44 protein-coding genes (2 of these 44 cut by a window edge) are annotated in these 57,671 nt (G+C 73.1%); 23 read left to right on the forward strand and 21 right to left on the reverse strand.

Translation table 11 applies throughout. From position 1 onward, the window contains the following. From C593_RS28530 to C593_RS0100460, 4 genes are all read left to right on the forward strand, one after another. Nucleotides 1–1,016, forward strand: partial view of an ABC transporter ATP-binding protein gene (locus C593_RS28530; RefSeq protein ID WP_078521108.1) — the 3' portion only. The gene continues 967 nt to the left of window position 1, outside the view; the window shows 1,016 of its 1,983 coding nt (coding positions 968–1,983); its start codon lies beyond the left edge, outside the window; the stop codon is at nt 1,014–1,016. 23 nt (nt 1,017–1,039) lie between these two features. Beyond that, entirely contained in the window at nt 1,040–2,932 is a 1,893-nt protein-coding gene (locus C593_RS0100450) for an ABC transporter ATP-binding protein (RefSeq protein ID WP_051093583.1), read from the forward strand. 467 nt (nt 2,933–3,399) lie between these two features. After that, nucleotides 3,400–5,424 carry a M4 family metallopeptidase gene (locus tag C593_RS0100455; RefSeq protein ID WP_026277219.1) on the forward strand — a complete coding sequence of 675 codons (2,025 nt, stop codon included), beginning with the start codon at nt 3,400–3,402 and terminating at the stop codon, nt 5,422–5,424. Between the two features lie 158 nt (nt 5,425–5,582). Beyond that, the gene (locus C593_RS0100460; RefSeq protein WP_018845334.1) at nt 5,583–6,326 is read left to right on the forward strand and encodes a Clp protease N-terminal domain-containing protein; all 744 of its coding nucleotides are present in this window, start codon (nt 5,583–5,585) and stop codon (nt 6,324–6,326) included. Between the two features lie 94 nt (nt 6,327–6,420). On the opposite strand, the gene glgP is transcribed toward C593_RS0100460, so the two are convergent. The 6 genes from glgP to C593_RS0100490 form a co-directional block, all read right to left on the reverse strand. Beyond that, on the reverse strand, nt 6,421–9,084 hold the full coding sequence (gene glgP / locus C593_RS0100465; RefSeq protein ID WP_018845335.1) for an alpha-glucan family phosphorylase: 2,664 nt from the start codon (nt 9,082–9,084) through the stop codon (nt 6,421–6,423). Nucleotides 9,085–9,407: 323 nt separating this feature from the next. After that, the gene (locus C593_RS0100470; RefSeq protein ID WP_018845336.1) at nt 9,408–10,718 is read right to left on the reverse strand and encodes an FAD-dependent monooxygenase; all 1,311 of its coding nucleotides are present in this window, start codon (nt 10,716–10,718) and stop codon (nt 9,408–9,410) included. Nucleotides 10,719–10,766: 48 nt separating this feature from the next. Beyond that, nucleotides 10,767–11,933 (reverse strand): monodechloroaminopyrrolnitrin synthase PrnB family protein, encoded by a 1,167-nt coding sequence (locus C593_RS0100475; RefSeq protein WP_018845337.1) that lies wholly within the window; start codon nt 11,931–11,933, stop codon nt 10,767–10,769. Nucleotides 11,934–12,013: 80 nt separating this feature from the next. Then, entirely contained in the window at nt 12,014–13,456 is a 1,443-nt protein-coding gene (locus C593_RS0100480; protein WP_018845338.1) for an MFS transporter, read from the reverse strand. After that, a complete protein-coding gene (locus C593_RS0100485; protein WP_078521064.1) occupies nt 13,453–14,979 on the reverse strand; it encodes a 4-hydroxyphenylacetate 3-hydroxylase N-terminal domain-containing protein in 1,527 nt (508 codons plus the stop codon). The genes C593_RS0100480 and C593_RS0100485 overlap by 4 nt, the downstream gene beginning before the upstream one ends. A gap of 112 nt (nt 14,980–15,091) precedes the next feature. Then, nucleotides 15,092–16,147, reverse strand: coding sequence for an AraC family transcriptional regulator (locus C593_RS0100490; RefSeq protein WP_018845340.1), 1,056 nt, complete (start codon nt 16,145–16,147; stop codon nt 15,092–15,094). A 118-nt stretch (nt 16,148–16,265) separates the two neighbouring features. On the opposite strand from C593_RS0100490, the gene C593_RS0100495 reads away from it, so the two are divergent. From C593_RS0100495 to glgB, 5 genes are all read left to right on the forward strand, one after another. Beyond that, nucleotides 16,266–17,213 carry an NmrA family NAD(P)-binding protein gene (locus C593_RS0100495; RefSeq protein WP_026277220.1) on the forward strand — a complete coding sequence of 316 codons (948 nt, stop codon included), beginning with the start codon at nt 16,266–16,268 and terminating at the stop codon, nt 17,211–17,213. Between the two features lie 338 nt (nt 17,214–17,551). Further along, on the forward strand, nt 17,552–19,549 hold the full coding sequence (locus C593_RS0100500) for an alpha-1,4-glucan--maltose-1-phosphate maltosyltransferase (RefSeq protein WP_018845342.1): 1,998 nt from the start codon (nt 17,552–17,554) through the stop codon (nt 19,547–19,549). Then, complete coding sequence (gene treS / locus C593_RS0100505) at nt 19,546–21,315, forward strand: maltose alpha-D-glucosyltransferase (RefSeq protein ID WP_018845343.1); 1,770 nt, start codon at nt 19,546–19,548, stop codon at nt 21,313–21,315. Before C593_RS0100500 ends, treS begins: the two co-directional genes overlap by 4 nt. Before the next feature lie 180 nt (nt 21,316–21,495). Beyond that, nucleotides 21,496–22,872 carry a maltokinase N-terminal cap-like domain-containing protein gene (locus C593_RS0100510; RefSeq protein WP_018845344.1) on the forward strand — a complete coding sequence of 459 codons (1,377 nt, stop codon included), beginning with the start codon at nt 21,496–21,498 and terminating at the stop codon, nt 22,870–22,872. Nucleotides 22,873–23,945: 1,073 nt separating this feature from the next. Next, nucleotides 23,946–26,108, forward strand: a complete 2,163-nt coding sequence (gene glgB, locus C593_RS0100515; RefSeq protein WP_026277221.1) for a 1,4-alpha-glucan branching enzyme — start codon at nt 23,946–23,948, stop codon at nt 26,106–26,108. Between the two features lie 147 nt (nt 26,109–26,255). Here the strand turns inward: glgB and C593_RS0100520 are convergent, their stop codons facing one another. After that, entirely contained in the window at nt 26,256–28,541 is a 2,286-nt protein-coding gene (locus C593_RS0100520) for an ATP-binding domain-containing protein (RefSeq protein WP_018845346.1), read from the reverse strand. A gap of 334 nt (nt 28,542–28,875) precedes the next feature. On the opposite strand from C593_RS0100520, the gene C593_RS0100525 reads away from it, so the two are divergent. After that, nucleotides 28,876–30,315, forward strand: a complete 1,440-nt coding sequence (locus C593_RS0100525) for a WGR domain-containing protein (RefSeq protein ID WP_018845347.1) — start codon at nt 28,876–28,878, stop codon at nt 30,313–30,315. A gap of 222 nt (nt 30,316–30,537) precedes the next feature. Here the strand turns inward: C593_RS0100525 and C593_RS0100530 are convergent, their stop codons facing one another. Then, nucleotides 30,538–31,911: a C4-dicarboxylate transporter DctA gene (locus C593_RS0100530; protein ID WP_018845348.1), complete on the reverse strand. Its 1,374-nt coding sequence runs from the start codon at nt 31,909–31,911 to the stop codon at nt 30,538–30,540. Nucleotides 31,912–32,118: 207 nt separating this feature from the next. Between C593_RS0100530 and C593_RS0100535 the strand changes: the two genes are divergently transcribed. From C593_RS0100535 to C593_RS0100545, 3 genes are all read left to right on the forward strand, one after another. After that, complete coding sequence (locus tag C593_RS0100535; protein WP_018845349.1) at nt 32,119–34,038, forward strand: ATP-binding protein; 1,920 nt, start codon at nt 32,119–32,121, stop codon at nt 34,036–34,038. Beyond that, nucleotides 34,035–34,715 carry a response regulator gene (locus C593_RS0100540; protein ID WP_018845350.1) on the forward strand — a complete coding sequence of 227 codons (681 nt, stop codon included), beginning with the start codon at nt 34,035–34,037 and terminating at the stop codon, nt 34,713–34,715. The genes C593_RS0100535 and C593_RS0100540 overlap by 4 nt, the downstream gene beginning before the upstream one ends. Before the next feature lie 199 nt (nt 34,716–34,914). Continuing rightward, nucleotides 34,915–35,607, forward strand: a complete 693-nt coding sequence (locus C593_RS0100545) for a helix-turn-helix domain-containing protein (protein WP_018845351.1) — start codon at nt 34,915–34,917, stop codon at nt 35,605–35,607. 176 nt (nt 35,608–35,783) lie between these two features. Here C593_RS0100545 and C593_RS0100550 read toward each other — a convergent pair whose 3' ends face one another. Further along, complete coding sequence (locus tag C593_RS0100550; RefSeq protein ID WP_018845352.1) at nt 35,784–36,809, reverse strand: ATP-dependent 6-phosphofructokinase; 1,026 nt, start codon at nt 36,807–36,809, stop codon at nt 35,784–35,786. Between the two features lie 325 nt (nt 36,810–37,134). On the opposite strand from C593_RS0100550, the gene pta reads away from it, so the two are divergent. From pta to pyk, 3 genes are all read left to right on the forward strand, one after another. Next, nucleotides 37,135–39,294, forward strand: coding sequence for a phosphate acetyltransferase (gene pta / locus C593_RS28535; protein ID WP_051093565.1), 2,160 nt, complete (start codon nt 37,135–37,137; stop codon nt 39,292–39,294). Further along, the gene (locus tag C593_RS0100560) at nt 39,291–40,562 is read left to right on the forward strand and encodes an acetate kinase (RefSeq protein ID WP_018845354.1); all 1,272 of its coding nucleotides are present in this window, start codon (nt 39,291–39,293) and stop codon (nt 40,560–40,562) included. Before pta ends, C593_RS0100560 begins: the two co-directional genes overlap by 4 nt. 74 nt (nt 40,563–40,636) lie before the next feature. After that, nucleotides 40,637–42,064, forward strand: coding sequence for a pyruvate kinase (pyk, locus tag C593_RS0100565; protein ID WP_018845355.1), 1,428 nt, complete (start codon nt 40,637–40,639; stop codon nt 42,062–42,064). 188 nt (nt 42,065–42,252) lie between these two features. On the opposite strand, the gene C593_RS0100570 is transcribed toward pyk, so the two are convergent. The 4 genes from C593_RS0100570 to C593_RS0100585 all read right to left on the reverse strand — a co-directional run bounded on the left by C593_RS0100570 (nt 42,253) and on the right by C593_RS0100585 (nt 46,682). Next, on the reverse strand, nt 42,253–43,626 hold the full coding sequence (locus C593_RS0100570) for a hypothetical protein (RefSeq protein WP_018845356.1): 1,374 nt from the start codon (nt 43,624–43,626) through the stop codon (nt 42,253–42,255). Then, entirely contained in the window at nt 43,616–44,182 is a 567-nt protein-coding gene (locus C593_RS0100575) for a DUF6114 domain-containing protein (protein ID WP_018845357.1), read from the reverse strand. The genes C593_RS0100570 and C593_RS0100575 overlap by 11 nt, the downstream gene beginning before the upstream one ends. 88 nt (nt 44,183–44,270) lie before the next feature. Continuing rightward, nucleotides 44,271–44,930 (reverse strand): DUF6230 family protein, encoded by a 660-nt coding sequence (locus C593_RS0100580; RefSeq protein WP_026277223.1) that lies wholly within the window; start codon nt 44,928–44,930, stop codon nt 44,271–44,273. 777 nt (nt 44,931–45,707) lie between these two features. After that, a complete protein-coding gene (locus tag C593_RS0100585; RefSeq protein WP_026277224.1) occupies nt 45,708–46,682 on the reverse strand; it encodes a tetratricopeptide repeat protein in 975 nt (324 codons plus the stop codon). 215 nt (nt 46,683–46,897) lie between these two features. On the opposite strand from C593_RS0100585, the gene C593_RS0100590 reads away from it, so the two are divergent. Continuing rightward, the gene (locus tag C593_RS0100590) at nt 46,898–47,557 is read left to right on the forward strand and encodes a TetR/AcrR family transcriptional regulator (protein ID WP_018845360.1); all 660 of its coding nucleotides are present in this window, start codon (nt 46,898–46,900) and stop codon (nt 47,555–47,557) included. Nucleotides 47,558–47,603: 46 nt separating this feature from the next. Here the strand turns inward: C593_RS0100590 and icmA are convergent, their stop codons facing one another. The 4 genes from icmA to C593_RS0100610 all read right to left on the reverse strand — a co-directional run bounded on the left by icmA (nt 47,604) and on the right by C593_RS0100610 (nt 51,711). Beyond that, a complete protein-coding gene (gene icmA, locus C593_RS0100595) occupies nt 47,604–49,304 on the reverse strand; it encodes a coenzyme B12-dependent isobutyryl-CoA mutase large subunit (RefSeq protein ID WP_018845361.1) in 1,701 nt (566 codons plus the stop codon). Between the two features lie 98 nt (nt 49,305–49,402). Next, the gene (locus C593_RS0100600; RefSeq protein ID WP_037744359.1) at nt 49,403–49,738 is read right to left on the reverse strand and encodes a DUF3817 domain-containing protein; all 336 of its coding nucleotides are present in this window, start codon (nt 49,736–49,738) and stop codon (nt 49,403–49,405) included. Nucleotides 49,739–49,908: 170 nt separating this feature from the next. Further along, nucleotides 49,909–50,418, reverse strand: coding sequence for a MarR family transcriptional regulator (locus C593_RS0100605; RefSeq protein ID WP_018845363.1), 510 nt, complete (start codon nt 50,416–50,418; stop codon nt 49,909–49,911). Nucleotides 50,419–50,427: 9 nt separating this feature from the next. After that, nucleotides 50,428–51,711, reverse strand: coding sequence for an MFS transporter (locus C593_RS0100610; RefSeq protein ID WP_018845364.1), 1,284 nt, complete (start codon nt 51,709–51,711; stop codon nt 50,428–50,430). 93 nt (nt 51,712–51,804) lie between these two features. Here C593_RS0100610 and C593_RS0100615 point away from each other — a divergent pair, with 93 nt between their 5' ends. Both C593_RS0100615 and C593_RS0100620 read left to right on the forward strand, forming a co-directional pair. Beyond that, nucleotides 51,805–52,794 (forward strand): helix-turn-helix domain-containing protein, encoded by a 990-nt coding sequence (locus C593_RS0100615; RefSeq protein ID WP_018845365.1) that lies wholly within the window; start codon nt 51,805–51,807, stop codon nt 52,792–52,794. Nucleotides 52,795–52,843: 49 nt separating this feature from the next. After that, nucleotides 52,844–53,278, forward strand: coding sequence for a VOC family protein (locus C593_RS0100620; RefSeq protein WP_018845366.1), 435 nt, complete (start codon nt 52,844–52,846; stop codon nt 53,276–53,278). Nucleotides 53,279–53,419: 141 nt separating this feature from the next. Here the strand turns inward: C593_RS0100620 and C593_RS0100625 are convergent, their stop codons facing one another. Next, a complete protein-coding gene (locus C593_RS0100625) occupies nt 53,420–53,884 on the reverse strand; it encodes a hypothetical protein (protein WP_018845367.1) in 465 nt (154 codons plus the stop codon). Between the two features lie 333 nt (nt 53,885–54,217). Continuing rightward, nucleotides 54,218–54,808, reverse strand: coding sequence for a hypothetical protein (locus C593_RS28540; RefSeq protein ID WP_037744462.1), 591 nt, complete (start codon nt 54,806–54,808; stop codon nt 54,218–54,220). Nucleotides 54,809–55,095: 287 nt separating this feature from the next. Here C593_RS28540 and C593_RS0100635 point away from each other — a divergent pair, with 287 nt between their 5' ends. Continuing rightward, nucleotides 55,096–55,296 (forward strand): hypothetical protein, encoded by a 201-nt coding sequence (locus C593_RS0100635; RefSeq protein WP_020610197.1) that lies wholly within the window; start codon nt 55,096–55,098, stop codon nt 55,294–55,296. Between the two features lie 186 nt (nt 55,297–55,482). Here C593_RS0100635 and C593_RS0100640 read toward each other — a convergent pair whose 3' ends face one another. Continuing rightward, a complete protein-coding gene (locus C593_RS0100640) occupies nt 55,483–55,776 on the reverse strand; it encodes an MTH1187 family thiamine-binding protein (protein WP_018845370.1) in 294 nt (97 codons plus the stop codon). Continuing rightward, a complete protein-coding gene (locus C593_RS0100645; protein WP_018845371.1) occupies nt 55,773–56,120 on the reverse strand; it encodes a DUF3817 domain-containing protein in 348 nt (115 codons plus the stop codon). The genes C593_RS0100640 and C593_RS0100645 overlap by 4 nt, the downstream gene beginning before the upstream one ends. A gap of 237 nt (nt 56,121–56,357) precedes the next feature. On the opposite strand from C593_RS0100645, the gene C593_RS0100650 reads away from it, so the two are divergent. The 3 genes in view from C593_RS0100650 to C593_RS0100660 are tightly spaced (each overlapping or abutting the next) and all read left to right on the forward strand, a layout consistent with a single transcriptional unit that may run on beyond the window. Continuing rightward, nucleotides 56,358–56,996, forward strand: coding sequence for an AIM24 family protein (locus C593_RS0100650; RefSeq protein WP_078521071.1), 639 nt, complete (start codon nt 56,358–56,360; stop codon nt 56,994–56,996). Then, complete coding sequence (locus C593_RS0100655; protein ID WP_018845373.1) at nt 56,996–57,646, forward strand: AIM24 family protein; 651 nt, start codon at nt 56,996–56,998, stop codon at nt 57,644–57,646. The genes C593_RS0100650 and C593_RS0100655 overlap by 1 nt, the downstream gene beginning before the upstream one ends. Continuing rightward, on the forward strand, nt 57,643–57,671 hold the beginning of the coding sequence (locus C593_RS0100660; RefSeq protein ID WP_018845374.1) for an AIM24 family protein. Its footprint extends 754 nt past the window's final position; 29 of the gene's 783 nt are visible here — the first part of the coding sequence; it begins with the start codon at nt 57,643–57,645; its stop codon lies beyond the right edge, outside the window. The genes C593_RS0100655 and C593_RS0100660 overlap by 4 nt, the downstream gene beginning before the upstream one ends.

A 57,671-nucleotide genomic window follows, 5' to 3' on the forward strand; every position in this document is an offset into this window, starting at 1 on the left:
CGACGGCGGCGGACCGGTACTTCGAGGTGCTGGACGCGGAGCCGGAGGGCGACGGCGGTGGCGACGACGACGGTGGCGGCGGACACCTGGCGGGCACGGTCCCCGCCACCGGCCCGGGGGACGGCGGCACGCACCGCGACGGACTGCGCTTCGAGGGCGTGACCTTCCGCTACCCGGACGCCCCGCCCGGCTCCGCCCCCGTCCTCGGCCCCGTCGACCTGCATGTGCGCACCGGCGAGACGATGGCCCTCGTCGGCGGCACGGGCAGCGGCAAGACCACCCTCACCGCGCTCGTGCCCCGGCTCTACGACCCGACCTCCGGGCGGATCACCCTCGACGGCCGCGACATCACCGCCCTGCCCCGGGAGCGGCTGCGCGAACTGGTCTCGGTCGCCTTCGAGGAGCCCACGCTGTTCTCCGCGACCGTCGGGGAGAACGTGCTGATGGGCGCCGGGGAGAACGCGGGCGAGGAGGCGCTGCGGCGGTCGCTGGACATCGCCCAGGCCGGTTTCGTCGACGCCCTGCCCAGGGGCGTGGACACCCAGGTCGGGGAGCAGGGACTGAGCCTGTCGGGCGGTCAGCGGCAGCGGCTGGCGCTGGCCCGCGCGGTGGTCGGCGAACCGCGCTTCCTGGTCCTGGACGACCCGCTGTCCGCGCTGGACGTGCACACGGAGGCGCTGGTCGAGGCGGCGCTGCGGCAGGTGCTCGCCCGGACCACGGCGCTGGTGGTGGCGCACCGGCCGTCGACGGTGATGCTCGCCGACCGGGTCGCCCTGCTGTCCGGCGGGCGGATCGCGGCGGTCGGGACACACCAGGAACTGCTGCGCACCAACGCGGAGTACGCGTGGCTGATGTCCGGGGCGGACCGGCGGCCGCAGGACGCGGACACGGGTACGGGCGCTGACGCGGGCGCGGGTGCGGGTTCGGGCGCGGGTTCGGGCGCGGACGCCGGCACGTACGCGGCGACGGAGACGGAGACCGAGACGGCGACGGAGACGGAGAGGACGGCCCGGTGACGGCGGAACCGACGACGAGCGCGGTGGAGGAGCGGGCGGGCGGCCCGGCCCGCCCCGAGCCCCCCGCGTCCACCGGCCCCTCCCGGCCGGCCCCCTCTCCCGGGCCCCCGGAACCGGACGCCTCGGACCCGTTCGACCGGGACGCGCTGCCCGCCCCGCCCGGGGCGACCGGCGCGCTGCTGCGGTCGCTGCTCGCGCCGCACCGCGCCCGGGTCGCGCTCACCGCCGTGTTCCTGCTGCTCCAGCAGGCCGCCGTCCAGGCGGGTCCGCTGCTCGTCGCGTACGCGATCGACCGGGGCGTGCCCGCGTTCCGGGCCGGCGACCACGGCCCGCTGGTCCTCGTCGCCACCGGGTACGCGGTGTGCGCGCTGGCCGGAGGCGTCCTCCAGTACGCGTTCATCCGCTCCGCGGCCCGGGTCAACCAGGACGCGCTGCTGGATCTGCGCGGCCGGATCTTCCGGCACGCCCAGGCGCTGAGCGTCGACTTCCATGAGCGCTACACCTCGGGGCGGCTGATCTCGCGGTCCACCGCGGACGTGGAGTCGCTCCAGGAGCTGCTGAGCGAGGGGCTCCAGGAACTGATGGCCGTGGTGCTGTCGTTCGTCTACATCTCGGCGATGCTGCTCTGGCTGGACCTGGGGCTGGGCGCGGTGGCGGTGGCCTCGTTCGTGCCCCTGTATCTGCTGGTGCGGCTCTACCAGCGGCGTGCGCGCACGGTGTTCGCCGCGCGGTCGACCGCGATCGCCGCGGTGATCGTGAAGTTCGCGGAGACCCTGAACGGCATCCGGCCGGTGCGCGCGTTCCGCCGGGAGCGGGCCAACGACGCGGCCTTCCGGGCGCTGAACGGGCGTCATGAGCGCAGCAACGGGGACTCGCTGCTGGAGATGGCCCGTTATGTGGTCGGCTCCCGGCTGGTCGCCAACACGGCGGTGGCGGCGATGGTGCTGTGGGGTGCGTACCGGGTGGCCGTGGACACGCTGGCGCTCGGTGTGCTGGCGGCGGCGGTGCTCTATCTGCGCCGGCTGTACGACCCCATCGACCGGCTGGGGATGTTCCTGAACTCCTACGAGTCGGCGGCCGCGTCGCTGGAGAAGATCGCGGGTCTGCTGGCGCAGGTGCCTTCGGTGCCGGAGGCTGCCCGTCCGCGCGAGCTGCCCGCCCCGGCGGGCGACGGCCCGGGCCGGGAGGTCGTCTTCGACGGGGTCTCGTTCGCGTACCGGACGGGCGGCGAGGTGCTGCCGCGGTTCGATCTGACGATCCCGGCCGGGCAGACGGTGGCGGTCGTCGGGTCGACGGGCGCCGGGAAGTCGACGCTGGCCAAGCTGCTGGCCCGGTTCTACGACCCGACGGCGGGCCGGGTCCTGCTGGACGGCACGGACCTGCGCGAGCTGGCGGTGCCGGAGCTGCGGCGGGGTGTGGTGATGGTGACGCAGGAGGCGTTCCTGTTCTCCGGAACGGTCGCGGAGAACATCGCGATCGGCCGTCCGGACGCCGGCCGCGCCGAGATCGAGCAGGCCGCGAAGGCGATCGGCGCGCACGACTTCATCGCGTCCCTGCCGGAGGGCTACGACACGGACGTGCGCAAGCGCGGCGGGCGGATCTCGGCGGGCCAGCGGCAGTTGGTGGCGTTCGCCCGTGCCCTGCTGGCGGACCCGTCGGTGCTCATCCTGGACGAGGCGACGAGTTCCCTGGACATCCCCGGGGAGCGCGCCGTCCAGCAGGCCATGGACACGGTCCTGCGCGGCCGCACGGCGGTCGTCATCGCCCACCGCCTCTCCACGGTCGAGATCGCCGACCGGGTGCTGGTCATGGACCGCGGGCGCATCGTGGAGGACGGCCCGCCCGCCGCCCTCATCGCCGGCGAGGGCCGCTTCGCGGGCCTCCACCGGGCGTGGCGGGACAGCCTGGTGGGCTGACGGGCGGAGCGGGGTCAGGAGCGGGTTCAAGGACGAACAAGGACGAATCTGGACGGATTCGGGACGGGTTCGGGACGGGTTCGCCACCGACCCGAGAGGCACTCGGGAGGCATTGGGGGGCGCGCGGATCCGGCCATGCGCCGGGGGCGCTCCCGGGGGCGGCACGGCGCCACACCCAACCCTCCCGTCACGATCCGCACCCCCGCCGGCAGCGCCCGCGGCCTTGCGGTGCCGGTGCGGGCGAACTCCGCGCCGAGGGGGCCGTCACACCCCTGAAACGTTCGCTCAACGGACAACGACCTTCATGGACCGGACGACTTCCGGCCAAGTTCTTGTCGCGCTCCTGACAGGAACCGTTCACGGCTGCCAGTCTTCCCCCATTCCACGCATCACCGCTCCGAATGCCCCACTGCACGCCCGGCCCGCCCACCCAGCCGGCCGGTACCCCCCTCGCAGAAGGAGTTCGCGTGAGACCCACGCATCGCCGTCGCGCCACCGCGACCGGAGCCCTCATCGCGTCGGCCGCCATGATCGCGGTCGGATTCCAGTCCGGCGCCTCCGCCGCCCCGCAACCCGCCGCGACCCCCGCCGCCGCGCAGCAGACGCAGGCGGACCCGGGCGCGCTCCCGAAGAGCCTCTCCCCCTCGCAGCGCGCGGAGCTGATCCGCGAGGCGTCCGCGACAACGGCCGCCACCGCGAAGAAGATCGGCCTGACGGCCAAGGAGAAGCTCGTCGTCCGGGACGTGGTCCAGGACCGCGACGGCACCACGCACACCCGCTACGAGCGCACCTACGAAGGGCTGCCGGTCCTCGGCGGCGACCTCGTGGTCGCCGAGTCGCGCGCGGGGGCGACCGAGGCGGTCACCAAGGCGTCTCCGGCACGGCTCGCGGGCGTGGACACCACGGCGGACGTCCCCGCGGCGACCGCCGAGAAGCAGGCCCTCGGCGCCGCGAAGGCCGAGGGCTCCAAGGCGACGAAGGCGGAGCGGGCGCCCCGCAAGGTCGTGTGGATGGGCTCGGGCAGCCCGACCCTCGCCTACGAGACCGTCGTCGGCGGCCTCCAGCACGACGGCACCCCGAACGAGCTGCACGTCGTCACCGACGCGGCCACCGGCGCGAAGCTCTTCGAGTGGCAGGCCGTCCACAACGGCACGGGCAACACCCAGTACAGCGGTCAGGTGACGCTGGGGACCGCGCCCTCGTACACGCTGACCGACACCACCCGCGGCAACCACAAGACGTACAACCTGAACCGCGGCACCTCGGGCACCGGCACCCTGTTCTCGGGCTCCGACGACGTCTGGGGCGACGGCACCCCGTCCAACCCGGAGACCGCGGGCGCCGACGCGCACTACGGCGCGGCCCTCACCTGGGACTACTTCAAGAACGTGCACGGCCGTTCCGGCATCCGGGGCGACGGCGTCGGCGCGTACTCCCGCGTCCACTACGGCAACAACTACGTCAACGCCTTCTGGCAGGACAGCTGCTTCTGCATGACGTACGGCGACGGCGCGGGCAACGCCAAGCCGCTCACCTCGATCGACGTGGCCGCGCACGAGATGACCCACGGTCTGACCTCCAACACCGCGGGCCTGATCTACAGCGGGGAGTCCGGCGGCCTGAACGAGGCGACCAGCGACATCTTCGCGGCGGCCGTCGAGTTCCACGCCAACAACTCCCAGGACCAGGGCGACTACCTGGTCGGCGAGAAGATCGACATCCGCGGCAACGGCACCCCGCTGCGCTACATGGACAAGCCGAGCAAGGACGGCTCCTCCAAGGACTACTGGTACGCGGGCATCGGCAACGTCGACGTCCACTACTCCTCGGGCCCGGCGAACCACTGGTTCTACCTCCTCTCCGAGGGCAGCGGCGCCAAGACCATCAACGGCGTGAACTACGACTCGCCGACCTCCGACGGCCTGCCCGTCACCGGCATCGGCCGGGAGAAGGCGGCGCTGATCTGGTTCAAGGCGCTGACCACGAAGTTCAACTCCCGTACCGACTACGCGGGCGCCCGCACCGGCACCCTCGCGGTCGCCACCGAGCTGTACGGGGCGAGCAGCCCCGAGGTCAGGGCCGTCACGGACGCCTGGGCGGGCGTCAACGTCGGCTCCCGCCCCGGCGGCGACCCGGGTGAGCCCGGCGACTCCTACGAGAACACCACCCCCGTCGCGATCCCGGACGCGGGCGCCGCGGTGACCTCCACCATCAACGTCACCGGCCGCACGGGCAACGCGCCCGCCGCGCTCAAGGTCGTCGTGGACATCACCCACACCTACCGCGGCGACCTGGTCATCGACCTCCTCGCGCCGGACGGCACGGCCTACCGCCTGAAGAACAGCAGCGGCTCCGACTCCGCGGACAACGTCAAGGCGACCTACACCGTCAACGCCTCCTCCGAGACGGCGAACGGCGCCTGGAAGCTCCGCGTCCAGGACGTGTACCGCTACGACACGGGCCGCATCAACAGCTGGAAGCTCACCTTCTGACCCACCGGCCCGCCCCGCACCACACCACGAGCGCCGCCCGGCCCCTCTCCCAGGGGGCCGGGCGGCGGTCTTCCCGCCCCCGCCACGAGGACCGGACGCCTCCCGAGATCGTCAACTCACGGTTGACGATCCAGGAGTCGTCAACCTAAGGTTGTCGCATGACCGAGCCTGTGCGTCTGACCCATCCCGTGCGCCTCGACGACCTGATCGAGGCGATCAAGAAAGCCCGTACCCAGCCCCTGGACCAGCTCTCCGACGCGGTCATCGCGGCGGACCACCTCGGGGACATCGCCGACCACCTCATCGGCCACTTCGTGGACCAGGCCCGCCGTTCCGGCGCGTCCTGGACCGAGATCGGGAAGTCGATGGGGGTCTCCAAGCAGGCCGTCCAGAAGCGCTTCGTCACCAAGGAGTCCGACCAGCCGCTCGACCTTGACCCGAGTCAGGGCTTCAGCCGCTTCACCGCCCGGGCGCGGAACGTCGTCGCGGCCGCGTCGAACGAGGCGCGGGAGGCCCGCAACACCCATGTCGGGCCCGAGCACCTGACGCTGGGTCTGCTCGCCGAGCCGGACGGTCTCGCCGTCCGGGCCCTGACCGCCCGGGGCGCGGACGCGGCCCGGGTCCGCGAGGCGGCGGCCGCCGCGCTGCCCCCGGGAGCCGACGAACTCCCGGAGATCGCCCCGTACGACGCCCGCGCCCGCAAGGCCCTGGAGCTCACCTTCCGCGAGGCCCTGCGCCTGGGCCACAACTACATCGGCACGGAGCACATCCTCCTCGCCCTCCTGGAGGCGGAGGACGGCACCGGCCCGCTGTGCTCGCTGGGCGTGGAGAAGGGCAGGGTCGAGGAGTGGGTGCGGGAGACGCTGGCGGCGATCACGGCAGAGGGGCCGGACCGGCCCTGAGCGCGAGTGTGCCCCGGGCGGCGGAACCCGATCCGCCGCCCGGGGCACGGCACCAGGAAGTGTCCAGCAGATCAGGGCCGGACCCTCCCAGCCCTCAGCGCAGCAGCACCCCCGCCTTCGGTCCCACCGTGTCCGGTGCCTCCGCCGGCAGGGCGACCAGGCCCATGTCCGGGCCGGCCGGGACCAGGCGGTGGGCGGGCAGGACCCGGACGGTGTAGCCGAACGGGCCGGTCCGGTCCAGGGCGAGGGGGCCCTCGTAGGTCCAGCGGCCGTCCAGGTCCGGCCCGCCGGCCGGCTTCAGCGGAAAGGCCCGGCCGTCACGGATCGCGTCGTCCGCGTCGACCCGGCCCGCGACCGCCTGCACCTCCACGTCGTCCGGACCCAGGTCGCCGAGGGTGGCCTGCACCCGCAGGATCAGCGTGGAGCCGAGCCCGGCCGTCGCCGCGCCGCCCGCCCCCGCCTCCTGGTCCACCGCCTCGACGTGCTCCACCGCGACCCGCGGCCAGCCCGCCCGGACCCGGGCCTTCCACTCGGCCAGGGCCTCGGCGGCGGAGGCGTCAAGGGCCCGGTGCGCCCCGGCGGCCGGAACGTACAGCCGCTCCACGTACTCGCGCACCATGCGCCCCGCGAGCACCTTGGGGCCCAGGGTGCTCAGGGTGCGGCGGACCATCTCGATCCAGCGGTCCGGCAGCCCGCCCGCGCCCCTGTCGTAGAAGCGGGGCGCGACCCGGTCCTCGATCAGGGAGTACAGCGCCGCCGCCTCCAGGTCGTCGCGGCGGTCCTCGTCGGTGGCCGCTCCGTCGGCGGTGGGGATCGCCCAGCCGTAGTCCGGCTCGAACCACTCGTCCCACCAGCCGTCCAGGACCGAGAGGTTGAGGGAGCCGTTGAGCGCGGCCTTCATCCCGCTGGTGCCGCACGCCTCCAGCGGGCGCAGCGGGTTGTTGAGCCACACATCGCAGCCCGGGTACAGCTTCTTCGCCATCGCCATGCCGTAGTCGGGCAGGAAGACGATCCGGTGCCGCACCCGCGCATCGTCCGCGAACCGGACCAGTTCGCGCACCAGCCGCTTGCCGCCGTCGTCGGCCGGGTGGGCCTTGCCGGCGACCACGATCTGGATGGGGTGGGTCGGATGCAGCAGCAGCTCGGTCAGCCGCTGCCGGTCGCGCAGCATCAGGGTGAGCCGCTTGTACGAGGGGACCCGGCGGGCGAAGCCGATGGTCAGCACGTCCGGGTCCAGCACCCCGTCGATCCAGCCGAGTTCGGCCTCGCCCGCGCCGCGCTGCCGCCAGGAGGCGCGCAGCCGCTGCCGCACCTCGTCGACCAGCTGCTCGCGCAGGGAGCGGCGCAGCTCCCAGATGTCGGCGTCCGGGATCTCGGCGACCGCGTCCCAGCGGGAGGAGCCGCCGACCGAGAGGGCGTCCTCCGCGCGGCCCGCGCCGATCTGCCGGGCGCCGAGGCGGAAGACCTCGGGGGCCATCCAGGTCGGCGCGTGGACGCCGTTGGTGACCGAGGTGATCGGCACGTCGGCGGCGTCGAAGCCCGGCCACAGCCCGGCGAACATGTCCCGGCTGACGGCGCCGTGCAGTTCGGAGACGCCGTTGGCGCGCTGGGCGAGGCGCAGGCCCATCACGGCCATGTTGAACACGCCCGGCTCGCCGCCCGGGTAGCTCTCGGCGCCGAGCTGGAGGACGCGGTCGACGGGGACGCCGGGCAGCTCCGCGCCGTCCGCGAAGTGGCGGGCGACCAGGTCCCGGTCGAAGCGGTCGATACCGGCCGGGACGGGGGTGTGGGTGGTGAACACGGTGCCCGCGCGCACCGCCTCCAGGGCCGCGTCGAAGCCGAGGCCGGGCGCCTCGCCGAGTTCCCGGATGCGCTCCAGGCCGAGGAACCCGGCGTGGCCCTCGTTGGTGTGGAACACCTCGGGCTCCGCGTGCCCGGTGATCCGGCAGTACGCGCGCACCGCGCGCACCCCTCCGATCCCGAGCAGCATCTCCTGGAGCAGCCGGTGCTCGCTGCCGCCGCCGTACAGCCGGTCGGTGACATCGCGTGCGGCGGGGGTGTTGCCCTCCACGTCGGAGTCGAGCATCAGCAGCGGGACACGGCCGACCCGGGCGATCCAGATGTGCGCGTGCATCAGCCGGCCGGCGGGGAGGGTCAGGGTCAAACGGGCGGGGGTGCCGTCCTGCTCGCGCAGCAGGGAGACGGGCAGCTCGTTGGGGTCGAGGACCGGGTAGTGCTCCTGCTGCCAGCCGTCCCGGGAGAGGGACTGGCGGAAGTAGCCGTGCCGGTAGAGGAGTCCGACGCCGATCAGGGGGACGCCGAGGTCGCTGGCGGCCTTGAGGTGGTCGCCTGCGAGGATGCCGAGGCCGCCGGAGTACTGCGGCAGGGCCGCGGTCACGCCGAACTCGGGCGAGAAGTAGGCGATGGCCGCGGGGAACCGGGAGGGGTCCTCGCCGCCGCCGGCGCTCTGGTACCAGCGGCGGCCGCCCAGGTAGTCGTCCAGGTCGTCGGCGGCGGCCGCCAGCCGGCGCAGGAAGCGCCGGTCCCTGGCGAGCTCGGCCATCCGGGCGGCGGACACGTTGCCGAGCAGCCGCACGGGGTCGCCGGCCACGGCCCGCCACCCCTCCGGGTCGACGGAACGGAACAGTTCTTGGGTCTCGGTGTGCCAGGACCAGCGCAGGTTGCGCGCCAGGTCACCGAGCGGTCGCAGGGGTTCGGGCAGGACGGGACGGACGGTGAAACGACGAATGGCCTTCACGGGTCCCACCTTCGCAGGGGATATACGCATCTGAGCGGACGCACGGCGATGACGTGTCGTCCGTCCGCTTTCGTCGCGCACGACCGTAGCGTCCCCCCGGCCCGCGGGGGAGGGCGCACAGCGGCCCCGGGGGCTCGCCGGGGGGCACGCGGTGAGGGGGCGGGGCCGGCGAGCCGGGCGGCGGGTACGGGACCGGGGCGGGGCCGGCGACCGGGCGGCGGGTACGGGACCGGGCAGGTGCGCACCCCGCCCCGCACCGCTCCTTTCACCCCGGTCCCGCCCGCACCCGGTCCCGCCCGCACCTCCCCCTCACCCCGGTCCCGTCAGCGCGCCCGCCCCCGCGCCGGAACCCCGTACGGCGAGCCCGCGTTCACCGTCTCGCGGTCGAAGGCGCCCTGCGCCGCGTACCGGGCGGCGATGGCCGCGCGTTCGGACGGCGGGATCACCGTGTCCACGTCCCGGAAGCCGCCGGGGGCGCGCTCGTGGGCGAGGTTGATGACGACCTCCGGGCCCTGCCGCCGGTTGGCGCGCTGGAGGGCGGTGGTGACGGGCCGCCGGTCGGCCTCGTACGCGGCCAGTGCCGCCACCGGGTCCCGGTGGGTGGCCAGCGCGTGCGCGAGGGCGCGGCCGTCGACGACGGACTGGGTCGCGCCGTTGGACCCGACCGGGTACATCGCGTGGGCCGCGTCGCCGATCAGGGTGGTGCGGCCGCGGGTCCAGGACGCCAGCGGTTCCCGGTCGACCATGGGGTACTCGTACGCGGCCTCGGCCGCCGCCAGGACCTCGGCCACCCGGACCCCGCCGAACTCCCAGCCCGCGAAGCGGTGGGCGAAGTCGCCGACGTCGACCACCCGGTTCCAGTCGCCCCGGTACGCGCCGTCCTCGGCGTCGTGCGCCGCCGAACCCGGTCCCAGCAGGGCCCAGTTGACCTGTACGGTGCCCTCGGTGCCCGGCTCGGTGAGCGGGTAGACGACCGCCTTGTGGGTGTCGTCGCCCGCGATGAACATGAAGGTCCCGGCCCGCTCCGCCGGCATCCGGGACACCCCCCGCCAGACGACCGCCCCGTTCCACGGCGGCGCGCCCTCCCCGGGGTTGAGCGCCGCGCGGACCGCCGAGCGGATGCCGTCCGCGCCGATCAGCAGGTCCGGCTCCAGGGACGCGCTGCCGCGCCGGGCGCCGTCGCGGTACTCCAGGGTGACCCGGGGCCGCCTTTCCGGCATGCCGTCGGGCAGTGGCTCGACGCCCGTGACCCGGACCCCGGTGAGCAGGGCGGACGGTCCGAGCCGGGCGCGTACCGCCTCCGCGAGGACGCGCTGGAGTTCGCCGCGGTGCACGGAGAGCTGGGGCCAGAGGTAGCCGGCGCGCAGCCCTCGCGGGTCGCGCGAGATCAGGGAGCCGCTGCGGTGGTAGTAGCGCAGTTCCCGGGTGCGTACGGCGCCGCGCTCGACGGCGCCGAGCACGCCGAGGGCGTCGAGTTCGCGGACCGCGTTGGGCATGAGGTTCAGGCCGGCGCCCACCGGGCGGATCTCGCGGGCGGCCTCGACGACCGTGATCCGTGCGAATCCGGCCGCGTGGAGGGCGAGTGCCGCGGTGAGTCCGGCGACGCCACCGCCGACGATCATGATGTGGGTCATGGGGACGGGTCTCCTCGGAAGTCTGCTCGGTGCTCTCCTTCTCACCGGTCAGTGCCGTGCGGCGCGGGCCGTGGTGTCGGCCGCAGCCGGACCGGTCCCCCGGACCGAGCGGCGCACCAGCGTCTCGTTGGCACGAGTCAGGTCGAGCACGGAGCGCAGCAGGGCGACCGGCGCGCCCCCGCTGCCCACGTCGTAGAGGCGGACGTCCTCGCTGTACGCCTTGCGGGCGATGGTGATGTGCCGGGCGCGGAAGGTCTTCAGCAGGCGCAGCACCCGGGCGAGGGCCATGGCGGAGGCGGCGAGCGAGGCGGGGACCGAGCCGGTGCCCTCCCAGCTGAAGGCCGCGGAGAGCTTGGAGACCGCGGAGACACCGCCCCGGTGCACCGCGTGGTGCGCGCGCCAGGACGGGAGGCTGTAGCGGACGGAGTCGTCGAGGAAGGCGTCGTAGGCGGCGTCGCTCCGGTCGCACTGCCACAGCGTCAGATCGACGAGCCAGAGGGGGACCTGCGCGGCGGCGGGGCCGAGGAGGTCCTCGCCCGCGACGTCGACCTCCTCGAAGTAGGAGCGCAGCTCACGGGCGAAGAACTCGGGCGTGACCCGGGCCACCGTGAAGTCGATGGAGTCGACCATGCGGGCGACATGGCCGGCGGTGCGGTCCAGCGCCTCGGCGAAGGCGGGGTCGTACGGTTCCAGCCGGGCCAGCTCCGCGCAGGTGTCGAGGCAGGCGACCAGGCTGGGGAAGACCATCCGGACGGCGTCCTGGAGGTTCCCCTCCATCGGGTCGCCGGTGTACATCCGCTGCCGGGGGCCGGTGGGGTTCCAGGCCGTGTAGTGGTGCACGGTGTCGCGCGGCACCATGTCCGTGCGCCGGCCCAGCAGCCGCAGGACCGGCAGGGCCTGGGGCACGGCGGCCAGCGGCTCGGTGCCGTGACGTTTCAGCGACCCCAGGAGGATGCCGAGGTCCCGCATCGCGGCGAGGGCGTCGACGACGGAGAACGAGGCGGCGCGCTCCGGCTCGGGCAGCAGGGCGCGCAGTGCGACGGCGAGCGCGGGCACGTCGGCGGCCGCGTTCATCGCCGGGAGGGCCCCGAGCAGCGCGTCCGCGCCGAGAGGGTCGGCGGCGCGTATCTCGGCTATCCGGTAGCGCGGCTCGGCCCGGTGGCGGGCGTCGCCCAGCGGTTCGGGTGCGGGCACGACGAGGTCGTTCAGGGTCAACGGACTGTCCCCTCGGGTCGGTTCACTGGTGGATGCGGGGCGGCGGTGCGCGCGGCCCCCGGCCGGGCGCCCGCCCCGGGTCACTCCACGGCCCGGCCGACCCGGTCCTGGCGTGGCGGCGCCATGGCGGTCCCGGGCAGCCGCAGCCGGAGGGAGAGCAGGACGGCCGGCACCGCGAACGCGGCGCCGGCCAGCAGGGCGTAGCGGAAGCCCTCGGTCGCGTCCCCGCCCCCGGCGGAGCCCGCGCCGATCACCGCGACGGCGACCGCGAGGCCGAGGACGGAGCCGAACTGCTGGCTGGTGCTGACCAGTCCGGAGGCGAGCCCGGTCTCCCCGGGCGCGGCCCCGGCCGTGGCGGCCACGTTGGTGGTGACCATGACCAGCGGCAGGGCGACGCCGAGGACCAGGCTGGGGGCGAGGACGGTGCCGGCGAAGCCGCCGTCGGCCCTCAGGGCCAGGGCGAGCCACGCCGTCCCGGCCGCGAGAAGCACGAAGCCGCAGGTCATGACCGGCCGCAGCCCGTACCGGCCGATCAGGGCGCCGGCGCGCGGGGCGACGGCGACCACGACGAGGGAGAGCGGCAGCAGGCCGAGCCCGCCGGTGAGCGGCGAGTGGCCGAGGGAGCGCTGGAGGTAGAGGCTGACGACGAAGAACATCGGGAAGAGGGTCGTCTGGGCGAGGGCGGCGAGTACGTTGGCCCGGGCGAGGGCGGGCCGGCGCAGCACGTCCGGCGGCACCAGCGGGTGCGCGGCCCGGCGTTCCCGCAGGACGAACGCCACGAGCAGCGCGGCGGCCCCGGCGAGCGCCCCGAACGTCCGCGTCCCGGTCCACCCCGCGCTCTCGGCGCCGACGAGGGCGTACGCGAGCAGTGCGAGCCCGCCGGTCGCGGTGAGCGCGCCCCCGAGGTCCGCGCCCTGGTCCCGCCGCCGGGACGCGGGGCCGAGGACCCGGAGAGCGCCCGCGGCGAGGAGGCCCGCGGCCGCCACGTTGAGCCAGAAGGTGGCCCGCCAGCCGGCCAGGTCGGTCAGGACGCCCCCGAGGACCGTGCCCAGCACCCCGCCGAGCCCGCCCATGGCGGCGAACACCCCGAGGGCCCGGTGTCGTCCGGGGCCGTCGGGGAAGAGGGCGAGGAGGGCGGCGAAGGCGGCCGCCCCGGCGAGCGCCGCGCCCACGCCCTGCGCGGCACGGGCCGCCGTGAGCTGGGCGGCGCTCTGGGCGAGGCCGCCCGCCGCGGACGCGGCGGCGAGCAGGGCGAGGCCGGTGAGGCAGACGCGGCGGTGGCCCAGCAGGTCGGCGGCGCGCCCGCCGAGGAGCAGCAGCCCGCCGAAGGCGATGAGGTAGGCGTTGGCCACCCAGGACAGTCCGGCGGAGCCGGTGCCGAGGTCCTTACCGATCGAGGGGAGGGCCACGTTGACGATGGCGGTGTCCATGATGAGCAGGAGCTGCATGGCGGCGAGCACCATCAGCGCGGCCCCGGCCGGTCGGGCGGCGCCGGCCGGTCGCCCGGTCGTGTCGGCTCTCACCGCTGCACGGTCTCCTCGGACGACCCGTGTCCGGGCCGCACGGTCTCCTCGGACAGCGCGTAGCCGGGCCGCACGGTCTCCTCGGACAGCCCGTAGCCCGCGAGGCAGGACCGGACCAGGGCCTCGCAGCTCGCGGTGTCGCCCTCCCACGCCTGCTGCGTGAGGTAGACGTGCGGGGCGCCGTGGTAGAAGCGCTCGTACTGCTCGTGGCGGGCGGCGAACTCCGAACCGAGCGCGTCCCAGGCGAGTTTGAGGAGCTTGATCCGCTCCTCCGCGCCGTGTCCGGGCGAGCGGACGTACTTGCGGACCAGCGGGCCGAGTTCCGGGTGCAGCAGATCGGCCCCGGAGGCGGGGAGCTGGATCACACCGCCGCCGGCCAGCAGCTTGATCTCCTGGAGGGCGGCCGGGTACAGCTCACCGGCCACGATGCGCTGGGCGTAGGAGATCTCCTTGCCAGGCCGCACCCCGCCGCGTCCGCCGTCGACCTCCTCGAAGGACGCCTCCGCCGCGAGGACGAACGCCTTGGCCTGCGCGACCCGGCCCATCAGCCGGCCGACCGCCTGCACGACCTGCGGCAGCTCATGGGTGTTGTTGGCCCGGGTGAGCAGGATCGCGAGGCCGGTCAGGAACTCCAGCTTGGTCCAGAAGCGGGTGGCCCCCTGGTGCACGAAGTTCACGTACGCCGGGGTGTCCCACCACATCCGGAAGGTGGTGTCCGTGTTCCGGTAGGTCAGGACCCGCTCCCAGGGGACGAAGACGTCGTCGAAGACGAGCAGGGCGTCGTTCTCGTCGAAGCGGGCGGAGAGCGGGTTGTCGAAGACGCTGCGGGCGCGGCCCTCGTAGGAGGTGCGGGAGACGAGGGTCAGCCCGGGGGTGGCGAGGGGCAGGGTGAAGCTGAGGGCATGCTCGACGTCCTTCGGGGCGAGGGGTTCGATGGTGCCGACGACCACCTCGTCGGCGAAGACGGCGGCCGTGCCGATGGTCTTGGCCCCGCGCACCACCACCCCGCCGTCCTTCTCCGCGACGACCCGGACGACGAGGTCGTCCTCCTCCCGCCCGGAGGCGGACCGGGCGCGGCCGGACTGCGGATCGGTCAGGGTGAACGCGGCGTACAGGTCGCCCTCGGCGAGCCGGCGGTGCCAGGCGCGGGCGTGGTCCGCGCCGTCGAAGGAGTCGGTGGTGAAGACCCCGGGGGCGGCGGCGAAGCCGGTCGCGCCGGCCGCCATGCAGTCGGGGGTGCGGCCGAGGAAGCCGTAGCCCGCCTCGGCCCAGACCTTGTGGGCGCGGCGGCGGGCGACCAGTCCGGCGTGGTCCCTCGGGACCAGGAAGGCGCGGTGCACCCCGCCCTCGGTCAGCTCGGCGGTGTGCGCGGAGTCGTGCGCGAGGTCGTAGAGCCGGGCGATCGACGCGGCGGTGTTCCGGAAGGCGGGGTGGCGGGTGACGTCGGCGACGCGCTCGCCGTCGAGCCACACCTCCCGTCCGCCCCGAAGCGAGGCGAGGTATTCCTGGCCGGACCTGGTCAACGTTGCTCCTCGAACCGAAAGAACCGCGGACGACGGGTTTCAGCCGAGCCAACAGGGCCCCGGCGGCGCCCGGCAATGAACGACCGTCCAGCGGTCCTTAAGAACCGGCCAGTCATGCGGCGGACGCGCCCCGGTTGCGGTACTCGCCGGGCGTCATGCCGTACCACTTGCGGAAGGCGAGATGGAAGCCGACCGCGCTCTGGTAGCCGACCCGGCCGGGGACGGCCGACTGCGGCAGCACGGTCTCGTCGAGCAGCCGGGCCGCCTCCTGCATCCGCCGGCCGGTCAGGTGCCGCGCGGGCGCCTCGCCGACGAGCTCGCGGAAGGCGGCGGTGAACGCGGAACGGGACATGCCGACCTCGCGGGCGAGGGACTCGATGGTCCACGGCTCGGCGAACCGGGTGGCCACGATGACCATCGCCTTGCTGATGCCGGGGTGCCCGAGGACCGGCAACGCGGCCGGTTTGTCGGCCAGTTCGCTCAGCAGCGGCCGCAGCGCGAGGACCAGGGCCATCTCGAAGGCGCGCAGGGTGATCAGGCGGTCCCCCGGGCCGACGGGCCGGTCGGTGGTGGCGAGCAGCCGCAGGGTGTCGCGGAGCAGCGGTTCCCGGTCGATCTGGGAGCGGTCCAGGACCAGGGCCCAGGGAAGGGCCTTGTAGAGGTTGCCGGCCGCGCTCTCGTCGTAGTGGAGTCCCGCGCAGAGCAGCCGGCTGACCGGGCCGTCGCCCTCGATGCGGATCTCCCCCGAGGTGCCGGGGGTGCGTTCGGGCAGCACGGCGGCGAGGGAGACGCCCCGGCGGTCGGGGCGGTCGGCGAGGCGGTGCGCCGTGCCGGTGGGGAAGAGGGCGAGGTCGCCCTCGTGCAGCTCGACGGGCGCATGGCCCTCCGCGGTGATCCAGCAGCCGCCCTCGGTGAGGAAGTGGAGCACGGCGCAGCTCTGTTCGGAGTCCCCCTCGATGGCCCACGGTGCGCGCACGTACCAGCGGCTGTCGAAGACGCCGGTGAGACGCAGCGGCTTGAGCAGTTCGCTCAGCAGGTCCTCACGGTCGCGCTCGTGGTCGCGCCCGCGTTCGCCGTCGCGCGCGTCACGGTCGTGCGCGCCCTGGCCGCGCGCGCCCCGGTCGTCGCGGCCGCGCTCGCTGTGGGTCGGTCCCGGTGGTCGTTCCATTGGACGATCCTTCAACCCCCGCCCCGGATTGTTAATTGATCGGCCGAACTCGCCCCCGCGAGCCTGGAACAGCCGCTCGCGGCAACACGCACACCTTATCGAAGGGCGTTTCACACTCATGTCCGATCACATTCCGATGCGCGTCGCCGTGGTGGGGGCGACGGGTCACCAGGGCGGCGCGACGGCCCGGCTGCTGGCCGGCCTGGGCCACCGGGTGCGCACCATCAGCCGGCGGCCCGAGGCGGAGCGCCCCGCCCTGCCGGGGGTCCTCGTGGCGGACGGCGACCTGGGCCGCCAGGAGGACGTGCGCCGCCTGCTGGAGGGCGCGACGCACGCCGCCGTGACGATGCCGCTGGTGTACGAGGCGGAGAAGGTGATGCGCTACGCTCAGCACATCGCCAAGGCCGCGCGCGGGGCCCGGCTGGAGCGGGTCGTCTACAACGCCAACACCCGCGTCCCGGAGCGGACCACGCGCCTGGCCGCGTTCGAGACCCGGCGGCTGGTGGAGACCGTCCTGCGGGAGGGCCTCGCGGACAGCGGCACGGAGCTGGTGGTGCTGCGCCCGCCGGTCTATCTGGACAACCTCTTCAGCCCGTGGAACGGGCCGGCCCTGGTGGACGAGGGCGTGCTCGCGTACCCGCTGCCGGCCGGCTGCCGGGCCGCCTGGCTCTCCCACACCGATCTGGCCCGGGCCGTGGCGGCGGCGCTCACCGCCGAGGGGGCCGGGGGGCGCACGTTCGACATCGGGGGCGCGCAGGCCCTCACGGGCGCCGAGCTCGCGGAGGCGTTCGGGCGCGGGCTGGGGCGCACGGTGGAGTACCGGGCACTCGAACCGGACGTCTTCGAGCGGGCGCTCGCCCAGATCGCCGGACCGGAGACGGCGCGAGGAGTGGCCGGAATCTACCACTGCATGGCGAGCGGCACGGAGCCCGGTCTGATGGCCGACGACGGCGGCGCCTGGACGAAGGCGCTGGCCGTGGAGCCGGCCCCGGTGGAGGAGTGGGTGGCGCGCCAGCCGTGGCAGGTGTGGTCGGGGGCATCCGCCCGGACGGCGGAATCCGCCTGAGCGACATGAGGAGCGGCCGTATACGGGGCCGCGGGGAAGGGCCGGTTCCGTCCATGTGACGGCCGGTCCTTTTTCGTGTGTCTTGTGCGGGCCGCTACGCCCGAGTAGTTAACACATAGCCGGATTGCTCCCCGGGGAGCCGGGGGAAGGCTCATCCGGTACGCACGCGAGCACGCCCCCGATCGCATCCGTTCCGTCCACCCGAGTGAACGCGGACTGGAGCCGACATGCCCGCACCCGGCCAGCCACCTGCCGAGCAGTTACAAATTAGACACACACCGCGCATTTCACGCCTTCGTGCTCGACCCGCCCTGTCCGCACAGCCCCCAGGTGATGTTGTGAACTCGCTCATTGGCCGTATCCCCGTCCTGGACGTACGCCCGCTCGTCGACTGCGGCAGACGGCCCGCGAAAGCGGTGGCGGGTGAGACCTTCGAGGTCACCGCCACCGTGTTCCGCGAGGGCCATGACGCGGTCGCCGCCAATGTGGTGCTGCGCGACCCGAAGGGCCGCCCGGGCCCCTTCACCCCGATGCGGGAACTCGCCCCGGGCACCGACCGCTGGGGGGCCTTCGTCACCCCGGAGACCGAGGGCGACTGGACGTACACGGTCGAGGCGTGGAGCGACCCCGTCGCCACCTGGCACCACCACGCCGGAATCAAGATCCCGGCCGGCGCGGACACCGAACTCGTCCTCGCCGAGGGCGCCGCGCTGTACGAGCGCGCGGCGGCCGGCGTCCCCAAGAAGGACGGCCGGGAGTCCGTCCTCGCCGTCGCGGACGCCCTGCGCGACACCGACCGCTCCCCCGCCGACCGGCTCGCCGCCGCCCGTTCGGCCGCGGCGGCCGCGGCACTCGGCCGCCACCCGCTGCGCGAACTGGTCAGCTCCTCGGCCGGACTGCCGCTGCGGGTGGAGCGCCGGCGCGCCCTGTACGGCTCCTGGTACGAGCTGTTCCCGCGCTCCGAGGGCGCGGTCGTCGAGGAGGGCGCACCGCCCGTCTCCGGCACCTTCCGCACCGCCGCCGAGCGCCTGCCCGCCGTCGCGGCCATGGGCTTCGACGTGGTGTACCTGCCGCCGATCCACCCCATCGGCACCACCCACCGCAAGGGCCGGAACAACTCCCTGACCGCCGGGCCCGAGGACGTCGGCGTACCCTGGGCGATCGGCTCGGCCGACGGCGGCCACGACGCCGTCCACCCGGATCTCGGCACCCTCGCCGACTTCGACCACTTCGTGCGCGCCGCGCGCTCGCTGCGCATGGAGGTCGCGCTCGACTTCGCCCTCCAGTGCTCCCCGGACCACCCCTGGGTGAAGGAACACCCGGAGTGGTTCCACCACCGGGCCGACGGCACCATCGCGTACGCGGAGAACCCGCCGAAGAAGTACCAGGACATCTACCCGATCGCCTTCGACGCCGACATGCCCGGGCTGGTCGCGGAGACCGTACGGATCCTGCGCTTCTGGATGGACCGCGGGGTGCGCGTCTTCCGCGTCGACAACCCGCACACCAAGCCGGTGGTGTTCTGGGAGCGGGTGATCGGGGAGATCAACGCCGCCGACCCGGACGTCCTCTTCCTGGCGGAGGCGTTCACCCGCCCGGCGATGATGCGCACCCTGGCCGCCGTCGGCTTCCAGCAGTCGTACACCTACTTCACCTGGCGGAACACCAAGCACGAACTGACCGAGTACGTCACGGAGCTGGCCGGGGACTCCGCCTCCGTCATGCGGCCCAACTTCTTCGTGAACACCCCGGACATCCTGCACGCCTACCTCCAGAACGGCGGCCGCCCGGCCTTCGAGACCCGGGCCGTCCTCGCGGCGACCCTCTCCCCGTCCTGGGGCGTCTACGCGGGCTACGAGCTGTGCGAGAACACCGCCGTGCGGCCCGGCAGCGAGGAGTACCTCGGCTCGGAGAAGTACGAACTGCGGCCCCGTGACTGGGAGTCGGCCGAACGCGAGGGCCGCACCATCACCCCGCTGATCACCCGGCTGAACCGGCTGCGGCGCCGCCACCCCGCGCTCCAGCAGCTGCGCGACATCCACTTCCACCACGCCGACAACGACGCGGTGATCGCCTACTCCAAGCGGTCCGGAACGGATGTCGTGCTCGTCGTGGCGAACCTCGACCCCCACCACACCCAGGAGGCGACGGTCTCGTTGGACATGCCGAGACTCGGGTTCGAAGAACACGAGACCGTACCGGTGCGCGACGAGCTCACCGGCGAGACCTATCACTGGGGCAGGGCCACCTATGTGCGCCTGGAACCGGGTGTCACGCCCGCGCACATCGTCACCCTGCGACCCACCCCGCAGACCGGAGGGTCACCCACATCATGATCGTCAACGAGCCCGTCCCCGACACCTTCGAGGACACCCCCGCCCGCGACCGCGACCCCGACTGGTTCAAGCGGGCCGTCTTCTACGAGGTCCTGGTCCGCTCCTTCCAGGACAGCAACGGCGACGGCATCGGCGACCTGAAGGGCATCACCGCCAAGCTGGACTATCTGCAGTGGCTGGGCGTGGACTGCCTGTGGCTGCCGCCCTTCTTCAAGTCCCCGCTGCGCGACGGCGGTTACGACGTCGCCGACTACACCTCGGTGCTCCCGGAGTTCGGCGACCTGGCCGACTTCGTGGAGTTCGTCGACGCGGCGCACCAGCGCGGCATGCGCGTCATCATCGACTTCGTCATGAACCACACGAGCGACCAGCACGAGTGGTTCCAGCAGTCCCGCAGCGACCCGGACGGGCCCTACGGCGACTACTACGTCTGGGCGAACGACGACAAGCAGTACCAGGACGCCCGCATCATCTTCGTGGACACCGAGTCGTCCAACTGGACCTTCGACCCGGTACGCAAGCAGTACTACTGGCACCGGTTCTTCTCCCACCAGCCCGACCTCAACTACGAGAACCCGGCGGTGCAGGAGGAGATCATCTCCGCCCTGCGGTTCTGGCTGGACCTCGGCATCGACGGCTTCCGGCTCGACGCGGTCCCGTACCTCTACCAGGAGGAGGGGACCAACTGCGAGAACCTGCCGCGCACCCACTCGTTCCTGAAGCGGGTCCGCAAGGAGATCGACGCCCACTACCCGGACACGGTCCTGCTGGCCGAGGCGAACCAGTGGCCCGAGGACGTCGTCGACTACTTCGGCGACTACCCGTCCGGCGGCGACGAGTGCCACATGGCGTTCCACTTCCCGGTCATGCCGCGCATCTTCATGGCGGTGCGCCGCGAGTCCCGCTACCCGGTCTCCGAGATCCTGGCCAAGACCCCGGCCATCCCGCAGAACTGCCAGTGGGGCATCTTCCTGCGCAACCACGACGAGCTGACCCTCGAGATGGTCACGGACGAAGAACGCGACTACATGTACGCGGAGTACGCCAAGGACCCGCGGATGCGGGCCAACATCGGCATCCGCAGGCGGCTCGCCCCACTGCTCGACAACGACCGCAACCAGATCGAGCTGTTCACCGCCCTGCTGCTCTCCCTGCCCGGCTCCCCGATCCTCTACTACGGGGACGAGATCGGCATGGGCGACAACATCTGGCTGGGCGACCGGGACGCGGTGCGCACCCCGATGCAGTGGACGCCCGACCGGAACGCCGGGTTCTCCTCCAGCGACCCGGGCCGGCTCTATCTGCCGACGATCATGGACCCGGTCTACGGCTACCAGGTCACCAATGTCGAGGCGTCGATGTCCTCGCCGTCGTCGCTGCTGCACTGGACCCGCCGGATGATCGAGATCCGCAAGCAGAATCCGGCCTTCGGTCTCGGCTCCTACACGGAACTGCCCTCGTCCAACCCGGCGGTGCTGGCCTTTCTGCGCGAGTACCAGGACGACCTGGTGCTCTGCGTGCACAACTTCTCGCGGTTCGCGCAGCCGACCGAGCTGGATCTGCGCACCTTCGCCGGGCGCCACCCGGTGGAGCTGATCGGCGGGGTCCGTTTCCCCGCGATCGGCCAGTGGCCGTATCTGCTCACCCTCGCCGGGCACGGCTTCTACTGGTTCCGCCTGCGCAAGGACGCCGCGCCCGGCCTGCCGCCGGGCACGGCGACGGGCGACGCGCGGGGCACGGGCGGCACGGGGGCGGCACCGGCCTGACCGTCCGTCGGGAGCGGGGGCGCCGATCGTCCGAAAGGCGCCCTTGCTCCGGCGGGGCGGTTTCCGTCGCCCCGCACCGGGCACTCTCCACCTCATCCCCGCGCGCCGCCGGACAGCAACCGCTGCAATCCGGGACACTTTGCGCATTCGTGGTGTACCCGGGGAAAGGACGCGATGCCCATGTCGGAGGCTGCATCGATCCAGGCTCCGCTCGCTCTGCTTCCCTCCCTCGCACCGCTGCTGCGCCCCTGGCTGCCCCAGCAGAGGTGGTTCGCGGGGAAGGGCTCCGCCCTCACCGGCTTCACCCTCGTCTCGGCCACCGAACTCCTGCCCGCCCGCGGCCCGGGACCGGGCCTGCTGCACCTGCTCGTCGGGGTCCGGCAGCCGGACCAGCCCGCCGGATCCACCGGCGACTGCTACCAACTCCTCGTCGGGACACGGAAAACCCTGCCGCCCGCTCTGGCGCACGCCCTCATCGGGCGGGTCGGCGGGGGCCCGCTGGACGGGCTCACCCTCTACGAGGGGACCCACGACCCCCGGCTCGCGGCCCTCCTGCTGGAGCGGCTGCGCACCCCGGGCACCCTCGGCCCCCTGCATTTCGAGCGCTTCGACGGGGCGCCGGCCGTCCCCGGCGGGCTGGCGCCGAGACCGCTGGGCGCGGAGCAGTCCAACTCCTCGCTGGTGTACGGCGACACGTACATCCTCAAGGTCTTCCGCCGCCTCCACCCCGGGCGCAACCCGGACCTGGAACTGCCGCTCGCGCTGGCCCGCGCCGGATGCGAGCGGGTGCCCGCCCCGGTCGCCTGGTACCGGGCCGCCACGCCGGAACCTTTCACCCTGGGGGTGCTCCAGCCGTTCCTGCGCGGGTCCCGGGACGGCTGGGTCCTCGCCCTGGAAGCCCTGGCCTCGGGCGACTCCTTCCGGACCGAGGCGCGTGAACTGGGCGGTGTCACCGCCGAGGTGCACACCGCGCTCGCCGACGCGCTGCCGGTGGTCAAGCTGAGCGGCGGTCAGGCGGAGCAGCTCGCCGCGCAGATGGCGTCCCGGCTGGAGGCGGCGGCCCGCACGGTGCCGGCCCTCCAGCCGTACGCACCCCGGCTGCGGACCGCGTTCGACGCCGTGGCCGCCCTGGGGCGGCGCGGCCGGATCTGGGCCGCGCAGCGGGTGCACGGGGACCTGCACCTCGGCCAGATACTGCGCGGCCCCCGCGAGACGCCCTGGTCGGTCATCGACTTCGAGGGCGAACCGACCCGCCCGCTGACCGAGCGGGCCCGCCCCCAGCCCGCCGTCCGCGACGTCGCCGGAATGCTCCGCTCCTTCGACTACGCGGCCCGTACCCACCGCCCCTGGAACCCGGCCTGGGCCCAGGCGTGCCGCGACGCGTACTGCGCGGGTTACGCGCGGACCTCCGGCGCCGACCCGCGCGAAGAGCCGGAGCTGCTGCGCGCGTACGAGACCGACAAGGCGGTGTACGAGGCGGTGTACGAGGCCCGGCACCGTCCGGACTGGCTGCCGGTTCCGATGGCGGCCATCGAGCGGCTGGCGTCGCTCGACTGACCCGTCTGTTTCCCGGACCCCGACCCGCCCCCGAACGCCCCGCAACTCGCGCCCCAGGAGGCCGAACCGTGACCCCCCGTCGCACTCCCCCGTCCCGCGGCACGTCCGACCCCACCGCCCCGCAGCCGCCCACGCCCGACCCCGCCCCGGGCCCCGCGGAGCCGGCGGACACCACCCAGGCGGGCCGGGACCCGGAGGGCACCCCGCGCCCCGCACCCCGCAAGCCCGCCCGCCGCACCCGCAAGGCGGCGGACGGGGGCGCGGGGGCGTCCGCGCCGGCGGCGGCCCCGCCCGCCACTCCGGCCGGCGAGACGAAACCCCGCTCCGGGCGGACCCGGAAGGGGTCCGGTACGACCGCGGCCGGGCAGACAGCGCTGCCGGAGGCGGAGGCGGCCCCGGCCGAGCCCGCCGGGCAGGGCGCGAAGCGGGCCGGCGAAGCCGTCACCGCGCAGGCGGCCGACGCCGGGCAGGGGCACGGCCCGGTCGCGGCACGCCGCACCGTCTCCGACCCGGCGGACGCGCCTGACGTCGCCCCCGGCGCGGGCCGGACCTCCCGGCGGACCCGGAAGCGGTCCGGCGCAGCCGTTGACGCGCAGGACGGCGCGCGGGACGCGACCGCGTCGGCGAGCAGCACCGTACCCGGCCCCGCCGACGAGGCGGTCGTGCCGCCCGCCGCCCCGGAGGAGCACGCGCTCGGCGCGGGCGCGGGGCGGGCCGCCGAGGTGCCCACGCAGGCGCAGCCCGCCGCGGAGGAGACCGCGGCCCTCGCCGCGAGCGCGGGTACCGGGCCGGCGCGCAAGGCGACCCGGCCCGCACCGGCCCGCCCGGCCGAGACGGGCGTCGGGGCCGGATCGGCGACCGGTACGACCGCGCGTACCGAGGCCGGCGCCGCCCGCGCCGCCACGTCCACCGCATCCGGCGGTGCGCCGAGCGCCCCCGCCGCCACGCCCCCCGCATCCGGCGGCGGTTCCGTGCCCGGCGGCACCGGCGGCACGGGACGCACCGGACGCACCGGCGGCGGACGCAAGCCCGCCGCCGCTCCCCGGCCCCGCGGCCTCCGCGCCGCCGGCCCCCTGAGTCACGAGGACCGCGGGCGGCTGCTCGGCGGCTCGCACCACGACCCGCACGGGCTGCTCGGCGCCCACCTGGTGCGCGGCGGCGTCCAGATCCGCGTCCTGCGCCCGTACGCGACGGGGGTCACGATCCTCGCCAAGGGGCTGCGCACCGAGCTGAACGCCGAGGGCGACGGCCTGTTCTCGGGCGTACTGCCGCTCCGCGCCGTCCCGGAGTACCGGCTGCTGGTCGCCTACCCGGACCACCCGGACGGATTCGAGACCGAGGACCCGTACCGCTTCCTGCCCGCGCTCGGCGATCTGGACCTGCATCTGATCGGCGAGGGACGGCACGAGGAGCTGTGGCGCGCGCTCGGCTCGCACCCCATGACGCACCAGGGCGTCACCGGCACCCGTTTCACCGTCTGGGCCCCCGACGCCCGCGGCGTACGCGTGGTCGGCGACTTCAACTACTGGGACGGCACCGGCTTCCCGATGCGCTCGCTCGGCGCGACGGGTGTGTGGGAGCTGTTCGTGCCGGGCGTCGGGGACGGCGCGCTGTACAAGTTCGAGATCGCCCGCCCCGACGGCTCGCACACCGTCCGCGCGGACCCGATGGCCCGCCGTACCGAGGTCCCCCCGGCCAACGCCTCGGTCGTCACCGTCTCCCACCACGAGTGGCGGGACCAGGACTGGATGGCCCGGCGTGCCGAACGTCCCGTCCACGAAGCCCCGTTCTCCGTCTACGAGGTGCACCTCCCCTCCTGGCGGCCCGGTCTGACCTACCGCCAGCTCGCCGAACAGCTCCCCCGCTACGTCAGTGACCTCGGCTTCACCCACGTGGAGTTCATGCCGGTCGCCGAGCACCCCTTCGGCGGCTCCTGGGGCTACCAGGTCACCGGCTTCTACGCGCCGACCTCCCGGATGGGCACCCCGGACGACTTCCGCCACCTGGTGGACAGCCTGCACCGCGCGGGCATCGGCGTTCTCGTCGACTGGGTGCCGGCCCACTTCCCGCGCGACGACTGGGCGCTCGCCGAGTTCGACGGCCGGCCGCTGTACGAGCACGCCGACCCGCAGCGCGCGGCCCACCCGGACTGGGGGACCCTGGAGTTCGACTACGGCCGCAAGGAGGTACGGAACTTCCTGGTCGCCAACGCCACGTACTGGTGCGAGGAGTTCCACATCGACGGCCTGCGGGTGGACGCCGTCGCCTCGATGCTCTATCTGGACTACTCGCGCGAGGACGGCCAGTGGTCGCCCAACGAGTTCGGCGGCCGGGAGAACCTGGACGCGGTCTCGTTCCTCCAGGAGATGAACGCCACCGTCTACCGGCGCAACCCCGGTGTGGTCACCATCGCCGAGGAGTCCACCGCCTGGGACGGGGTGACCCGGGCCACCCACCACGGCGGTCTCGGCTTCGGCCTGAAGTGGAACATGGGCTGGATGCACGACTCCCTCGGCTATGTGGAGCACGAGCCCGTGCACCGGCGCTTCCACCACAACGAGATGACCTTCTCCATGGTGTACGCCTACAGCGAGAACTACGTACTGCCGATCTCGCACGACGAGGTGGTGCACGGCAAGCGCGCCCTGGTGAGCAAGATGCCCGGCGACTGGTGGCAGCAGCGCGCCAACCACCGCGCCTACCTGGGCTTCATGTGGGCCCACCCCGGCAAGCAACTCCTGTTTATGGGACAGGAGTTCGCCCAGGGCGCCGAGTGGTCCGAGGGCCACGGCCCCGACTGGTGGCTGCTGGACCCGTCGTACGCGGCGGAGCCGGACCACCGGGGTGTGCGGGACCTGGTGCGGGAGCTGAACACGGTCTACGGCGCCACTCCCGCGCTGTGGGAGCAGGACACCGTGCCGGACGGCTTCGCCTGGGTGGACGGCGGGGCGGCCGAGGACAACGTCTTCAGCTTCCTCCGCTTCGACCGCGCGGGCGCCCCGCTGCTGGCGGTCACCAACTTCTCGCCGGTCGTGCGGCACGACTACCGGCTGGGGGTGCCGCCGTCGGTGCCGGTGTGGACGGAGGTCCTCAACACGGACGAGGAGCGCTTCGGCGGGTCGGGGGTGCTGAACGCGGACCCGGTGAAGGCCGAGCCGGTGGAGGCGCACGGCCGGCGGACCTCGGTTGCCCTGACCCTGCCACCGCTGGCGACGGTCTGGCTGCGGCCGGCCTGAGCCGTCGCGGACGGGGGTGGGGCCGGAACACATGTGTTCCGGCCCCACCCCCGTCTCGGGCCTTCCCCTGTCCCGGGCCTTCCCCTGTCCCGGTTGCACCCCTGTCGCGGTCTCACCCCCCGTCCCGGTCTCACCGTCGTCCCGGTCTCACCCCTGGGTGCGCACCACACCGAGCCGCTGCGTGGCCCTGGTGTATGCCACATAGAGGTCGTTCACACCCTGCGCCGAGCCGGTGCGGATCAGCTCCGGCTCCACGACGATCACGGTGTCGAACTCCAGCCCCTTGGCCCCCTTCGGGTCGAGCAGCACCACGGACCGGGTGAGGTCCGGCTCCTCGCCCGCGGTCACCTCCGGCAGTTCGGCGGCCAGCTCCGGATGGAGGGCGGCGGGCGCGATCACCGCGGTCCGCCCCTGCCCCTGCCCCTGCCCAGGCCCCTCGACCGCACCCGGCGCGGCCGCCTTCCGGGCCGCCCCGGCCACCGTGCGGGCCAGCTCCCCCGGCGCCACGGTCCGCTCCCACGGCTCGGTGCCGGTCGAGCGCACGGACCGCGGCGGCTCGAAGTCCGGGTCCGTCTCCCGCCGCACCCGGGCGGCCAGGTCCATGATCTCGCTGGGGGTGCGGTAGTTGACGCCCAGCCGGGTGTGCTCCCAGCGGTCCTCCACATACGGTCCGAGGATCGCCTCCCAGGACCCGCAGCCCGCCTCGTCCCCGGTCTGCGCCGGGTCCCCGACCAGGGTCATGGAGCGGGTCGGGCAGCGGCGCATCAGCAGCCGCCAGGCCATCGGGGACAGTTCCTGCGCCTCGTCGACGATGATGTGCCCGAAGGCCCAGGTCCGGTCGGCGGCTGCGCGTTCGGCAGCCGAGCGGTGGTCGGCCTCCTCGTGGCGTTCGGCCATCCGCTCGGCGTCGATGACGTCGTGCGCGGCGAGGACCTCGGACTCCTCGTCCTCGAACTCATAGGTCTCCGAGCCGTGGGAGAGCTCCAGCACGCCCTGGGCGTAGGCGATCCGGTCCTGGCGTTCGGCCTCGGCGGCGGCGCGGGCCGCGCTGTCGTCGTGGCCGAGGAGTTCGGCCGCCTCGTCGAGGAGGGGCACGTCGGCGGGCGTCCACGCGCCGCCGGTGCGGCGCACCGCGTCGGCGTCGGCGGGCGGCAGATAGGGGTCCGGGTCGGCGAGCAGGTCGGCGACGAGGCGCTGCGGGGTGAGCGGCGGCCACAGTTCGTCGATCGCGGCGTGCACGGTGTCGCTGGTGGCGATCTCCTTGCCGAGCTGGGCGACGTCGTCGGGCCCGAGGAGGTTCCCGCCGCCGTAGGGGTCGGCGCCCAGGCGGTCGGTGAGCTGTTCGGTGAGGGCGTCGATGATCCGGAAGGCGAAGTGGGGGCGGGCCAGGTTGTGCGGCAGCCCGGTTGCCCGGGCGCGGTCGCGCGCCTCGTGGGCCATCTCGCGGTGCAGCAGGAGGGTGCCGTAGTCCTCGTGGTCGATCTCCAGGGCGGGTTCGGGGAGTTCGCCGCTCTCCTCGCCCGTGCCGGCGGGGAGGGTCTCGGGGAGGGTCTGCCGGTCGGCGACGGCGCGGGCGAGGACGTCCGCCATCGCGGCCCCGCCCTTGACGGCGGCGGCGCGCGGCGTGTCGGCGCCACGGGCGCGCACACCGGGGAACAGCTCGCCGGGGGTGGCGAGCAGCACCCCCGTCTCGCCGAGGGAGGGCAGCACCTCGCCGATGTAGCCGAGGAAGGCCGGGTTGGGGCCGACGATCAGCACCGCGCGGCGGGCGAGCTGTTCCCGGTCCGCGTAGAGGAGATAGGCGGCCCGGTGCAGGGCGACGGCGGTCTTCCCGGTACCGGGGCCGCCCTCGACGACCAGGACGCCGTGGCGGGGCGCGCGGATGATCCGGTCCTGCTCGGCCTGGATGGTGCGCACGATGTCGGCCATCCGCCCGGTGCGGGCGGCGCCGAGGGCGGCGAGCAGCACCTCGTCGGCGTCGTGCGACTCGTGCCCGGTGCGGGTGGTGTCGGCGAGGTCCAGGATCTCGTCGTGCAGCGCGGTGACGGTCCGGTCCCTGGTGGTGAGGTGCCGGCGGCGGCTCAGCCCCATCGTCTCGTATCCGGTGGCGAGGTAAAAGGGACGGGCGACGGGGGCCCGCCAGTCGATCAGGAGAGGCGTGCGGCTTTCGTCGTCGGCGCGCATTCCGATTCGGCCGATGTGATGCCGGGCACCGCCCCGGTGATCGATCCTGCCGAAACAGAGACCGTTCTCGACCGCGTACAGCGCGGCGAGCCGGCCGCTGTACTCGGCGACCCCGACATCGCGCTCGATCCGGGCCTGCCGACCGGTGGTGACCTGGCCCATCGTCGCGGAGACGGCGTGCTCGGCCTGCTCCCGGAGAGCGTCGAGACGCTCGTAGAGCCGGGCGACGAATTGCTGCTCGTCCCGCAATTCCTCGTTTGACAATTCAGCTCCTGACGCGATATGGTGCCACCAGTGAATAACTTCCCCATCGCCGACCGGACATTGAGTCCGGACAGAGGCAAACAATCAATATACGCAATCCCGCCCCCCGCCCGTCAATTCGGTCGGGGTTTTTTCGTGCCCCGCGCCCCTCCGGGCCCGGCGCCCGTCCGGACCGTCCGGGACGTCGACCGCCGGCCTCCCTCCGCCCGGCGCCCCCGTCCGCCGGCCCGGTCCGCTGTCAGTGGGGCCTCCTACTGTGTGGAGCAGTGGGAACGGGCAGCGCAGGACTGCCGGTTCGGTCCTGGGGGAGAGGTCTGCCATGTCTCGCACGACGACGTATCTGGAGCTGTCGCAGGACGGCGGGGGCGCGCACAAGTTCTACGAGGTGACCGTGGAGGGGACGGTCGTCTCGGTGCGCTACGGGCGCATCGGCGCCGCCGGGCAGCTCCAGACGTCGTCGTTCCCGACCGCACAGAAGGCGCAGGCCGCGGCGGCGAAGAAGATAGGGGAGAAGGTCCGCAAGGGGTACGCGCCCGCGGTCCAGGGGCAGCGCGCCGCCCGCGCGGTGACCCGCCGCCAGGTCGCCTCCGCCCCGTCCACCGCGCGTTCCACCGCGCCGGTGCTGTGGCGGTTCCGCACCGGCTCGGCCGCCTTCGGCATCCACATCGACGAGGACCGCTGCTGGGTGGGCAACCAGGCCGGGGACGTGTACACCCTCAGCCACGGCGGCGAGGTGCTGGCCCGGTACTCGCTGCCGGACGGCGTCAAGTGCCTGGTCGCGGACGACTTCTGGATCTACGCGGGCTGCGACGACGGCAAGGTGTACGACCTGTCGTCCAAGCTCCCCTTCGCCGCCTACGACATCGCCGCCGACGTGGACATCTTCTGGCTGGACATCCGGGAGGGCGTGCTCACCGTCTCCGACGCCGACGGCGGGCTGACCGTCATCGACCACGAGGACGAGTACCAGTGGGCCCGCCGGTCCGCGGGGAACCAGGCGTGGATGGTGCGCGCCGACGAACGCGCGGTCTACCACGGGCACTCGCGCGGTGTGACGGCCTACGCCCCGGACGGCGGCGGCGAGTTGTGGCACACGGCCACCGCCGGCGGGGTGCTCTTCGGCTGGCAGGAGGACCACGCGGTCTACGCGGGGACCGCCCGCCACGTCGTCCAGCGGCTCTCCAAGGCGAGTGGCGCGGTCGAGGCGACGTACCGCTGCGACGCCGCGGTGTACTCCTGCGCCACCTCCGCCGACGGCCGCCATGTGTTCGCGGGTGACTCCTCGTCCTCCGTGTACTGCTTCGCCGCCGACGGCACCCGGCTGTGGAAGCTGGGCACGGGCGGGGGCTCGGCGCTGTCGATGCAGTTCCGGGACGAGAAGCTGTACATGGTCACCACGGACGGCTCACTGGTCTGCGTGGACGCGAGCGAGACCGCCGTCGCGGCCGCCCAGCAGGGCACCGTCCCGGTCGCCCGGGACGTCAAGTCCGCCGCCGCGCTGCCGACGTACACCCCGGCCGCGTCCGCCGCGGCGGTGGCCGTGGTCAGCGAGGCGCCGGCGGGCGGGGTGGTGGTCGAGTGCGTCCAGGCGGGCAGCCGGATGCGGGTCCATGTGGTGTCCGAGGGCTACGACCGCTCGTGGAACGTGCAGTTCCCCCGCGGCATCCGGGAGCCCGGCGCCCGCTATGTGGTCGACGCGCTGCACGCCGCGGAGTCCGGCTTCTACCGGGTGCGCGGGGAGATACGCCGACTGGTCTGAGGCCGCCGGACGGACGCCGGGGCCCGCTCGTCCCGCGACCCGTCCGGGTGACCGCGGCGGGCCCCGGGGCGGCCGGGCACGGGGGCGTCGGCCGAACGCCCTCGGGCCTTCCGTGGCCATGGCCGTGGCCGTGGCCCACGGTCGGCCGGGTCGGGGGGTCGTGCCGGGGGGCGGGGCGGGGGCCGTACCGGGGTGCGCCCGGCACGGCCCCGCCGTCCCGGCTCAGACCTTGACCGGCTCGCGCTCGTCGTCGCGCGGCTGCGGCAGCTCCGATGCCTCGTCCTCGCGCGTCGCGGGCCCGTGGTCGTCCACCAGGGTCCGCTCGTCGAAGGGCACCGTGCCCGCGAGGACCTGCGCGGCCCGCTCCTTGTCGATCTCCTTGGTCCAGGTGCCGACCAGCACGGTCGCCACCGCGTTGCCCGCGAAGTTCGTCAGGGCGCGCGCCTCGCTCATGAAGCGGTCGATGCCGACGATCAGGCCCACGCCGTCCACCAGCTCGGGCCGGTGCGACTGGAGCCCGCCCGCCAGGGTCGCCAGGCCCGCGCCGGTGACCCCGGCCGCACCCTTGGAGGCGATGATCATGAAGACCAGCAGCGAGATCTGCTCCCCCGCGGTCAGCGGGTCGCCCGTCGCGTTGGCGATGAAGAGGGAGGCCATCGTCAGGTAGATCGCGGTGCCGTCCAGGTTGAAGGAGTAGCCCGTCGGCACGGTGATGCCCACCACCGGCTTGCTGACGCCCATGTGCTCCATCTTCGCGATCAGCCGCGGCAGGGCCGACTCCGAGGAGGAGGTGGAGACGATCAGCAGGAACTCCCGGCCCAGGTACTTCAGCAGCGAGAGCAGGTTGATCCCGGCCACCAGCCGCAGCAGCAGCCCGAGGACCACGAAGACGAAGAGCGCGCAGGTGACGTAGAAGCCGATCATGATGACCGCGAGCGACTTCAGCGCGTCCAGGCCGGTCTCGCCGACCACCGCCGCGATCGCGCCGAACGCACCGACCGGGGCCGCCCACATGATCATGCCGAGGATGCGGAAGACCAGGCGCTGGATGTGGCCGATGCCCCGCAGGATCGGCTCGCCGGCCGAGCCCATCGCCTGGAGCGCGAAGCCCGCGAACAGCGCGACCAGCAGCGTCTGGAGGACCTCGCCCTCGGTGAAGGCGGAGACCAGTGTGGTCGGGATGATGCCCAGCAGGAAGTCCGTGGTGCTCTCGCCCGCGCCCTCCGCCTGCTTGGCGCCCGCCTCACGCGCGGCCTCGGTCAGGTGCAGGCCGGAGCCGGGCTCCAGCAGGTTGCCGACGAGCAGGCCGATGGCCAGGGCGACGGTCGACATGACGAGGAAGTAGCCGAGGGCGAGACCGCCCACCGCGCCGACCTTCGCCGCCTTCCGTACCGAGCCGATGCCCAGCACGATCGTGCAGAAGATGATGGGCGAGATCATCATCTTGATCAGGTTCACGAAGCCGGTACCGATCGGCTTCAGCTCGACGGCGACCCCCGGGGCGGCGAACCCCACGGCGATGCCGAGCACCACCGCAGCGATGACTGCGATGTACAGATAGTGGGTACGGTCCCGCCTGCCGGTCCCAGTGGCCACGGGTGCCTCCTCGTTCGTTGCGCGTCCATGTCCCGATGGATGCCCGTGACTATCCACGACCCTGTGACCCCGGTCACCGTTGCGTTCGTTTCGTTCACACAAAAGCGCGGAACCCCGGTGGACCGGCCCGGATGGTGGCGGACCGTGGCGGACCGGTCGCGTCCACGGGATTCCGGCGGACGAATCCGGCCAGGCAGACTGGCCCGCATGCGCCCACCCCTCCCCCGCAGCCTCGCGGGCCAGCTCTTCGCGATGCAGGTCGTGCTGGTCGCCGCGATCGTCGCGGGCTGTGCGCTGTTCGCCTACCTCACGGACCAGGCCCAGGCCGAGGAGTCGGCCCGGCTCCAGACCACGTCCACGGCCGTCGCCGCCGCACGCTCGCCCTCGGTCGTCGAGGCCGCCCGCTCGGACGACCCCTCGGCGGCTCTCCAGCCGTACGCGGAGTCGCTGCGCGAGGGGGCCTCCATGGACTTCGTCGTGATCATGGACCCGCGCGGCCGGCGCTGGACCCATCCGCAGCCGGACCGGATAGGTCAGACCTACCTCGGACACATCGGGCCGGCGCTGCGGGGCGAGGTGTTCAGCGAGCAGTACGAGGGCACCCTCGGGCTCTCCGTGCGCACGGTCGCGCCCGTGCGGGACGGCGCGGACGGGCCGATCGTCGGCATCGTCAGCGCCGGCATCACGGTGAAGGCGATCACCGCGCAGGTGCGGGAGCAGGTCACCGCCCTGCTCGTGGTCGCGGGCGGGGCCCTGGCCCTCGGCGGCCTGGGCACCTATGTGATCAACGCCCGGCTGCGCCGCCACACCCATGGGATGAACGCCGCCGAGCTGGGCCGGATGCACGACTACCACCAGGCCGCGCTGCACGCCGTCCGCGAGGGGCTGGTCATGCTGGACGGCGCCCGGCGGATCGCGCTGGCCAACGACGGGGCACGGGAACTCCTCGGCCTCGGCGAGGACGCGGTCGGCCGCCCGGTGGCCGGCCTGGGGCTGCCCGCGCCGCTCACGGGGGCGCTGCTGGCGTCCGAGCCGCGGGTGGACGAGGTGCATCTGACGGCGGACCGCGTGGTCGTGGTCAACACCCGGCCGGTCGTCGGCGGCGAGCAGCGCGGCACGGTCGTCACCCTGCGGGACCACACCGAACTCCAGTCCCTCTCCGGTGAGCTGGACTCGGAGCGCGGCTTCACCCAGGCCCTGCGCTCCCAGGCGCACGAGGCGGCCAACCGGCTGCACACGGTGGTGTCCCTGATCGAGCTGGGGCGGGTCGAGGAGGCGGTGGAGTTCGCCACGGCGGAGCTGGAACTCGCCCAGGTGCTGACCGACCGGGTGGTGGGGGCGGTGGCCGAGCCCGTCCTCGCGGCGCTGCTGCTGGGCAAGGCGGCGCAGGCGAACGAGCGGGGCGTGGAGCTGGTCCTCGCGGAGGAGAGCGGCATCGACGACCCGGTCCTGCCGGCCTCCCTGCCGCCGCGCGACCTGGTGACGATCCTCGGCAACCTGATCGACAACGCGGTGGACGCGGCGAGCGGGACGCCGGTGGGCCCGGCGGACGCGCCGGGCACCGGCGGTGCTCCGACCGACCTGCCCGACCCGGCGCACCGGGCACCCACGGCGGAGGGAGCCTCTGCGGCGGAGGAGGCCGCCCCTGCGGCGGAGGGCCCCGCCCCCGGCCCGTCCAGGCCGCCCGGCAGGTCCGGGGCGTCCACGGCGCCCGGCACGTCCAGGCCGCCCGGCGCGTCCGTGCCGTCCCTGCCCTCCGCCCGGCCGGCCGCCGACGACGACGTGGCCGCGCTGCGGGTCGCCCCGCCCCCGCCCGGCGGCGCCCGGTCCCGGGCCCGGGTCACCGTCACCCTGCGCGCCGAGGGCGACGAGCTGCTGCTCCGTGTCGCGGACAGCGGGCCCGGCGTCGACCCGGACCGCGCCGAGGACGTCTTCCGGCGCGGCTGGTCCACCCACGGCCCCGGCCGGGGCATCGGGCTGGCTCTCGTGCGGCAGGCGGTGCGCCGGGGGCACGGGAGCGTCACACTGGGCCGTGGCCCGGACGGCGGCGCCGAGTTCACCGTGCGCCTGCCGCTGACCAGGGCCGACGCATCCGGTCCGGCCAGCCCCGTGGAGAGCCGCGCATGACCATCCGAGTCCTCGTCGTGGAGGACGACCCCGTCGCGGCGGACGCGCACGCGCTCTACGTGGGCCGGGTCGCCGGCTTCTCCGTCGTCGGCACCGTCCACTCGCGGGCGGCGGCCGTGCGCACCCTGGAGCGTGCGGACGTGGACCTGCTGCTGCTCGACCTGTACCTGCCGGACGGCCACGGCCTCCAGCTGGTCCGCTCGCTGCGCGCGGCCGGGCACTCGGCCGATGTGATCGCCGTGACCTCGGCCCGTGATCTGGCGGTGGTCCGCGAGGGCGTGTCCCTCGGGGTGGTGCAGTACGTCCTCAAGCCGTTCACCTTCGCGACCCTGCGGGACCGCCTGGACCGGTACGCGGAGTTCCGGGCGGCCGCCGGGGAGGCAAGCGGCCAGGACGAGGTGGACCGCGCCCTGTCCGCCCTGCGGGCGCCGCGTGCGGAGAGCGCCCTCCCCAAGGGTCTGAGCGCACCGACCCTGGAAGCCGTGACCCGGACCCTGCGGGAGTCGGCGGAGGGGCTGACCGCGACCGAGGCGGCCGGCTCGGTGGGCATCTCCCGGATCACGGCCCGCCGTTATCTGGAGCACCTGGTGACGGCGGGCCGGGCGGTGCGGGCGCCGCAGTACGGGCAGGTCGGGCGGCCGGAACTCCACTACCGCTGGCTCAGCTCACGCCGCTGACCCCCGGGCGCGCGCGGAGGACCGCCCGGTCCGGCTGCCGCCCGGCCGCCGGCAGGCCACCCGCGTCCGGCCCGCACCCCATTGGTCGGAGCGTTCCGCCCGAATCCGGCGAATGATCACTTCATATGTTTCTCCGAAGGGTGACTCCGGAGGAACGCACCGTAGTCGCCGCCCCCTCCGCGCGCCTACGGTGACCCGCGTGCAGCCCAGCCCTTCCCCGCCCTTCAACGCCCTGGCCGCGCGCCGTCTGCGCGAAGCCCTCGGCATGGCCCCGGTCCACGTCGCCTACGGTCTGCGTGCGCAGTACGGCCTCCCCGCCACCCCGGAGACCGTCGTGGCGTGGGAGCGGGGGGTGAGCACGCCCGACACCCGTGAGCTGACCGCGCTCGCGGGCGTCCTGTGGTGCTCCCCCGCCGAACTCCTCGCCGCCGCGACGACCTTGCGCGAGCACCGCATCGCCCGGGGCTGGACCCGTGAGGACTTCGCCCGGCGGGTGGGCCTGGACGCCTCCTCGTACGGGCGGATGGAGGACACCGGCCGCTGGCGGGGCAACGAGCGCCAGACCGCCGCCCTCGCCGAGGCCCTCCAGCTCACCCCGCGCGCCCTGATGGCGGCGACCGGACGGGACGAGCAGCTCGCCGAACTGCTGCGCTCGGCGGTCGCGGCGCGCTGGCAGGCGTACGTCCGGCCGGTGTCCCGGATGGTGCCCCTGGGCCGGGAGACGGTGGAGCAGGTTCTCCAGCGTCTGCACGCGGACTACCAGTCGCGCATGGTGGCCACCCTGAGCTGGGGCGACGCCACCGAGGACACCGGCGGGGCGGGCCGCGACCTGCTGGACCGGATCGTGGACCACTTCTGGTCCCTGGCCGAGGGCCGTCCGGGCCCGACCTGAAGCGGCCCGAACCGGATCCGGCCCAGGTCCTTCCCGAACACGCCTGAACCGTCCCGACCCGAACCGGCCGGGGCCTGCGAGGCCCGACCTGAACCGTTCCGATCTGAACCGTGCCGACCTGACCCGTTCCGGACCCGCCCGGCGAGACCCGGAGAAACCGGAACGCGCGACGGCCGCTAGAAGACGGACTCCGCCTCGTACATCCGGTCCTCCGGCACGGTCTTGAGCCGGGTCACCGCCTCCGCCAGCGGCACCATCACGATGTCCGTGCCGCGCAGGGCCGTCATCATCCCGAACTCGCCCCGGTGCGCGGCCTCCACCGCGTGCCAGCCGAAGCGGGTCGCGAGGACCCGGTCGTACGCGGTCGGCGTGCCGCCGCGCTGGACATGGCCGAGGATGACCGGCTTCGCCTCCTTGCCGAGGCGCTGCTCCAGCTCGGCGGCGAGCCGGTTGCCGATGCCCTGGAAGCGCTCGTGCCCGAACTGGTCGATCTCGCCCTTGGCGTACTCCATGGAGCCCTCGGCCGGGTGGGCGCCCTCGGCGACGCAGACCACGGCGAACTTCTTGCCGCGCGCGAAGCGTTCCTCGACCATCTTGACCAGGTCGTCGACCTGGAAGGGCCGTTCCGGCAGGCAGATGCCGTGGGCGCCGCCCGCCATCCCGGACTCCAGGGCGATCCAGCCCGCGTGCCGGCCCATGACCTCCACCACCATCACCCGCTGGTGGGACTCGGCGGTGGTCTTGAGCCGGTCGATCGCCTCGGTGGCGACCATGACGGCCGTGTCGAAGCCGAAGGTGCGGTCGGTGGAGGAGATGTCGTTGTCGATGGTCTTCGGCACCCCGACGACCGGGAGTCCGGCCTCGGCGAGGATGCGGGAGGCGGTCAGGGTGCCCTCGCCGCCGATGGGGATGAGGGCGTCGATGCCGTGGCGCTGCGCCAACTCGGCCGCGTTCTCGGCGGCTTCGCGCAGCCGGCCGCGCTCGAGGCGGGTGGAGCCGAGGATGGTGCCGCCGCGGGCCAGGATGCCGCCCACGGCGTTGAGGTCGAGGGGGCGGTAGTGGCCGTCGAGCAGCCCTCTGAACCCGTCCTCGAAGCCGATGACCTCGTCGCCGTGACCGGTCAGCGCGCGGTGCACGACCGAGCGGATGACCGCGTTCAGACCCGGGCAGTCGCCGCCCGCGGTGAGGACTCCGATGCGCATCGTGCCGTCTCTCCTGCCCGTCGCCGAACGTGTGAGCTCGGGTCCGATTGTCCCACGGCCGAGGCGGGCACCGCGCTTCCTGAGCCACCGGCGGAACCCCGCGGACCCCTCCGCTCCCGGCCCCCTCCCGGCGGGCGTCCTACCCATCCGCGAGGGTACTGTCAAGAGGGCGGCACCGCTCCGGGCGGGTTTCTCCTGCCCTCTCCCGGCCCTCCGGGCTTCCTCCGGGTCCTTCCGGGCAGCGGTCCGCCGGGACCGCGACGGCACACCACAACCACGCCACACCACTGCACAGGTGAAGCGACACAGGAACGGGAGAGCACGCGTGACGCGCAGCGTTTACGTGACCGGGATCGACCGGGGCGACGGTCGGCAGGTGGTCGAACTGGGGGTCATGGAGCTCCTGACCCGGCAGGTGGACCGGGTGGGAGTGTTCCGCCCGCTGGTCCACGACGGCCCGGACCGCCTCTTCGAGCTGCTGCGGGCCCGCTACCGGCTCTCCCAGGACCCGGCCACGGTCTACGGCCTGGACTACGACGAGGCAGGCGCCCTCCAGGCCGAGAAGGGCACCGACGAGCTGGTCTCCCGTCTGGTGGAACGGTTCCTCGCGGTCGCCCGGGAGTACGAGGTCGTCCTCGTCCTCGGCACGGACTACGCGGGCACCCAGCTCCCCGACGAGCTGGCGCTCAACGCACGGCTGGCGAACGAGTTCGGCGCCTCGCTCATCGCGGTCGTCGGCGGCAAGGTCCAGCCCCCGCAGTCGGTGCGCGCCGAGACCCGCAACGCCTTCCGCGCCTACGCGGGCCTGGGCTGCAACGTCCTCGCCATGGTCGCCAACCGGGTGAACCCCCAGGAGCGCGACGGCATAGCCGAGCGGCTCGCGGCCCGCCTCCCCGTCCCCGTCTACGTCCTCCCCGACGAGCCCGCCCTCGCCGCCCCCACGGTCGCCCAGATCACCCACGCCCTCGGCGGCACGGTTCTGCTCGGCGACGACTCGGGGCTCGCCCGGGACGCCCTGGACTTCGTCTTCGGCGGCGCGATGCTACCCAGCTTCCTGCCCGCTCTGACTCCCGGCTGCATGGTGGTCACCCCCGGCGACCGGGCCGACCTGGTCATCGGGGCCCTCGCCGCGCACTCGGCCGGCACCCCGCCCATCGCGGGTCTGCTGCTGACCCTGGACGAGCGCCCCAGCGACGAGGTCCTGACCCTGGCGGCCCGTCTCGCCCCCGGCACCCCGGTCGTCTCCGTGACCGGCACCAGCTTCCCGACGGCGGCCGAACTCTTCTCCCTCGAAGGCAAGTTGAACGCCACCACGCCCCGCAAGGCGGAGACCGCCCTCGGGGTCTTCGAGCGACATGTCGACACGACCGACCTGCTGGCCCGGCTCGCGGTGGCCCGCAGCGGCCGGGTGACGCCGATGATGTTCGAGCACGACCTGCTGGAGCAGGCCCGCGCGGAGCGCCGCCGGGTAGTCCTGCCCGAGGGCACCGAGGAGCGGGTGCTGCGCGCGGCCGATGTGCTGGTGCGCCGGGACGTGTGCGACCTGACCCTCCTCGGAGACACCGAGCAGATCCGCAAGAAGGCCGCCGACCTGGGCGTCGACCTGTCCGCCGCGCAGCTCGTCGACCCCGCCGCCTCCGAGCTGCGCCAGCGCTTCGCCGAGCGGTACGCGGAGCTGCGCAAGCACCGGGGCGTGACGGTGGAGCTGGCGTACGACGTGGTCTCGGACGTCAACTACTTCGGCACCCTGATGGTGCAGGAGGGCCTGGCGGACGGGATGGTGTCCGGCTCGGTCCACTCCACGGCGGCCACGATCCGCCCGGCCTTCGAGATCATCAAGACCAAGCCGGAGGCGTCGATCGTCTCCTCGGTCTTCTTCATGTGCCTGGCCGACCGGGTGCTCGTGTACGGCGACTGCGCGGTCAACCCGGACCCGGACGCCGAGCAGCTCGCGGACATCGCGATCCAGTCGGCGGCGACGGCCGCCCGCTTCGGTGTGGAGCCCCGGATCGCGATGCTCTCCTACTCCACGGGCACCTCCGGCTCCGGCGCGGACGTGGACAAGGTGCGCGAGGCGACCAAGCTGGTGCGCGAGGCGCGGCCGGACCTCCTGATCGAGGGGCCGATCCAGTACGACGCGGCGGTGGAGCCGTCGGTGGCGGCGACGAAGCTGCCCGGCTCGGAGGTGGCCGGCCGGGCGACGGTGCTGATCTTCCCGGACCTCAACACCGGCAACAACACGTACAAGGCGGTGCAGCGTTCGGCCGGCGCGGTCGCCGTGGGCCCGGTCCTCCAGGGTCTGCGCAAGCCCGTCAACGACCTGTCGCGGGGCGCGCTCGTCAGCGACATCGTCAACACCGTCGCGATCACCGCGATCCAGGCCCAGTACCCCGCCCGGTCCGCCCGGGCCGTGCCGCCGTCCGCCCCTTCCGCGTCGCCGTCCGCCCCCTCCGCGTCGCCGTCCGCCCAGGAGCCCACCGCATGACCGCCACCCGTGTCCTCGTCCTCAACTCCGGTTCCTCCTCGCTGAAGTACCAGCTGCTCGACATGCGGGACTCCTCGCGGCTGGCCGTCGGCCTGGTGGAGCGGATCGGGGAGGCGACCTCGCGTCTGGTGCACCGGCCGCTCTCCGGCGGTGGCGCGGAGCCCCGGGAGCGTTCCGGCGCGATCGCCGACCACGACGCGGCGCTGAAGGCGGTGGCCGAGGAGCTGACGCACGACGGCCTCGGCCTGGACTCCCCCGAACTGGCCGCGATCGGGCACCGGGTGGTGCACGGCGGGCTGCGGTTCACCGCCCCCACCGTCCTGAGCGAGGAGGTGCTGGCGGAGATCGAGCGGCTGGTCCCGCTCGCGCCCCTGCACAACCCGGCGAACCTGACGGGCATCCGCACCGCGCAGGCGCTGCGCCCCGGACTGCCGCAGGTCGCGGTCTTCGACACGGCGTTCCACACCACGATCCCTCAGGCGGCGGCGCGGTACGCGATCGACGTGGAGACGGCCGACGCGCACCGCATCCGCCGCTACGGTTTCCACGGGACCTCGCACGCGTACGTCTCCCGCGAGACGGCGGCCCTGCTGGGCAAGGACCCCTCCGAGGTCAACGTCATCGTGCTGCATCTCGGCAACGGCGCCTCGGCCTCGGCGGTGCGCGGCGGCCGCTGTGTGGAGACCTCCATGGGACTGACCCCCTTGGAAGGTCTGGTGATGGGTACGCGCTCCGGTGACGTCGACCCGGCGGTCACCTTCCACCTCAGGCGGGTGGCGGGGATGTCGGCCGACGAGATCGACGTGCTGCTGAACAAGAAGAGCGGACTCGTCGGCCTGTGCGGCGACAACGACATGCGGGAGATCCGCCGCCGGATCGACGAGGGCGACGACCGGGCGGCCCTCGCGTTCGACGTCTACGTGCACCGGCTGAAGAAGTACATCGGCGCCTACTACGCGGTCCTCGGCCGGGTGGACGCGCTGGTGTTCACCGCCGGGGTCGGCGAGAACGCGGCGCCGGTGCGGGCGGCCGCGGTGGCCGGCCTGGAGGAACTCGGCATCGCGGTGGACGCGGAGCTGAACGAGGTCCGCTCCGGCGGGGCGCGGCTGATCTCGCCGGAGCACGCGCGGGTGGCCGTGGCCGTGGTGCCCACGGACGAGGAACTGGAGATCGCCCGGCAGACCTTTGCCCTGGTGGACCCGGAGACCGCCGCGCATTCCGGGAAGGAATCCGGACCGGAGCCAAGGACCGGAGAAGTGAACGCCTGAGCACCCCTCCGCCCATTTGTACATTCCACCAGACGGAATATTCCACTGGGAAACAAACCGATAGGATCCGCCTTATGCGCCGTTCCAAAATCGTTTGCACACTGGGCCCCGCCGTCGACTCCTACGAGCAGCTCAAAGCGCTCATCGAGGCCGGCATGAACGTGGCCCGTTTCAACATGAGCCACGGGACCCACGCTGAGCACGAGGAGCGGTACCACCGCGTGCGCCAGGCGGCCGAGGACACCGGCCGCGCGGTGGGCGTGCTGGCCGACCTCCAGGGCCCCAAGATCCGCCTGGAGACCTTCGCGGAGGGTCCGGTCGAACTGGTCCGCGGCGACGAGTTCACCATCACCACCGAGGACGTCCCCGGCGACAAGTCGGTCTGCGGCACCACGTACAAAGGCCTGCCGGGCGATGTGTCCAAGGGCGACCAGGTCCTGATCAACGACGGCAACGTCGAGCTGCGCGTGGTCGAGGTCGAGGGCCCGCGGGTGAAGACGATCGTCGTCGAGGGCGGTGTCGTCTCCGACCACAAGGGCATCAACCTGCCCGGCGCGGCGGTCAACGTCCCGGCCCTGTCCGGGAAGGACGTCGAGGACCTGCGCTTCGCGCTGAACATGGGCTGCGACATGGTCGCCCTGTCCTTCGTCCGCAACGCCGACGACGTCCGGGACGTCCACAAGGTGATGGACGAGGTCGGCCGCCGGGTGCCGGTCATCGCCAAGGTGGAGAAGCCGCAGGCCGTCGAGAACATGCAGGACGTCGTGATGGCGTTCGACGGGGTGATGGTGGCCCGCGGCGACCTGGCCGTGGAGTACCCGCTGGAGCGGGTCCCGATGGTCCAGAAGCGGCTCATTGAGCTGTGCCGGCGGAACGCCAAGCCGGTGATCGTGGCGACCCAGATGATGGAGTCGATGATCACCAACTCCCGCCCCACCCGCGCCGAGGCGTCCGACGTCGCCAACGCGATCCTGGACGGCGCGGACGCGGTGATGCTCTCGGCCGAGTCCTCGGTCGGCGCGTACCCGATCGAGACGGTCAAGACGATGTCGAAGATCGTGACCGCGGCGGAGGAGGAGCTGCTCTCCAAGGGCCTCCAGCCGCTCGTCCCGGGCAAGAAGCCGCGCACCCAGGGCGGTTCGGTCGCCCGTGCGGCCTGCGAGATCGCGGACTTCCTGGACGGCAAGGCGCTGATCGCGTTCACCAAGTCCGGTGACACCGCCCGCCGGCTCTCGCGCTACCGGGTCCAGCAGCCGATCCTCGCCTTCACCACCGAGACCGAGACCCGCAACCAGCTCACCCTGAGCTGGGGCGTCGAGTCCTTCGTGGTGCCCCACGTCGACAACACGGACGCCATGGTCGACCTGGTGGACGCGGAGCTGCTGAAGCTCCAGCGCTACAACCCGGGCGACACCATGATCATCACGGCCGGCTCCCCGCCCGGCGTCCCCGGCACCACCAACATGGTCCGGGTCCACCACCTGGGCGGCGAGAAGGGCTGACACCGGCCCGCCGCACCCGGGGGGCGGACCCGCTCCGGCGGGGCCGCCTCCGTGCGCCGGCGGACAACGCGAAGGCCGTGGGCCGCACCCCCCTGAACGGGTGCGGCCCACGGCCTCTTTCGCGGCTCCCGGTGGTCCTCGCGGCTGTCTTTGGTCCTCGCGGCTCCCGGCGGCCCCGTGCTCCGGGATCAGTTCCCGGGGCGGGCCAGGTAGTTGTGCAGGCCGGGGATCTTCAGTGTGCCGCCGAACTGGCCGGCCTGCTTGACCGTGACGTCGGTGAACATCGCGAAGGGGACGTTCAGCGGCGGCGGGGTCTCGGGGCTGAAGGTGATCGGGATGATGCCGAAGAGGTTGCCCTTCAGCCGCTCGGTGTACATGGTCACCGTGCCGTTGCGGATGGTCGAGGTCGAGCCCGACCGTGCCTTGACATGGCCCTGGGTGCCGTCCGGGCCGACGGTGATCTGGTGCAGGTCCCGGATGTCCACGCCGGAGGCGGTGAACTTCAGGACCTTCTTGATCGTACCGCTGCTGGTCCTGACCTCGACGATGCCGTGGTAGTCCAGCCCGGTGAGGGTGAGCATCGAACTCTCCAGCACCCACGGCTCGTCCGGCAGCAGCGGGATGCCCGGCTCGCCCTCGGCGGCCGCGAGGGCCTCCGGGTCGGGGGTGGGGCAGGGGAAGCGCGGCTTGGCGCCGTCGGGGATGTCCTCGTCCGGCCGGGCCTGAAGGCCCTTGGCGTCCTCGTCCAGCTCCTCCACGGCGGCGCCGGCCTTGTCGGCCGCGTCACGGATGGCGCGCTCGGTCCGGTCGGCCGGGGTCTCCGGCTTCTCGGAGGGCTGCTCGGCGGGCTCCTCGGAAGGCTTGGCCGACGGCTTCCGGGAGGGCTGCTCGGCGGGCTCGTCCGCCGGGGTGTCCGCGGGCTCGGCGGCCGGCTTCTGCGCGGGCTGCTCCGCCGGCTCGGTGCTCTGCGCCGGGTCGGAGGTCTGCTCCTCGTCCTTGTCCGGGTCGAAGAGGTCCTTGAGCTTCTCGCCCAGGCCCAGCGGGTCCAGCGGGTGGCGGGACTCGCCCGGCTCGGGAGCGGGGTCCTGGCCGGCCTCGTCGCCCTCGCCCGTATCGCCGGCGCCCTTGTCCTTGTCCTGCTGAGCACCCGCGGACGGGGTCCCGGACGGCTTCGGCTCCCCGTCCCGGCCGTCGTCCGCCTCGGTGCCGGAGGTCGCGCTCGGCGAGGGCTCCGGCGCCGGACTCCCGTCGGCCGAGGGGGACTCGGAGGGCTTCGCCGACTCGGTGGGCTCCGGGGACTCCTCCTCCACGGGCTCGTCCGAGCGGGTCACGCACGGGCCGGGCGCGAAGGGGATGTCCTTCTCGTCGGCGAGGGCCGCCTTCGGGGTGAGGCCCATGCCCACGAACACGGCGGTGGGCATCGCGGCCAGCGCGAACGCCTTGCCGGCCGGCCGCTGGAGCCTGGTCAGCAGGGACTTGCGCGGAGCGGCGTGGCGCGGCCCCCGCCGCTCCCGGGCGTCACCGCCCTCAGCCGTGACCGGCTGTATCTCGTCACCCCGCACTGTTCCTCCCGCCGTCGGCGTGGGCAGTCGTCTCGGTCACGTTCGTGTCGTACGGCTCGTCGGCGCGCTGCGCCGGTACGGGCGGCTCGGCCGGCTCGTAGGCGGCGGCAGGGCGCGGTGCGGCGGTGTCCTCGTCCGCCGGGGCGGCCGACTCGGCGGGCGCCCAGGAGACGGACAGCGCGCCGCCGATCATCGCGAAGAGGAAGCCCACGAGGAAGCCGCCGATGTTGGACACCGGGAGCGAGATCAGGGCGAGGACGATCGCGGCGACGCCCGCGAACACCCGCACCACGGCCTGGAACCACATGGTGAGGCCGAGCGTGACGAGCAGGACGCCGATGATGAGCGACCCGGCGCCGGCCGTGGTGGCCATGGCGATCGTCATGTTGCCGACGCGGAGGTCGGCGTACGGGAGGTAGGCGATCGGCAGGCCGCCGATCATGGTGAAGAGGCCCGCCCAGAACGGCCGCTGTCCGCGCCAGGTACGAAAGCCCCGCCGGAAGACGCGGAGGAAGTGCTCGTTCCGCTGAGGTGCTGCGGAAGTCTCGGCGCTCATGGATAAAGCTCCCTGATGCTGGCGTTGCTGGGGATGGGACGGGCGGACCGGGGCTCGGCGCCCCTACCCGCCCGTCCCTGACAGGGCGTCAGCCCTTGAAGCACTCCTTGTCGGTGCCCCGGTGCAGCTTCAGCTTCAGTCCGCTGAGCTTGAACGTGCCGGCCGTGGTCGCCCACGCCTTCTGTTCGACGTTGGTCAGGACGGCCTCATCGGCCCGCTGGCCGAACCCGTGCGGGTTGGCCTTCGTTCCCGGCTGGATGCCCGGGAAGCCCGGCTCCTTGCCCTCCTGCAGAGAGCCCGCCGCGACGCCGATGTCGATCTTCCTGAACTCGGCGTCGGCCTCGAGGTCGGAGACGTCGAGGTACAGGTCCGTCGCCTTGACCGGGTTCTTCGGGTCCTGGCCGGCCCGGAGCTCCAGGGTGACGTTGCCGATGAGCGGCACGTTCGGCGTGACCACCGACTGGCACATGTTGGTGATCGTGGCCGTCTTGAACCCGGACACGGCCACCGGAGCGCCGAAGTCCTTGCCCTCCAGCGTCTTGCCCTGCGCGACGCTGCCGTACTGCACGAAATCCGTGCCTTCGAGCTTCTGCGCCTTGACCTTGAACTCCTGGCCGGAAATGCTGAAGGACGCGGCGAGCGCGCCCTGGGCCAGGCCGATGCCTATCGCGGCCGTTGCGGCCACACTCGGCACCATGACAAGGGCGAACCGCTTCCATCTGGTTCCGCCACGAGTCACAGACTCCATGACTTTCCTCCTTCTCGGACGTACATCTCCGGTCCGGGCCCTCGGGCCCGTCCTGGGATGGGAGAAGTGCTACGTCCTCGGGAAGGAGAGCGCCTGTACTTTCTGGGCGCGTACGCGTCCGAAACACCGGCGATCACCCCCGAGCGACAACCACTGGCCGCACTCTCGCGCAACCGGTCGGACAGGCCCTGCCGTTGGGCAGGAACCCCCCTGTCCGCGGCCGGCGCCACTGCCGCCGGCCGGCCCGGTGGGGACCCAACGGACCGCTGGCACGGCTGGAAGCCGGGCCGGTGCGGTATTGGACCGAGCGTCGCCGATCGTGGTCCATTCCCGGCCCCGGCACAAGGGGGTTCGTTACTGGCTAGTAACGGCCTGATAACCGCGCCACGACCGCGCGATGTCGGGCATGTACACAGGGTGTCGCTGCGTGAGGCGCCAGAGCGGCGGAAACATCATGAAAGCAGGACAGAACAAGCCGGTTGCGGTACTCGGAGTAACCCCGGCGCGAATGGCCAAGTTTTGGCAAAGCGCGGCTGCGCTTTGTCACTGTGTCGCCAAAACGGCGGCGGCGCCGGGGCCGGCGCCACCGCCACAAACCCGTCAGATCGGCACTTCCGGGACGCCGTTGTCAGAAAGCCTGTCAACGCCGTGCCCGCGGGCCTCACTCAGCGTCCGCACGACGGATTCCGGACACGCCCCGGGCGGACCGCCCCGGCGCACCAGGAGCGATCGTCCGGACACGGCCGGGCCGGGCCGTCCGGAGACGGCCCGGACGGGTCAGAAGAGCACCCGCGCCAGCGCCTGGCGGGCCGCGGTCACCCGCGGGTCCTCCGGGCCGACGACCTCGAAGAGCTCCAGCAGCCGGAGCCGGGCGCGGTCGCGCTCCTCACCGGCCGTGCGCCGCACGGTGTCCACCAGCCGCCCGAAGGCGTCCTCGACATGGCCGCCGACGAGGTCCAGGTCGGCCGCGTCGATCTGCGCCGGCACGTCCGAGGGGTCGTCCGCGGCCGCCTTGCGCACCGCCTGCGGGTCCATCCCCTGCACCCGGCCGAGGAGTTCGGCCTGGGCGAGGCCGAGCTTGGCCTCGGTGTTGCCCGGGTCGTCGGCGAGCACGTTCTTGTACGCCTGGACGGCGCCCGGGAAATCACCGGCGTCCAGGGCGTCCATCGCCGCCCCCAGCAGCCCGTCGTGCGGTCCGGCCAGCGGCGCGGGCTCGGCGGGCCCGTCCCCGCCCTCGGCGTCCGCGTCGACGACCAGACCGGTCAGACCGAAGCGGTCCTCGGCGACCTGGACGAGCTGGTCCAGCGTCTGACGGATCTGGGCCTCGGGGGCCGCCCCCTGGAAGAGGGGCAGCGCCTGCCCGGCGACCACGGCGAAGACCGCCGGGATACCCTGCACGCCGAACTGCTGCATCAGCATCTGGTTGGCGTCCACGTCGATCTTGGCGAGGACGAAACGGCCGTTGTACTCCCTGGCCAGCCGGTCCAGCAGCGGGCTCAGCTGCTTGCACGGCTCGCACCACTCGGCCCAGAAGTCGATGACGACGGGCACCTCGGTGGAGCGCTGGAGGACGTCGCGCTCGAAGCGCGCCTCGTCGGTGTCGATCACCAGACTCGCGGACGGCACGGCTTGGACGCCGCCCTCCCGGGCGGCCGTTGCGCGGGCCTGCTCGGCCTTGGCCTTGGCCTCACCGGCCGCCTTCACCGCGGCGAGGTCGACGACGCCGCTCATGGACATGTTCCTAGGCTGCATGCGTACATCCTCCCCCTTCCGCGCGCACATGTGAAAAGCCGGACGTGCGATCCGGCGGGACGGCACCGGGTCCCCACCTCGGCGCCTGTGGTCGTCGCTGCTGCCGGGCTCGGTCGCCGGGCTTTCGCTACGGGTCGTAGCGTATCTGCACGAAGCCGGAACCGTGTGAGATTTCCCCGGTGAACTGCCTCACAGCGAACCGCCTACCGGCCGGTATGGTCTGCGGCATGGCCCGCAGCACCACTCCCCCCGACCCGGCACGGGAGCCCCGCCCCGCCCGCACCGGCCGCCCGCGCAGCGCCGAGGCCGACGCGGCGATCCTCAGGGCCACCCGCGCCTCCCTGGTGGAACTGGGCTGGTCCAAGCTGACGGTGGCGGACGTGGCGACCCGGGCGGGCGTCGCCAAGACGACCCTCTACCGCCGCTGGGCCAACAAGAACGAACTCGTGGTGGACGCGGTCGCCGTCCTCTTCGACGAGCTGGAGCTGCCCGACCGGGGCAGCCTCGCGGCGGACGTGGAGGGCGTGGTCCTCCAGTTCGCCCGGCTCCTCGCCCACCCGGAGACCAAGACCGCCCTGATGGGCGTGGTCGCGGAGTCCACGTGCGACGACGCACTGCGGGCGCGGATCCGCTCGGCGATCGTGGAGCGGCAGAAGCGGCTGGTGGTCGTGGGCCGCCACCGGGCCCAGGAGCGCGGTGAACTCCCCTACGAGTCCGACCCGGAGGAGTCCGCCCGCAGCACGGACCTGATCTTCGACGTGGTGGCGGGCGCGGTGGTGCACCGGACCCTGGTGAGCGCGGAGCCGGTGGACGCGGAGTGGGCACGGCGCTTCACGGCGCTGCTGCTGTCGGGGCTGGGCGCCGTGTCCGCGTGAGTGGGGCCCGGTTCGTATACGAACCGGGCCCCACTCACGCGGGTCCTCAGAAGCCCGGCGGCTCGGTGTAGACGCCCCACTCGTCGCGCAGCGCCCCGCAGATCTCGCCCAGGGTCGCCTCGGCGCGGACCGCGTCCAGCATCGGGGCGATCATGTTGGAGCCGTCGCGCGCGGCCGTGAGCATCGCGTCCAGGGCGGCGCGGACCTTCACGTCGTCCCGGCGGGCCTTGCGGTCGGCGAGGACGCGGACCTGCTCGCGCTCGACCTCGTGGCTGACCCGCAGGATCTCCAGGTCCCCGGTGACCGATCCGGTGGCCGTGTTGACGCCCACGACCCGCTTCTCGCCCTTCTCCAGGGACTGCTGGTAGCGGAAGGCCGACTCGGCGATCTCGCCGGTGAACCAGCCGTCCTCGATCCCGCGCAGGATGCCGGAGGTGATCGGGCCGATGGGGTGCCTGCCGTCGGGGTGGGAGCGCAGGCCCCGCTCCCGGATCTGCTCGAAGATCTTCTCGGCGTCCGCCTCGATCCGGTCGGTGAGCTGCTCCACGTACCAGGAACCGCCCAGCGGGTCGGCGACGTTGGCGACGCCGGTCTCCTCCATCAGCACCTGCTGGGTGCGCAGGGCGATCTCGGCGGCCTGCTCGCTGGGGAGCGCCAGGGTCTCGTCGAGGGCGTTGGTGTGCAGGGAGTTGGTGCCGCCGAGGACCGCGGACAGGGCCTCCACGGCCGTGCGGACGACGTTGTTGTAGGGCTGCTGGGCGGTGAGGGAGACACCGGCGGTCTGGGTGTGGAAGCGCAGCCACTGCGCCTTGTCCGTCTTCGCGCCGTACACCTCCTTCATCCAGCGGGCCCAGATCCGGCGCGCGGCGCGGAACTTGGCGATCTCCTCGAAGAAGTCGAGGTGCGCGTCGAAGAAGAAGGAGAGGCCGGGCGCGAAGACGTCCACGTCCAGACCGCGGGAGAGGCCCAGCTCCACGTACCCGAAGCCGTCGGCGAGGGTGTACGCCAGCTCCTGCGCGGCCGTGGCCCCGGCCTCGCGGATGTGGTAGCCGGAGACGGAGAGCGGCTTGTACGCGGGGATGCCGGCCGCGCAGTGCTCCATCAGGTCGCCGATGAGGCGCAGATGGGGCTCGGGCTGGAAGAGCCACTCCTTCTGCGCGATGTACTCCTTGAAGATGTCCGTCTGGAGGGTGCCGTTGAGCACTCCCGGGTCCACGCCCTGTCGCTCCGCGGCGACCAGGTACATGCAGAAGGCGGGGACGGCCGGACCGGAGATGGTCATGGAGGTCGTCACATCGCCGAGGGGAATGTCCTTGAACAGGATCTCCATGTCGGCGGCCGAGTCGATGGCGACACCGCAGTGGCCGACCTCGCCGAGGGAGCGGGGGTCGTCGGAGTCGCGGCCCATCAGGGTCGGCATGTCGAAGGCGACGGAGAGTCCGCCGCCGCCGGCCGCGAGGATCATCTTGTAGCGCTCGTTCGTCTGCTCCGCGTTCCCGAAGCCGGCGAACTGGCGGATGGTCCAGGTGCGGCCCCGGTAGCCGGTCGCGTGGAGCCCCCGGGTGAACGGGTACTCGCCGGGCCAGCCGATGCGCTCGAAGCCCTCGTAGGTGTCACCCGGGCGCGGGCCGTAGACCGGCTCCACCTCGTCCCCGGAGAGGGTGGTGAAGTCGGCGTCCCGCTTGCGGGCCTTGTCGTAACGGGCCTGCCAGCGACGGCGGCCTTCCTCGATGGCGTCAGCGTCCATGCTTCAAATTTACTAGGACGTCCTAGTAAATGTCGATGGCTGACCGCCGCGAGCCGCGCTCGCGGCGGTATGCGCCGGGGCCGGCGGGCCCTGCGCCCCTACGCCTCGGCCTTGACCGGGCCGCCGGGCTTGCCGTCCGTGATCAGGGCGCGGGCCTCGCGGCTGACCTTGGGCTCCACGAAGAACGACGCGAAGGGGATGCAGCCGGCCGCCAGCACCCACAGCAGCTTGCCGAAGGACCACTTCGCCTTGGTGCCGAGGTCGAAGGCGAAGACCACGTAGACGATGAAGAGCACACCGTGGATCTGCGAGATCAGCATGGTGTCGCCGGTCTCGAACCCGTACTTCAGGACGATGGCGCCGGTGAACACCAGCAGCCAGACGGCGGTGAGGTAGGCCATCACCCGGTAGCGGGTCAGCACGTTCGCTTTCATGGCCCCGAGGGTATCCGGCGGCCGGGGGCGATCTTCGGGCGGGCCGGGCTCCGGTGCCGGGCTCGCGGGGCGGGCTCACGGAGCCGACGGACCGGGCTCACAGGCCGGGCGGGCCGGGCTCCGGTGCCGGGCTCACGGGCCGGGCGGGACGGGCTTGCGTGCGCGCGCCGCTACGTCTCGTCGAAGTCCTCCGCGGCGACCCGCAGCGGCCGCAGCATCGCGAAGATCTCCGCGCACTCCTCCGCGTCGTACGCGCGCAGCCCGAAGTCCATGTCCATCAGGTCCCGGGTGGCCGCCTCGACCACCTCGCGCCCCTTCTCCGTGATCGACGCGAGGGTGCCGCGCCCGTCGTTCGGGTTCGGCCGCTTGGCGACGAAACCGGCCCTGACCAGGCGGTCCACCGTGTTGGTCACGGAGGTCGGGTGCACCATCAGCCGCTCGCCGATCTTCGACATCGGCAGCTCCCCGGCCTTGGAGAAGGTCAGCAGGACCAGCGCCTCGTACCGGGCGAAGGTCAGCCCGTACGGCTTGACGACGGCGTCCACCTCGGCGAGCAGGATCTGGTGCGCGCGCATGATCGAGGTGATGGCCGCCATCGACGGCACGGGCCCCCAGCGCTGCTGCCAGAGTTCGTCGGCGCGGGCGATGGGGTCGAAGGGGAGGCTGAGCGGCTTCGGCACGGCACGACCTTACCCACTGGTCACATCGTGGTCAGCCCCGTCTCGCCCCTCGGTCCGGGCCACCGGGCCCCGGGGCACGGCCCCGCAGCGCCGGGCCTCCGCCACCAGCGCCAGCCCGCACACGGTTCCCAGCACCCCGGCCCCCGCGACCACGGTGTGCACCGGCAGGAACTCGGCCGCCAGCCCCGCGAGCGCCATCCCCACCCCCTGTACGGTCATCAGCCCCGACGTCATCAGCGTCATCGCCCGCCCGCGCAGCTCCTCCGGTACGGCAGCCACGAACCACGCGTCCAGCCCGACCAGGTACGCGGCGCTCAGCCCGGTCAGCGTGAGCAGCACCAGCGACCAGCCGAGCGAGGGGCGCAGCGCGTAGCCGAGGAGCGGGACGAGCCCGAACGCGGCGAGCGGCAGCACCAGCCGGGACCGGGCTCGCGGGCCGAGCCGGGACCCCGCCCACAGCTCGGCCGCCACATGCCCCACGGCCATGGCGCTCATCAGCAGTCCGACCGCGACGGGCCCGGTCCCCAGGTCGTCGGCGTACGGCGCGGACAGTGCCTCGGGGACTACGACGAACAGCGCGGGCACCCAGAACAGCAGCATCAGCGCCCGGATTCGCCGGTCCCCGAGCAGCAGCCGGGCCCCGGCGAGGGACTGGCCGAGCAGCGCCCCGGCGCCGGCGGCCCGTGCGGGGCGGGCGCGGGTGCCGCATCGCAGGAGCAGCGCGGAGCCGGCGAAGGAGACGGCGGTCAGGCAGATCGCCTGGCGCGGCGAGAGCACCGCGAGGAGCATCCCGCCGGCGCCGAACCCGGTGAGCATGGCGCTCTGCGAGACGATCCGCAGCAGCGAGCGGCCGAGGACGTACGGCTCCCCCTCGCCGAGGATGTCGGTGAGGGCGGCCGTCCGGGTCCCGTGGAAGACGGGCGCGACGGCGGCGACCGCGCAGCGCAGCGCGAGCAGGCCCCACACCGGCGTACCGGGCAGCACCATCACCGTGACGCACCCGGCGCACACCAGGTCGCAGACGACCAGCACCCGGCGGGCGGGGTAGCGGTCGGCGACGGAGGTGAGCAGGGTGCCGCCGAGGAGGTAGGGCAGAAAGCCCAGGGCGAAGGTGAGCGCGCTGAGCAGGGGCGACCCGGTGAGGTCGTAGACGAGGACGGTCAGCGAGATCTCGGCCACGACCACACCGAGCAGCGAGAGCAGGTGCGCGGCGAAGACGGCACGGAACTCGGGAACGCGCAGCACCGAGCGGTAGCCCCGGGCGGGGGTGACGGGAGGGAGGTTGTCCGGCATGGGCGCCAGCCTGCGGGCACCCGCGCCCTGCCTCTAGACTTTCGCCCCCACCCGAATCTTCGCCCCCGCCCTCGTCCCCGGAGCGCCGGTGCCGTGCCCTTCCACCTCCACCTCGCCGAACAGGACCTGCTGAACTGCCGGTTCGCGATCTCCCCGCTGTGGGAGACGCAGTCGGCGGTGCGGACCCTGGCCCGCCCCGCGCAGCAGGGCTACCACCTGCCCTGGCTGCGGCGCATCCGCGACGCGGCGGCCGGGCTGGACCTGAGCCCGCTGTGGGCTCTGATGCCGTCGGGCGGGCACAACCCGGACTTCATCTGCCCGGTGCCCGAGCGGCCGGGCGCCTCCTTCGCGGACCAGATCGCGGGGGTGCGGGCGACCGCGCCGGAGGTGGCGTACGCCGATATGGCGGCCGCCCTGGACACCGCCCCCGGCGGGCGCGGGAGCGAGACGGGCCGGATGCTGCTGGCCGACCCGGCCCGCTCCGTCGCTCTCCTCTCCGACCTTCTGGAGGCGGCCTGGCACGCGCTGGTCGCCCCGGACTGGCCCCGGCTGCGCACCCTCCTGGAGGCGGACGTGGCCCACCACTCGCGCAGGCTCGCGGAGGTCGGGTTCGCCCGGCTGATGGGCGAGCTGAGCCCCCGGCTCGCCTTCGAGGACGCGACCCTCAGCATCCGGGGCATGCGCGGCGACCACAGCCGGGTCCTGGGCGGGCAGGGGCTGGTCCTGGTGCCGAGCGTGTTCGCCTGGCCGGATGTGGTCAGCGGCTACGAGCCGCCGTGGCAGCCCGCCGTCGTCTACCCGGCCCGTGGGATCGGCGGCCTGTGGACCCGCCCGTCGGCCACCGCGCCCGAGGCCCTCTCCCGCCTCCTGGGCCGGGCCCGGGCCGCAGTCCTCTGCGCCCTCGACGAACCGTGCGCCACCACGGACCTGGCCCGGGCGCTCTCGCTGGCCCCCTCCTCCGTCTCCGCCCACCTCGCCGTCCTGCGCACCGCCGGCCTGCTGACCTCCCGCCGCTACGGCCACCGCGTCCTGTACGAACGGACGCCGCTGGGCACGGCGTTGACCTCGGCCCCGCCCGAGTGACCCCGAAATCGGGTGGCCGGGTGCGCGGGGCGCGTCCTATGGTCGTCCGATGCCATCGGTCAAGCAGGTCCAGATCACCTTCGACTGCGCGGACCCGGAGCGCGTCGCCCGCTTCTGGAGCGAGGCGCTGGGGTACGTCGTCCCGCCGCCGCCCGAAGGGTTCGCCTCCTGGGACGCGTATTGGCACTCCCTGCCGCCCGGGGAACGGGGCGCCTGGTCCGCCTGCGCCGACCCCACGGGGGTCGGCCCGCGTTTCTACTTCCAGCGCGTGCCGGAGGGCAAGGTCGTCAAGAACCGGGTGCACATCGACGTACGCGTCGGCACCGGGCTCGTGGGGGACGAGCGCGTCGCCGCCCTGGAGGCCGAGTGCGCACGGCTGCTTCCGCTGGGGGCGACCCGGGTCCGGCTCCTCCTCGCCGACGAGGAGAACGAGTCGTGCCTGCTGATGCAGGACGTCGAGGGCAACGAGTTCTGCCTCGACTGAGGCGCCCTCGCCCGGCCGGGGGCCCGGGGTCGGCTCCCGTAGCGCGGCCCCCGAGCAGTGTCGTCGAGCAGCGACGTCAACAGCCCGGGGGCCTTGGCCCTCACCCGATCGGTGACAGGCTCGAATCCTCTTTCAGCTCACTCAGGCGCGGGCGGCGTACCACGAAGTGCACCCGTATGCCTTCCCGGCCTTCATGACGCACCCCCGTACCTGGATCTTCGTGCCCTCCTTGAGGTTCTTCGTCTTCTGCGCCTTGGCGGGCGCCGTCTTCCCCGCAGTGCTGATGTCGATCAGAATCAAGCCCGTCGCGACTTCCTTGACCTGACCGCGAATGGAGTAGCCGTCCCGCGAGAAGTCGTTTACGTACAGCGTGTCGCCGAGGTCGCTGAGGACGTTGGGGTCACTGGACCAGAACACGGTGCCTATGTTGTCGCCGGGGTGCCAGAGCCTCAGGAGTCGGTCGTCCTTGTTCTTCATGCCTTCGTCATCCCAGCTGAGCCTGGGAGCCGCATGCGCGGCGGGGGCGGTCAGAACGGTCCCCGAAAGCGCCGCGACGACGACGGCGGTCACGGCAGTGGCGCGCCGAGTGGCTTTCAGAATTCGCATGAAGTTCCTTTTCTGCGAGTTGGGAGGGTCCACCCACTGAGCGGCGGCTCAGTTCCGCCAAGAAGTGAGAATGTGCCCCGTAGATCGCCCGGTCCCGGCAGGGCTCGGGGCAGGCCGGCCATGAGCTTAGGAGAGTGCTGTGCGGGGCGGCTTGACTTCCAGCGCCGGGCTCTTGACTCTCCGCGCCAAGAGTGTGGGCGGAAGAGGGCGCACGACCGCCGTCTCGGTCCCCCGGGCATCCCGCCCGGGGCCGGTGCACGCAACCCGCGTCAGCTCGGTGCCGAGTGCGGCGATGACCGCGCGGTGCCGGCGGGCGGCGAGGGCCCCACGGGCTCAGTCGCCGGCGGCGACTCGGGGCTCGGCACGGCCCCACAGCTCCTCGGCGTGCTCCGTGAAGCGGTCGAACATGCCGTTGTCACCGTGGCGACGCAGGTGCAGCAACGGGGAGTCGTGCCCGACCAGGCGGGCGAGGTGAGGGGTCACCAGGGCGTCGTCGTCGAAGCGGAACACGGACAGGCTCACGTGATTGACGGCGTCCGACGGGTGCGTGACCCGTGCCTCCAGGCCGTCGAGCGGCCCCAGACGGTCGAGGTGTTCGAGCGTGATCGCGATCCGCGTCGAGACCGAGAGGGCGACGTCCTCGATCGCCTCGCGCTGCCGGGTGACCTCTCCCCGGGGGTCGCCGAGCAGGAACCGTACCCGGCAGCCGGACCCGGCCTTCCGCCGGACCGTGTCCGCGAAGTGGGGCACCTGGGTCCAGAAGAAGTAGTTGGTGTACCCGGCGAGAAACAGCTCCGACCGCGCCTGTGCGAGGAGTCCGGCCCAGACCGTGGACGGACAGGCGGACCGGTAGGGGTAACTGTGGACGAGTTCGCGGTCGTTCCCGGTCTTCACACGGTCCTGTACGGCCTTCGGCCACAACATCTCTTCGTCCACTCCCAACGCCCGGCAGGCGTCCGCTCGGTTCCTTGCGTGTGGTGTCAGATCGGCGTTCCCCAGCCATCGTTCCACCTGCTTCGCGGAGACCCCTGCCCGCAGAGCCAGCTGGCGGGGGGACAGCCCGGCATCGTCCATCGCCGACCTGAGTGCGGCATTCACGTCAAGCCTCCCGTCAAAGCCTTTCGGGCCTTCTTCGGACCGTAACGGCAAAGAGCCCGACCGTCCGTGGTTCGGCGGAAGATACGTCCTCAAGGGGCGGCCACGATCCCCTCATGACCACTGAACCCACGCGCTGCACCACCTCACCGGTCGAGTTGCCCTTGCGCCTCGCCGCGGATCCCCCGCCCGTCGAAGGGTGTGCCGGCTGTGCCGAACTCGTGGCCGTGCGGGAGCGGGCCCGGGCCGGGGGCGATCTCGCGACCGTGGTGGACTGCAACGTCCTGCTGCGGCGGCACCCGGAGGGTCACCGGTGAAGCGGGCGGCGCCGGCGCGCCCGGCAGGCGTGCTGCTGACGCTCCGGGTGTCCCGGGACGGCGGGCGGACCTGGGGGGAGGTCCGGGTCGTGCGGGGCGGCGACGGGATCGTGCCGATGACGGCCGCGGTATGGCCGCCGTGCCGGGGGCGGGCGGCGGCCGGGGGCGTCGGGCGAAGGGCGGGCGTCAGCCCGCCAGGTGGCGTTCGACCGTGTCGACCTTCGAGGTCAGGCCGTCCTCGACACCCGGGCGGAGGTCCGCCTTGAGGACGAGGGAGACGCGGGGCGCCCGCGCCTCCACCGCAGCGACGGCGCGTCTGACGACGTCCATGACCTCGTCCCACTCGCCCTCCACGGATGTGAACATCGCGTCCGTCCGGTTCGGGAGGCCCGATTCGCGGACGACGCGCACCGCGTCGGCCACGTACGCGCCGACGTCCTCCCCCACGCCGAGCGGGGTGACGGAGAAGGCGACGATCACGCGGCGTTCACCGTGCCCTCGCGGCGGGCGCGGGAGGCGATGACCGCCGCGTCGGCCTCGCGCTTCAGCTTGCGGTCCGCGTAGAAGCCGCCGAAGGGCAGGACGGAGCAGAGGAAGTAGAGCGCGGCGGTCTTGAGGTCCCACTTGGTGCGGTTCCAGGCGTCCAGCCAGAACAGCACGTAGATCACGAAGAGCACGCCGTGGATCGCGCCCATGACCGGCACCGCGTTGAACTCCGTGGTGCGCTTGAGCACCGAGCAGACCAGGAGCAGCAGGAACGACACGGCCTCCGGTGCGGAGACCAGGCGGAGGCGGTGGAGGGAGGAGGCGGTCTTGATGTCCACGTGAGGCACCTTCGACGTCAGGGGTGGGCAGGGCGGAACGGGCGATCTTGTGAATCGGTGCACAAGCGCCCGCCCCATTGTGGCAGCCCCCTTTGCCAAGCCTTTGTCAGGGGGCGGGGTCGCGGGCGGCGTCGGGGGCCGGCCGGGGGCGCGGTCCGTGCCCGGTCGGGTGCCGTCGGGGTCCGGTTCCTCCCTGAGACCCTGTCGAAGCACCACATCTCCGGTTACCTTCCTCCCGTGGCAACGTTCCGACTGCAAGGCAGCAAGGTGCTGGCCGTCGACATGACCGGCGACACCGTCAAGGCGAAGAACGGCTCGATGATCGCCTACGACGGCCAGATGACCTTCAAGAAGATGACCGGCGGCGGGGAGGGCATCCGCGGCATGGTGACCCGCCGGCTCACCGGCGAGCAGATGACCGTGATGGAGGTGAAGGGGCAGGGCACCTGCTGGTTCGCGGACCGGGCCAGTGACGTCAACCTGGTGCGGCTCAACGGGGAGACCCTGCACGTCGAGTCGTCCAACCTGCTCTGCACGGACGGCGGTCTGCGCACCGGCACCACCTTCACCGGGCTGCGCGGCGCCTCCCAGGGCAACGGCCTGTTCACGACGACGGTCGAGGGCACCGGCCAGGCCGCGATCATGACGGACGGGCCCGCCGTGGTGCTGCGCGTCACGCCGCAGTACCCGCTGACCGTGGACCCCGGCGCGTACATCGCCCACCAGGGGAACCTGCGCCAGGACTTCCAGTCCGGTGTGACCTTCCGCACCTTCCTCGGGGAGGGCGGCGGCGAGGCGTTCCAGATCCGCTTCGAGGGGGACGGCCTCGTGTACGTGCAGCCGAGCGAGCGGAACACCGTCGGGGGCGACCTCTGATGCCGTTCCGCGAGATCAACTCCAAGATGGTCGAGGCGCAGGTCGCGCCCGGCCAGACCCTCTACTCCCAGCGCGGCGCGATGCTCGCCTACCGGGGCGAGGTCACCTTCACCCCGGACATCCGGGGCGGCCAGGGCGGGGTGATGTCCATGATCGGCCGGCGGGTGGCCAACGAGGCCACCCCGCTGATGACCGTGCAGGGCAGCGGCACGGTCATGTTCGGCCACGGCGGCCACCACATCCAGGTGATCGAGCTGACCGGCGACACTCTCTACGTGGAGGCGGACCGGCTGCTCGCCTTCGACGGGTCGCTCACCCAGGGCACGATGTTCATGGGCTCCCAGGGCGGGGTCATGGGCATGGTCCGCGGACAGGTCACCGGCCAGGGGCTGTTCACCACGACCCTGAAGGGCCACGGCTCGGTCGCGGTGATGGCGCACGGCGGGGTGATCGAGCTGCCGGTCACGCCCGGCCGGCCGGTCCACGTCGACCCGCAGGCGTACGTCGCCCACCACGGCGACGTACGGAACAAGCTCTCCACCGCGCTCGGCTGGCGCGACATGGTGGGGCGCGGCTCGGGCGAGGCGTTCCAGCTGGAGCTGAGCGGCAGCGGTGCGGTGTACGTCCAGGCGTCGGAGGAGAAGCTGTGAGCACGCCCGTCATTCACGACCCCTC

This window comes from Streptomyces sp. CNT372, from assembly GCF_000377145.1.

Excerpts from the sequence above, each read along its gene's own strand:
- C593_RS0100460 (WP_018845334.1), top strand. The coding sequence starts at position 5,583 with ATGACCGAGCCTGTGCGTCTGACCCATCCCGTGCGCCTCGACGACCTG.
- C593_RS0100470 (WP_018845336.1), bottom strand. The coding sequence starts at position 10,718 with ATGACCCACATCATGATCGTCGGCGGTGGCGTCGCCGGACTCACCGCG.
- C593_RS0100490 (WP_018845340.1), bottom strand. The coding sequence starts at position 16,147 with ATGGAACGACCACCGGGACCGACCCACAGCGAGCGCGGCCGCGACGAC.
- C593_RS0100495 (WP_026277220.1), top strand. The coding sequence starts at position 16,266 with ATGTCCGATCACATTCCGATGCGCGTCGCCGTGGTGGGGGCGACGGGT.
- treS (WP_018845343.1), top strand. The coding sequence starts at position 19,546 with ATGATCGTCAACGAGCCCGTCCCCGACACCTTCGAGGACACCCCCGCC.
- C593_RS0100510 (WP_018845344.1), top strand. The coding sequence starts at position 21,496 with ATGTCGGAGGCTGCATCGATCCAGGCTCCGCTCGCTCTGCTTCCCTCC.
- C593_RS0100525 (WP_018845347.1), top strand. The coding sequence starts at position 28,876 with ATGTCTCGCACGACGACGTATCTGGAGCTGTCGCAGGACGGCGGGGGC.
- C593_RS0100535 (WP_018845349.1), top strand. The coding sequence starts at position 32,119 with ATGCGCCCACCCCTCCCCCGCAGCCTCGCGGGCCAGCTCTTCGCGATG.
- C593_RS0100540 (WP_018845350.1), top strand. The coding sequence starts at position 34,035 with ATGACCATCCGAGTCCTCGTCGTGGAGGACGACCCCGTCGCGGCGGAC.
- C593_RS0100550 (WP_018845352.1), bottom strand. The coding sequence starts at position 36,809 with ATGCGCATCGGAGTCCTCACCGCGGGCGGCGACTGCCCGGGTCTGAAC.
- C593_RS0100560 (WP_018845354.1), top strand. The coding sequence starts at position 39,291 with ATGACCGCCACCCGTGTCCTCGTCCTCAACTCCGGTTCCTCCTCGCTG.
- pyk (WP_018845355.1), top strand. The coding sequence starts at position 40,637 with ATGCGCCGTTCCAAAATCGTTTGCACACTGGGCCCCGCCGTCGACTCC.
- C593_RS0100575 (WP_018845357.1), bottom strand. The coding sequence starts at position 44,182 with ATGAGCGCCGAGACTTCCGCAGCACCTCAGCGGAACGAGCACTTCCTC.
- C593_RS0100580 (WP_026277223.1), bottom strand. The coding sequence starts at position 44,930 with ATGGAGTCTGTGACTCGTGGCGGAACCAGATGGAAGCGGTTCGCCCTT.
- C593_RS0100585 (WP_026277224.1), bottom strand. The coding sequence starts at position 46,682 with ATGCAGCCTAGGAACATGTCCATGAGCGGCGTCGTCGACCTCGCCGCG.
- C593_RS0100590 (WP_018845360.1), top strand. The coding sequence starts at position 46,898 with ATGGTCTGCGGCATGGCCCGCAGCACCACTCCCCCCGACCCGGCACGG.
- icmA (WP_018845361.1), bottom strand. The coding sequence starts at position 49,304 with ATGGACGCTGACGCCATCGAGGAAGGCCGCCGTCGCTGGCAGGCCCGT.
- C593_RS0100600 (WP_037744359.1), bottom strand. The coding sequence starts at position 49,738 with ATGAAAGCGAACGTGCTGACCCGCTACCGGGTGATGGCCTACCTCACC.
- C593_RS0100610 (WP_018845364.1), bottom strand. The coding sequence starts at position 51,711 with ATGCCGGACAACCTCCCTCCCGTCACCCCCGCCCGGGGCTACCGCTCG.
- C593_RS0100620 (WP_018845366.1), top strand. The coding sequence starts at position 52,844 with ATGCCATCGGTCAAGCAGGTCCAGATCACCTTCGACTGCGCGGACCCG.
- C593_RS0100625 (WP_018845367.1), bottom strand. The coding sequence starts at position 53,884 with ATGCGAATTCTGAAAGCCACTCGGCGCGCCACTGCCGTGACCGCCGTC.
- C593_RS28540 (WP_037744462.1), bottom strand. The coding sequence starts at position 54,808 with ATGTTGTGGCCGAAGGCCGTACAGGACCGTGTGAAGACCGGGAACGAC.
- C593_RS0100635 (WP_020610197.1), top strand. The coding sequence starts at position 55,096 with ATGACCACTGAACCCACGCGCTGCACCACCTCACCGGTCGAGTTGCCC.
- C593_RS0100655 (WP_018845373.1), top strand. The coding sequence starts at position 56,996 with ATGCCGTTCCGCGAGATCAACTCCAAGATGGTCGAGGCGCAGGTCGCG.